This window comes from Pantoea sp. RIT-PI-b, assembly GCF_001187905.1.
GTDB lineage: Bacteria > Pseudomonadota > Gammaproteobacteria > Enterobacterales > Enterobacteriaceae > Pantoea > Pantoea nemavictus.
On the sequence record NZ_LGIS01000030.1, the window covers coordinates 230,687 to 288,357 of the forward strand.

Below are 57,671 nucleotides of genomic sequence, written 5' to 3' on the forward strand. Positions count from 1 at the left end.
GCGTCCCTGAGGAACGCTGCTGGCAGCGTAAGGTGCGCCAACGGAAACCACCAGCGCTTGCGGGAACGCCTTAGCGAACCAGCTGCCAATCTGCGCCATCGAATCCGGGTTGTCGTTTACGCCGTGATACAGCAGGAACAGCTGCGCTGCACTGCTGGGTTGCTGAACAATTACATATAGTAGTGCCATAAGATCCTCCTCAAATCACTATACGCCGCTGCTCGCACAGAGATACCGGGAAAATTTGAATGAGATAATGGATTTATTGCAACGAAGGGATCTGCGGTGCCGCGTCAGGATTGAGCTGAATTAGGGCCTCGGCAACTTCAGATCGCAGCTTGTGCATCAACGCCTTGCGCCCGCTAAGTCCCGCATTTTGCGCCGCGCTGCTCAGCGACTGTTTTTGCAGCAGAATGGCATGCAACAAGGGTGAAGAAGCGTGGCGCACCAGACGCTGTAACACCGCATAGCTGGCTTCAAAAGGGCGCTGTGCCCAGGCGAAACCCGCCAGCAGCGCCCAATCGTCATCATTGAGCAATTGGCTGTCATCGCTTGCCAGCGATAACGGCAGTTCAATGATCTCCTGCAGCCACGGCCAGTCGCGCGCCAGGCGCTGCGCTGCCTGCTGTTGTAGCGCTTCGCCTTTTGCAGTCATCGCCAGCATCGCCATCGCGGCATAGCAGCCGCTGCTGGCTTCGCGCTGCGAACCCACCCGCACCAGCGTAAAACCGCAGGCGCGCCAGAAGTGCCACAGGGATTCGGTGTAGCCGAAACTAACCGAAAGATAATCACAGCCCCGCGCCTGTTGGCGTGCCGTTGCGACTAAAGCTTTGCCGATACCGCGCTGGCGCTGTGCCGCCTGCACCGCAATCCGGCTAATGCGTTGTGAACGCAGCGTCGCCGCCTGCGCAAAACCCGCATGCGCCGCCAGCGATTGCGCCACCAGATTGCCACGCGGCCGGCGGTAACCCGCCCATATCGCTTCTGCTAGCGCTTGATCTAATCCGCCCTCCTCCACCAGCCACAGCGCGCCGGTGATGTGTTCACCTTCCCCGGCTAACCAAAAACGCATGCCAGGTGCATCCAGCATGCGGCGTAAATCCAGCGGTGACGTGCGGTAGTGCGCGCTGGCCAGCAGGCGGTAACCCGCTTCCAGCGCAGAAAAGTTTTGCTGTGGTGTCGCCGGGAAAATTGCGACGTCGGCGTTTACGCGGCTTTCCTGCGCATCCTCAAACAGCAACGCCTGACTGAGCCACTGCTCCAGCGGATCGTTGGGCGACCAACGCAACGGCTCGTCGAGCTGGAAGTAACGAACATCGGGCAAGGTGGCGCAGAAGCGCAGCATAAAACCGCGTCCGGTACCTTCATAACCTTGTACGGTGGTGGTGAGCAGCACACGCGGAAAACGCTGCACCAGCTGCTGCAACAGCGGCGTGGGAATCGCTGCCGCTTCATCGACAATCAGCCATTGCGCCAGCGGCGTCTGTTCTCGCGCCAGAATGGCATCCGGTGCCATAAAGCGGAAATGCTCACCCGCAAAGTCGGCCAGCACCTCGGTTGAGACTTTGCCGGGCGCCGTCACTAAACAGTGCTGATTCTGCTGCGCCAGCATGCCCGCCAATGCAGATTTGCCGCGACCGCGCGCGGCGGTGATCACCGCGACGCCGGCAGGCATCGTTTCGAGCTGTTGCAGGATTTGCGCCTGCTGCTGTGGTGCCTGGCAGTGCCATTCGGGCAGATCAATGTCGGCGGGATAACGCACAGGTTGATGCTGACGCTGCAACATTACCTGCGCATCGTCGAGAAGAAGAGATTGGAGATGATGGATAAAATGCGGTGTGGCGATCGGTTCGGCGACATCGGCCCAACGCAGGCTGTCAGCATCCGTTTGCGTTGGCCAGCTTTTCCAGGCGGGCGTCAATAGCAATAACCAGCTGCCTGCACGCAAGGTTCCCGCCAGCGCCGCGAAGGCTTCGGCATGAAAACCTTTACGTGCATCAAATATCGCGTGCTGGAACTCACGGCCCAGTAACGTGCGCAACGCGGTTGGCGCGACCGCGTGCGGCAAATCATCGCTATCGCTGAGCGTCAGCCAATCGCCTTGCAACTCCGCTCGCCATTGCGAGGCTTGCTGCCGGGCCCAATCCGCTTCGCCAGCAATCACACTCAGGCGGCGAATGCCTGCACGCTGCATCGCCGCCGTCGGTTCAATCAAGGACATCACTTGCTAGCGAAGGTGTTGCACTGACCGGGATCGCCGCTATCGAAACCGCGCTTCAGCCAGGTGTAACGCTGCTGGGATGTACCGTGCGTGAAGCTGTCCGGCACCACGCGGCCCTGACCTTTCTGCTGCAAGCGATCGTCGCCAATGGCTTCTGCCGCATTTAGCGCTTCCTGCAGATCGCCAACTTCGAGAATATTTTGCTGCTGCATATAATGGCCCCAAACACCAGCAAAGCAGTCAGCCTGCAGCTCCATCTTCACCGACAGTTGATTAGCCTGCGCCTGACTCGCGCCCTGCTGCATCTGGCGTACTTTCGGCTCAATACCGAGCAGTTTTTGTACGTGATGGCCAACTTCGTGGGCAATGACATAGCCCTGCGCAAAATCGCCGCCGGCACCGAGTTTGGTTTTCATATCATCGTAAAACGACAAATCGATATACACGGTTTGATCGGCCGGGCAATAAAACGGCCCCATCGCCGATTGGCCGGTACCACAATTGGTGCGCGTCGCACCGCGATACATCACCAGTTTCGGCGGCACGTACTGTTTGTTCATCTGCTGGAACAGCTTGCTCCAGGTATCTTCCGTGGTCGCCAGAATCACCGAGGTGAATTTGGCATCTTCATTGCTCTGCGCGGTGTTCACCTGACGCTGCTGCGAAGTTGGCGCGACGCTACCGCCGCCTTCCAGCAGCGCGGTGAGGTCGTAGCCGTAATAGCCTGCAACAGCGACAACCACTAACAAGATCAGGCCACCTTTGCCGCGCGGAATGCGGATTTGCCGTCCGCCACCGCTGCCAATGCCCGGTGAATCATTGCGTCGATCTTCTACATTGTCGCTTTCACGACGCCCTTGCCAGCGCATGGCCTACTCCTTTAAACATGTTTTGGCATGATTTTAGTTGGCGGCGCAGGTTAGCACCAGTGTTGTAGTCACATAACACCGTAGGGTCGTCATTAATGACGACCTCTATTACGGGCATAAAAAAAGGTCGTCATAAATGACGACCCTCCAAGATAGGTGGACAGACTTAATCCAGCTTCACACCCAAACGCTGGGCGACTTCTTCGTACGCTTCAACCAGGCCGCCGAGGCTCTGACGGAAACGGTCTTTGTCCATTTTGTCCATGGTGTTTTTGTCCCACAGGCGCGCGCCGTCTGGCGAGAACTCATCGCCCAGCACCACTTCGCCGTTGAACAGACCAAACTCCAGCTTGAAGTCGACCAGGATTAAGCCCGCGTCATCAAACAGCTTGCTCAGCACGTCGTTGGCTTTAAAGGTCAGCTCTTGCATACGTGCCAGATTGGCTTTGCTCACCCAACCAAAGGTTTCGCAATAGGATTCGTTCACCATCGGGTCGTGTTTGGCGTCATCTTTCAGGAAGAGATCAAACAGCGGTGGATTGAGTACAATGCCCTCTTCCACGCCCAGACGTTTTACCAGCGATCCTGCCGCACGGTTGCGCACCACGCACTCGACCGGCACCATCTCCAGCTTTTTCACCAGCGCTTCGTTATCCGACAGCAGCGCTTCCATCTGGGTCGGAATGCCCGCTTCCTGCAATTTGGTCATGATGAAATGGTTGAACTTGTTGTTCACCATCCCTTTGCGATCAAACTGCTCGATTCGTGCACCGTCTCCTGCTGACGTATCGTTGCGGAATTCAAGTACCAGCAGATCCGGATTATCGGTGCTGTATACGGTTTTCGCTTTACCGCGATACAACTCAGCTCGCTTTTGCATCTTGTTAACTCCAAACATGAAAGAACACGTGTTCAGCGGTGTTTCACCGCGCGCCGACTGCATGACGCAATCGTTTACTTCGCCGGGCGCTATTATGCCAAATCCAAAACAAAAAGGCCGGAGAATCTCCGGCCCTTTGGCAATTTATTTCAGCGCGCCTTGAATCACTGATACCAGCGCATCATTCTGCGTCTGGGTTAGCACGTGACCTTTCGGATCGATGAACTGCAGACTACTGCGGTTATCCAGATCGCCAACCTGCAATTTGTAATCGCCGTTTGGTAATTCCGGATCTTTCGCACCGATCTCATCCCACACGCCGCTGCCCGGCTGTTTGTAGGTGACTTTCAGGCTGCCCTGCGAACGGTTGTCGTCAGTGACTTCCATGCCCACGCGTTTCAGCGCCGCTGGCAAACGCTGCCAGGTCACGTTGAACGGTGCACGCAGAATCAACAGCGGTAAACCGGTATCGTCCGCGCCGCTCTGCACATCAATTTGTCCGGTAGCACGGTTTGCTGCGGCATCCTGGCTGGCAGAATCCACTTTATCCAGACCGGTGCTGATGTCGTTCAGCATCTGGCCGGTATAGCGTTGGATCTGCGCCGGAGAAGTGACGGTCTGACCTGACTGCTGCAGTTCGAGCAGACGTACCGTCAGCACTTGCTGATAGCTCTGATTCTGCACGCTGATCTGATAGCGACCGCGATACTGGTTATCTTCGTCAGCACGGTTCCACTGCACCCAATCGGTAGTCAGCTGCTGTGAAGCATCATCACGCTGCGCAATCGGGAACTTGTAAGACTGGACTACGCCAACCACTTGCGACCAGATCGAACCCCGGCTGCTTTCCACGGCCAGCACGCCGGTGTTACCGGTGAACTGCGCACGCGTGCCGTTCAGCAATGCCAGCGGCTGGGCTGGCGGACGAATATCCAGCTCTTTACCAACTGCGCCTTTGGCGACGCTATGCGGAACATCGTAATCACCATTCTGCAGTGGCAGAATCATGCCGGCGGGCGCTTTTAAATCCTGCAGCTCAGGCGCCTGCAGGTAAGATTCGTCGCCGCTGACCTGGCGCTTATAACGCTGATCGTTGGAACACGCTGTTAGCAGCATCAGGGTGGAAAGGCCCACTACCGTTGCCAGCGTCGAGCGCTTAACTGAATAACTCATTGATTCTCCCTAAATTATCGCAGACCCGCTTTAATCAGCGCCTGAGCCGTTTTCGCCTGACCCGCTTCGGTCAGTGGCGTCATTGGCAAGCGCAGCGTGTCATCCGCGATTAATCCTAGCTGTTTTGCTGCCCATTTCACCGGGATTGGATTGGGTTCACAGAAAAGCGTCTGGTGCAGATGCATCAGACGCTGATTCAGGCGACGCGCTTCGGCGAATTTGCCCTGTTGCGCCAACGCACAGAGTTCAACCATTTCACGTGCCGCAATATTAGCCGTTACCGAAATGACGCCTTTGCCGCCCAGTTGCATGGAGTCCAGCGCCGTGGCGTCATCACCGCTGACGATGATGAACTCATCATTAACCAGCTCTTGGATCTGTGAGATGCGCGATAAGTTCCCGGTAGCCTCTTTGATTCCGATAATATTTTTAATTTCGGCCAGACGCGCGACGGTTTCCGGCAGCATGTCGCAACCGGTACGCGAAGGAACGTTATACAGCATCTGCGGCAGATCGGTGCTTTCCGCAATGGCTTTAAAGTGCTGGAACAAGCCTTCCTGGGTTGGACGGTTGTAGTAAGGCGTCACCGTTAAACAGCCCACAACACCGCTGCCGGTAAAGCGTTTCGTCAGGGAGATGCCTTCAGCTGTGGCATTGGCGCCGGTGCCAGCGATAACCGGAATACGGCCATCGGCCAGTTCTAGGGTTTGCATTACTACATCACCGTGCTCGTCATGGCTGAGCGTGGCTGATTCGCCGGTGGTGCCAACAGAAACAATCGCCGCGGTGCCGCTGGCAACATGATAATCAATCAGTTTTTTTAGACTTTCGCGGCAGACATTACCTTTTTCATTCATTGGCGTAATGAGCGCAACAATACTTCCGGTGAACATGGGCTATCCCCTCGACAAACAAGTGCCTCATGTTACGTTTTACATTGAAAGAAAAGCAAGCGAGCCACGCCATTCCCGCGCTTGTCAGCAGTTTTTTTTATGTTTACCTTATAGTTATTAGCGAACGTACAGGAAATGCCATTTTGTCGCAGTCACAGCCTCACCATCTGGTGATCACCGCACTGGGCGTTGATCGTCCGGGTATCGTCAATACCATCACCCGCCACGTCAGTAGCTGCGGCTGTAATATCGAAGACAGTCGTCTGGCGATGCTCGGTGATGAGTTCACCTTCATCATGCTGCTCTCCGGCAGCTGGAATGCGATAACCCTGATTGAATCTACGCTGCCAATGAAAGGTGCCGAGCTGGAGTTGCTGATTGTGATGAAGCGCACCAACGCACGCGCTACGCCACCGATGCCCGCCACCGTGTGGGTGCAGGTTGAAGTCCCGGATTCTCCGCACATCATTGAGCGCTTCACCGATCTGTTCGATAAACACCAGATGAATATCGCCGAATTGGTCTCGCGGATTAAACCGTCGCAGGATGGCGTAGCCCCGACGCTCTATATTCAAATGACGGCGCACAGCCCGGCCAATCCGGTCAGCGCCCCTATCGAGCAGGCTTTCAATCAGCTGTGCGAAGAACTGCATGCACAAGGCTCAATTCGTCTTTATAGTGTGACCGACGATGCCAACAGCAGCGTTTAATCAGGCTCCGGGTTATTTCGCCACACACTCTGCCGCTGCGGCAAACCGTGTAGTGAAATAACCCTGACGGTAAACACCCCCTGGCACTTTTGTTCCTGATGGTGTATTACCCACAGCATGTAAAAAATAATGGAGAGTTGTGATGAATCCACTGAAAGCCGGTGATACCGCACCGAAATTTAGCTTGCCCGATCAGGACGGCGAACAAGTAAATTTGGCCGACTTCCAGGGACAGCGCGTTCTGGTCTATTTCTATCCGAAAGCCATGACGCCGGGTTGCACCGTTCAGGCCTGCGGTCTGCGCGACAACATGGATGAGTTGAAAACTGAGGGTGTCACAGTACTGGGCATCAGCACCGATAAAGCCGAGAAGTTGTCGCGCTTTGCCGATAAAGAGATGCTGAACTTCACGTTGCTATCCGATGAAGATCATCAGGTGTGTGAACAGTTTGGCGTGTGGGGTGAGAAAACCTTTATGGGTAAAACCTACGACGGCATTCACCGCATCAGCTTCCTGATCGATGACGAAGGCAAGGTAGAGAAAGTGTTCGACGATTTCAAAACGTCTAACCACCACGACATCGTGTTGGATTATCTGAAATCAGCCTGATAGTAACGGGTGCGCAAGCCGCACCCGTTCTCTTTTACTCTATTCGCGGCTCATCAAGCGCCGGTGTTTCAGGCCAGGCATGCACCACGGCTTTTACCAACGTTGCCAGCGGAATCGCAAAGAACACGCCCCAAAATCCCCACATCCCGCCAAAAATCACCACTGACAGAATGATCACCAGCGGATGCAGATTCACCGCTTCCGAGAACAGAATCGGCACCAGCACGTTGCCATCCAGCGCCTGAATCACCAGATAGATGGCGATCATGGTCCAGAAATCGCTGCCCAGTCCCCACTGGAACAGGCCAACGCCAATCACCGGAAGGGTCACCACCATCGCGCCGATATAGGGAATCAGTACTGAAATTCCGACCAGCACCGCCAGCAACAGCGAATAGTTGAGGCCCAGCATCAGAAACGCCAGCCAGGTAACAAAGCCTACCGCCACCATTTCCAGCACTTTGCCGCGAATGTAATTAGTGATCTGCTGATTCATCTCTTGCCACACCACACCCGCCAGACCGCGATTGCGCGGCAGCACGCGACGCACCGCGCTCAGCATCTGCTCTTTATCTTTCAGCAGGAAGAACACCATCAGCGGCACCAGCACCAGATAGATCATCAGCGTCATCAAGCCCACCAGCGACGCCAGTGAATACTTCACCAACGATTCGCCTAAGCCAGTCAGGCGGCTGCGCAGATTCTCCACGATGATGTCGATGATGCCAGCATCAACCAGTGCCGGATAACGCTTCGGCAAGCCAGCGGCAAAGAGATAGAGTTTATTCAGCATATTGGGCAAGTCGCGGGTCAGATTAATGCCCTGCTGCCAGGCCACCGGCGCCACAATCAACACCATCACCAATAAGATGCCCGCGAACACCACCAGCACCGCGCTGGTGGCCCAGGTGCGGCTACAACCGGCGCGCTGCAGGCGTACCGTTGGCCACTCAAGCAGGTAGGCGAGCACTAACGCCACCAGCAGCGGCGCCAGTAAACCGCTTAGGAAGAACAGAATACAAAACGCCGCCAGCAGAATCACCAGCAGGCCGATAGCCTGCGGGTCGCTGAAGCGGCGTTTGTACCATTGATAAAGCAGAGCGAGCATGCAAAACATCCTTGAAACGAAAACAGAAAAGCGCACGTTCCGTAGCGGTGCCATAAATTACGTCGCTACGGAACGTGCATGATAGGGGGGGTTAATGCGTAATACTACTCACCAACGCATCCTGACCGGAGATCATTACGCAGTTGCGCCCGGCATTTTTCGCCTGATAGAGCGCGGCATCGGCTTGCTTGAGGCTCTGTTCCTGCGCCCCGCCATCCGGCTGCCAGTCAGCAATCCCCACCGACAGCGTGACATTGCCAACCTGATCAATCCAGTTTTCCGCGATGCTGATACGCACGCGTTCGGCAAGAATGCGCGCATCTTCAACCGAGGTGGCGGGCAACAGCATCAGAAACTCTTCCCCGCCGTTACGGCACACCACATCGGTTTGCCGTGCGCTATGACGCAAGGTGCGCGCCACGTGTTTGATCACCTCATCACCCACATCATGACCAAAGGTATCGTTGACGCGTTTGAAGTGATCGATATCCAGCGCCAGCACGGAAAACGGTTGGCGCATGGTAGAGAAATAGTCGAGCACGGCGCTTAAACCGCGGCGATTGAGCAGGTTGGTCATCGGATCGGTCTGGACTTCAGATTTCAGCCGGCCAATTTTGTCCTGCACTAAACCAATGCCGGTCAGCAACGCGCGCTTCACCTGCGCCGCTTCAAAATACCAGGCGCGAATGCCGCCAATCTCAGTTGATACGCCCTGCGAATCCATCTGGCTGGCTTTACGCGCCAGCTGCCACAGCGGCAAGGCAATCAGCCGCGCCAAAATCACCGCCACCAGCAAGGTCAGCAGCGCGAACGGCACCGAGTTTTTCAGCACTTTTAATAACAAGCCAGAGAGCGGCGCCAGCGTGGCATCGGTCGGTTTCAACGCCACCACCATCCAGCCGGTGGTGGGCACGATGGCATAACCGGCCAGTTTGGCTTTGCCCTCTTCGCTTAACTGCACTTCGCCGTTGGTTTGCTGCTGGCGCTGGCGCTCGCTGATGATGGCTGGCGCACTTTTGCCAATCAGCTGGCTATTCTGGTGATACAGCACCTGATTATTACGATCCATAACGTAAACCTGGGTGCCGTCGCGATAGAACTGTTCGCCGAGCAGCGCGTTCAGGATGCTTTTCTTTTTCAGATAGATAGTGCCGCCCACATAGCCGAGATAGCGTCCGTCTTTGCTCCAGATTGGCCAGGAGACAAACACAATCAGGTTGTTAGCGGCGGAAATGCTGGGTCGGCTGACCATCGGCTGACGCTGCGCTAACGCTTCACGCGAAGACTGGCTGGTCAGACGCATGCCTTTCAGCATCAACGATTCCGGTGAAATCGCCTTCACGATACCGTTACTGTCGACCACCGCGACCGAGTTAAAGCTGTTGGTTTGCTCACGCAGGCGATTCACTTCCTGCTGCGCCAGATCGTCATCATCAAAATCATTGCCTAACTGCGTCGCGCTGTAGTGCAGCTGCGACTGAGCCAGCTGAAAGAAGACTTCCGTGGTGGCGGCCAGTTTGGTGGCGTAAGCGCGATTAGCTTCGAGGGTGCTTTCGATCAGGACCATACGTTGCACGCGCCAGGTGGCGTACAACGCATTGGCGAGCGTGATGACGATGCTGGTGATTGCTAACAGCGCGATCAGCGTGCGCAGGTCAGTTTTTGGCCGCAGGCGCGTTAGCATGGCGCACCTGCTTTAAAGCGTAGATTCATAGATTTGTGTGCCTGACAGTCTTGTTATTGTTGGTTGCACTTGCCCTGGTGAGGGAACGAGCAATTGTACACCCACAACTCAAATTGAGCACGAAGCATCCTGTCAGCCACCGACAATTCTTTCTCACTGCTGGTGCTAATCGATCAAGCCATTGGCATTGTAAAACGGCCACGGGCCGGGATAATCGCCGATGTTTATTTGCGTCAGCCGACATTGCAGACATGCGCTAAGGATATTGAGTGACGAGCCATCAGCCGCAACTCCACTTGCAGCTGGCGCTTAAACCAGACCTAACTGTGACAGCAACATCGTGGAAAAATGACGAAGAGATGACAGCAGCGCGGGCTGCTGTCAGGCAGGCATTACAACATCAGAAAAGCGTAACCTTCGTTTTGCAGCGAAGCCACGGTGGTGCCACTCGACAGCGTGTGGGTAACGCGGGTATCGATCCAGTCGCGCTCCAGCTGATGGAATGCTACCGACTGATCGCAAATGGTTACCTTGACGCCCGCGCTTCTGAGCTCATCAATTAGCTTGAGGTTCGGGTTATCGGTGCCGTAGGTTTTGCGGAACTGTTCATTATTCAGCGCCGCGGGTACCGCATCGCTGTTGATCGACACCACAAACTTCAGCTGATTCAGTGGAACGCCCGCTGCATAGTAGAGGTTGGTGACGCGCGCAACGCGCTCCAGACCGAGATTCGGCTGGCGAACATCCCCTTCATTACGGTTGATCTGGAAAACGATTTTGTTGCTTAAACCCGGCGTGTTGGCCGGATTGTAGTCCGGCACACTCACAAAGTGGATTTTGCCGTAACCGGCAATGGCGGGCGTGCTCCAGAAATCGGCGGGCTCGCTCTTTTTATCTGCAAACTTGTCGCTGACTTTATCAATCAGTTCCGGAAGCTGTAACACATTACCGCCGACAAAACCTGCCAGTGCCGCGATAACAATATAGGATGCTGGACGCATTTCACTTCTCCTGTGCCTGAGATTTACATCTGTAAGAGTGCATAACCCTGATTTTCCAGCGTCGACACGGTGGTCGGACTGGAGAGCGCATGAATCACCGATTGGTCGATCCACGCTTTCGGGAAGTGATGGAATGCCACCGACTGATCGCACACCGATACCTTCACGCCCAACTTATTCAGTGCGCCTATCAGCGCCAGATTAGGGTTATCTGCTTTATAGAACTGTTGGAAATGCGCGTTATCCAGCATCGCCGGGGTGGCGTCACCGGTGACCGAGACGACAAAGTGCAGGTCATCAGCCGGCACGCCAGAGGCGATATAAAGATTAACCACGCGCGCGACGCGCTCCAGACCGAGGTTCGGCCGCTTCATATCCCCTTCGCTGCGGGTAATCTGGAACACCACTTTGTTACTCAAGCCAATCACCGGCTTAAAGGCGGCGTCCGCTTCATAATGGATTTTGCCGTAGCCCTCCACGGCGGGTGTACTCCAGAAACCGTCCGGATCGGCTGGCTCGGCAGAAAAATGGCTCACAACACGTTGATACAGGTCATCACCCTTGCTCACGGTGGCGCCCACAAATCCACCCACAATGGCGATGAGGGCGTATGTGACAACAGAACGCATAGAAACTCTCCGGCATGCACTGCGCGTCAATTCACAGTCCGTTTGAATAAAGTGCCTTATCTATACCACAGCGTGCGCAGGGCAAAACGCCTGTAGTAACGGGCTGTCCGGCGTTTTGATTGCGCGAAAAATAATTAGCAGGGTTAATTGAATAAGGGTTTCGATTGTTGTGCGGCAGAAAGTGAAGAAATGGTTGGCCGTGAAATTGTGACCCCAACGCCAATAGAACAAGTTGACGTGCGTTTAAAATATAGCCGCCATTTACTGTTCCAGACTCAATGCGCAGCGTAAGCACGATTAAAATAACTGATGGATAAAGCGGGCCAAACCCGCTGATTTGCCACTGCTTTTCAGAGTAAACCTATAAAAATTCATGCCAAATTCAATAATTTTGAGCAACTTTACGTAACTTTAACTTTTGGCGGCCTACAGCCCGGTTTATGCCGCAACGCGCTATTCAATTTTTTGCTGCAATTTTGCGATGCTGTAACCGATTTTTCATTTATAGACCATTAAGCTTCATCATTTGCTTGTCGCAACAGTGTGGTTAAGATAGAGCGCGCGGTACCCATGCAAAATAAGCGCAGAACATTTGAACAACTTACCTGTCCAATTTCGGGTGACTTTTACAGGATCAAGGCATGTTTAACCGGTTGAAAAAATCAGTACTGGCGGCCCTTATTCCTGCGCTGCTGCTCACGCCTGCGCTGAGTGCGCGCGCCGACATTAGCGATACGCTGCCCGATATGGGCACCACCGCCGGTGCTACGCTGTCGATTAATCAGGAATTACAGATGGGCGACTTCTATGTGCGCCAGCTGCGCGCCAGTGCGCCTCTGATAAACGACCCGCTGTTGAACCAATATATTAATGAGCTGGGTCAGCGCCTGGTGGCCCACGCCAACTCGGTACGCACGCCGTTTCACTTCTTTCTGATTCAGAACGACGAGCTGAATGCCTTCGCCTTCTTTGGCGGCAATGTGGTGCTGCATTCGTCGCTGTTTCGCTACACCGATAATGAAAGCCAGTTAGCCTCGGTGATGGCGCACGAAATTTCGCACGTTACCCAGCGCCACCTGGCGCGCGCGATGGAAGAGCAGAGACGCAATGCGCCGCTCACCTGGGTGGGAGCATTGGGATCTATTCTGCTGGCGATGGCCAGCCCACAAGCGGGTATGGCGGCATTGACCGGCACGCTGGCGGGCACGCAGCAGGGCATCATCAGCTTTACTCAGGGCAACGAACAGGAAGCCGATCGCATCGGTATTCAGGTACTGCAACGCGCCGGCTTCGATCCGCAAGCAATGCCCACTTTCCTGCAGAAGCTGGCGGATCAGAGCCGTTTCTCCTCCAAGCCGCCGGAAATTTTGCTGACGCACCCGTTACCGGATAGCCGCCTGGCCGATGCGCGTAACCGCGCCAACCAGATGCGTCCAGTGGTAGTGCAGTCGTCGCAGGATTTCTATATGGCGAAAGTGCGTTCACTCGGCATGTATTCCACCGGTCGCAATCAGCTGACCGATGATTTGCTCAACGACTATGCCAAAGGCAACGTGCGCGAGCAGCAGGCTGCGCAATACGGCAAAGCGGTGCAGTTCCTGCAGGCCAAAAGCTTTGATAGCGCCAAACGGGTGATCGCCCCGCTGCTGGCGAAGCAGCCGGATAACGTCTGGTTTCTCGATATCATGACCGATATCGACATCGGCCTGAATCAGCCGCAGCAGGCGATCACCATGCTGAGCAGTAATAAAGCCAGCAGCAGCAACCCGGTGCTGCAGTTGAACCTGGCTAACGCCTATGTTGAAGCGAAGCAACCGGCTAACGCCAGCCGCATTCTCAATCGCTACACTTTCGCGCATCCGGACGATCTCAACGCCTGGGATTTGCTGGCGCAGGCCTCCGCAGCCCAGGGTTTACGCGATGAAGAGCTCTCCGCGCGCGCCGAAGGTTTAGCGCTCAACGGACAACTCGATCAGGCGATCTCGACGTTAAGCAGCGCCAGTGCGCAGGTGCCGCTCGGCAGCCTGAAACAGGCGCGTTATGACGCACGCATCGATCAGTTCCGTGAACTACAGAAACGCTTCAAGGTGTATCAAAAAGGATAAGAAACATGGTGAGCATTTATCACAACCCGCGCTGCAGCAAGAGCCGTGAAACGCTGGCGCTGTTGCAGGAAAACGGTGTTGAACCTGAAGTGGTGTTATATCTCGATACGCCGCCCGACGTGCCGACATTGAAGCGCCTGCTACAACAGCTCGGCATGCACAGCGCGCGTGAACTGATGCGTCGCAAAGAAGATCTTTATAAAGCGTTAGCGTTGGCGAATGATGAGCTGAGCGAGGATCACCTGCTGCAGGCGATGGCGGCTCATCCAAAACTGATTGAACGTCCGATTGTGGTTAATGGCGAGCAGGCGCGCATTGGACGTCCGCCCGAAGCGGTGCTGGAGATTATTTAAAGCTCCAGCGCTTCCTTAACAAAGGGAATGGTGAGTTTGCGCTGCGCGCTAATTGAAGCGCGATCGAGGCGATCCAGCGTATCAAACAGCGTGCGCATCTCACGATCGAGGCGTTTCAGCAGGAAGCGCCCAACATCTTCCGGCAGCTCAAAGCCACGCAATCCCGCACGCAGCTGCATCGCCTGTAATTTGTCGTCATCCGACAGCGGCTGTAAGCGGTAAATCTGCCCCCAATCAAGGCGTGAAGCCAGATCCGGCAAGCCAAGATTTAGCTGACGCGGCGGTCGATCGCCGGTGATCAGCAACCGCGTTTTACCGATTTCCAGAATGCGATTGTAGAGATCAAAGATCGCCATTTCCCACTCCGGATCGCCCGCAATACATTCGATGTTATCGATGCACACCAGCGCCAGATTCTCCATCCCTTCCAGAACCTCCGGCACAAACCACGTGCGTTTATCCAGCGGCACGTAGCCCACCGCCTCACCGCGCGCCGAGAGTTCAGCACAGGCTGCATGCAGCAGATGACTGCGGCCACCGCCTTCGCGCGACCAGAAATAGAGATAGCTGCCGTGTTGCTGTGAGAGTGCGCCTTGCAGCGCCGCCAGCAGAGACGCGTTTTCCCCCGGCCAGAAACTGGCGAAGGTTTCATCATCGGGTAAATAGAGTGGCAGTGAGAGCTGTGCCGGCGTGTTCAGAAGTACCTCAACGGATGAGCGGGCAGAAAACCGCGCAAGTTTATCACGATCTTTGTCGGAGATGAACCGGGCTTCCCTGCCCGGTTTGTCGCCTTAACTTTCGCGCTTCTCTTCCGCATCCAGCACCACTTCTTCTGGACGTAATACGCTGATTAGACGGAAGATCAGAGCCAAGCCAACGCCAACGATGGTCGCCAGCGCCATGCCTTTCAGCTCGGCGGCACCAATGTGCACTTTGGCGCCGCTGACGCCGATGATCAGGATCACCGAGGTCAGGATCAGGTTTTGCGCCTTGTTGTAATCCACTTTGGATTCGATCAGCACACGAATACCCGACGCACCGATCACCCCGTACAGCAGCAGCGACACGCCGCCCATGACCGGCACAGGAACCGCCTGAATCGCTGCCGCCAGCTTGCCAACGCACGAGAGCAGGATGGCAAAGATTGCCGCGCCGCCAATCACCCAGGTGCTGTACACGCGGGTAATCGCCATTACGCCGATGTTCTCGCCGTAAGTGGTATTTGGCGTTGAGCCGAAGAAGCCGGAGATCATGGTCGACAAACCGTTGGCGAACATGGAGCGGTGGAGGCCAGGATCGCGGATCAGATCTTTCTTCACGATATTGGCGGTGACCACTAAGTGGCCGACGTGCTCGGCAATGACCACCAGCGCGGCCGGCAGAATGGTCAGCATCGCCACCCACTCAAAACGCGGCGTATAGAAGGTTGGCAGCGCAAACCACGGTGCATTTTCCACCGCAGTCCAGTCCACAATTCCCATGCCGTAAGAGAGCGCATAGCCGACCAACACGCCGACTAAAATCGGGATGATGGCGAGGAAACCGCGGAACAGCACCGAACCAAATACCGTGACCGCCAGCGTCACCATGGAGATGATCACCGTTTTGCTGTCTGGCGAAGTGCCGTCAGCAGGCAGCAAGCCAGCCATATTCGCCGCTACGCCCGCCAGTTCCAGACCGATAACCGCCACAATCGCGCCCATCGCCGCCGGAGGGAACATCACGTCAAGCCAGCCGGTACCGGCTTTTTTCACGATCAACGCCACCACGCAGAACAGGAAACCACAGAGGATAAAACCGCCGAGCGCCACTTCATAACCGAGCGGCAACAGCAGCAGCACCGGCGAAATAAAGGCAAAGCTCGAACCGAGATAAGCGGGGATTTTTCCTTTACAGATAAACAGATACAGCAACGTGCCGACGCCGTTAAACAGCAACACCGTGGCCGGGTTGATGTGAAACAGAATCGGCACCAGCACGGTGGCGCCGAACATGGCGAACAGGTGCTGCAGGCTGAGTGGAATGGTTTGCAGAAGCGGTGGGCGCTCACTAACGCCGATTGCACGACGAGTCATTATTATCCCCTATCCTCTTCGTTCTTCAAGCCATGGCTGCGTTGCCCTGGCGTGAATAACTCAAGGATGACATTGTTGTGTTTTTAGACAAAAAAAAGCCGACTCTCTGGCCGGCTGCTTTCTTTATTTGGTTCCGAAAATCTTGTCGCCCGCATCGCCGAGCCCGGGGATGATGTATCCCTTTTCGTTCAATCCCTGATCGACAGATGCAGTGTACAGCTCCACATCCGGATGCGCTTTTTCTAAAGCCGCAATCCCTTCTGGCGCGGCCACCAGCACCAGCACCTTAATACTGGTACAACCGGCTTTCTTCAGCAGATCGATGGTGGCAATCATCGAACCACCGGTTGCCAGCATCGGATCGACCACCAGCGCCAGGCGCTCTTCAATGTTCGATACCAGCTTCTGGAAATAGGGTACCGGCTCCAGCGTCTCTTCATCACGATACACACCGACCACGCTGATACGCGCGCTCGGTACGTGCTCGAGCACCCCTTCCATCATGCCGAGGCCAGCACGCAGAATCGGAACAACGGTGATTTTTTTACCTTTGATCTGATCGATTTCGACCGGACCGTTCCAGCCTTCGATGGTGACGCGCTCGGTTTCCAGATCGGCGGTGGCTTCATAGGTCAGCAAGCTGCCCACTTCCGAGGCCAGCTCGCGGAAACGCTTGGTGCTGATATCATGCTCACGCATCAGGCCCAGTTTATGTTTGACCAGCGGGTGTTTGACTTCCACGATCTTCATGATTGTTCTCCCGGAATTGAGTTGAGCTAAAAAAAAATCGCCGGATTATACCGCCTTTTCGCCGCCGCGCCACATGTCATCGGTCAATGGCTTGCCTGAATCAGCTCAAGAGTAAGGATTGGCGAAAATCTGACGCTGTGCAAAGGCAGCGTGAGATGGGACTCGCAAACGTTTGCCTGCGCTGTTAGAATTGCCGCGCTTAATTTTTGCCACCAACCGCAACTCGCGTGGGGATTCCGCAGTGACCGACAAAACCTCTCTCAGCTACAAAGACGCCGGTGTTGATATCGATGCTGGTAACGATCTGGTTGACCGTATTAAAGGCGTAGTGAAAAAAACTCGCCGCCCGGAAGTGATGGGTGGATTGGGTGGATTCGGCGCGCTCTGTGCGCTGCCGCAGAAGTACCGCGAGCCTGTGCTGGTCTCCGGAACCGATGGCGTCGGCACCAAGCTGCGTCTGGCGATGGATCTCAAACGCCATGACAGCATCGGCATCGATCTGGTTGCGATGTGTGTCAACGACCTGATCGTGCAAGGTGCAGAGCCGCTGTTCTTCCTCGATTATTACGCGACCGGCAAGCTGGATGTAGACACGGCTTCCTCGGTGATCACCGGCATTGCCGAAGGCTGCTTGCAGTCTGGCTGTGCGCTGGTGGGCGGCGAAACCGCTGAAATGCCTGGCATGTACCACGGCGAAGATTACGACGTGGCCGGTTTCTGCGTCGGCGTGGTGGAAAAATCAGAAATCATCGACGGTTCGAAAGTGCAGGACGGTGACGTGCTGATCGCGCTGGGTTCCAGCGGCCCACACTCGAACGGTTACTCGCTGGTGCGCAAGATTCTGGAAGTCAGCCAGACCGATCCTGAAACCAAGCTGCTGGAAGGCAAATCATTGGCCGATCACCTGCTGGCGCCGACCCGCATCTACGTGAAAAACATCCTTAGCCTGATTGAACAGGTTGATGTGCATGCGATTTCACATCTGACTGGCGGCGGCTTCTGGGAAAATATCCCACGCGTATTGCCAGACAATACTCAGGCCGTGCTGGAAGAGAGCAGCTGGCAGTGGCCTGCGGTATTCACCTGGATGCAGCAAGCGGGTAATGTTAGCCGCTTTGAAATGTACCGCACCTTTAACTGCGGCGTGGGCATGGTGATTGCGCTGAGCCCGGCAGACGCAGATAAAGCGGTGCAACTGATGAGTGACGCTGGCGAAAAGGCGTGGAAAATCGGTGTGATTAAAGCGTCTGATGCTGAAGAGCGTGTGGTTATCAACCCATGAAAAAACTGGTTGTACTGATCTCCGGCAACGGAAGCAATCTTCAGTCCATCCTAGACGCCTGCGCAAGCGGGCGTATTAACGGCAGCGTCGCTGCCGTTTTCAGTAATAAAGCCAGCGCCTACGGTTTGACGCGTGCGCGGGAAGCCGATGTCGCGCAGCATGCGTTAGCCGCCAGTGATTTTGCCGACCGTGCAGCCTTCGATCGCCAGCTCATGCAGGAGATTGACGCGTACGCACCGGATTTGGTGGTGTTGGCCGGCTATATGCGCATCCTCAGCAGCGCTTTTGTCGCGCACTATCACGATCGTTTGGTGAATATCCATCCGTCGCTATTGCCGAAATATCCGGGCTTGCATACCCATCGGCAGGCGCTGGAAAACGGCGACGAGGAGCATGGCACCTCGGTGCATTTTGTGACTGACGAGCTTGATGGCGGACCGATTATTTTGCAGGCGCGCGTGCCGGTGTTTGCAGGCGACAGCGAAGATGAGATCAGCGCGCGCGTACAGCATCAGGAACACGCGATTTATCCGCTGGTGATCAGCTGGTTTGTCGATGGGCGTTTGCAGATGCGCGAGGGTAAAGCGTGGTTGGATGGTGAACCATTGCCGCCGCAGGGTTACGCCCACGACTGATTTCCCCGTCATACTTTAAGTTTCAGGAGCGTTGGCTTCTCTTGCTCATCCCAGTCACTTACTGATGTAAGCTGCTGGGGATTCTCAAGCTTGCCGCCTTCCTGAAACTTGAATTATTTAGGGGAGCGGTTTCGACAAAACGTCATCAACCAAACCTTCCCGTAATGTAATCTTCGGTGCGTCGCGCTTTTGGCGAGGTGAAGATACGATCGGTTTCATCAAACTCCACCAGCTGGCCGTTGTGCATAAACGCGGTGAAATCTGACACGCGCGCCGCCTGCTGCATATTATGCGTCACCAGCACCAGCGTGAAATGCTGCTTCAGCGTGGTCATCAACTCTTCTATCACCAAGGTTGAAATCGGATCGAGCGCCGATGTCGGCTCATCCAGCAGCAATACCTCGGGTTCAATAGCAATAGCGCGCGCAATCACCAAACGCTGCTGCTGACCGGTAGAGAGCGTTAGCGCATTCTGTCCCAGCTGATCTTTGACTTCGCCCCACAGCGCCGCGGCACGCAGCGCACGTTCGCAGGCTTCATTCAGCACGCGTCGATCGCGCACGCCCTGCAAGCGCAGGCCGTACACCACGTTTTCGTAGATCGATTTCGGGAACGGATTCGGTCGCTGAAACACCATGCCAATGCGGCGACGCAACGCGGGAAGATCCTGGTTGGCCTGCATTACCGCATACCGGTCGAGCAGAATCTCACCCTCAATGCGACAGCCATTAATCACGTCATTCATGCGATTAAAGCAGCGCAGCAGCGTCGATTTTCCGCAGCCGGACGGCCCAATCAGCGCCGTGATGCGGTTTTTCGGGATCTGCAGATCTATGTTATTCAGTGCCTGGCGGTCGCCGTACCACAGCGACAGCTGATTCACGCTCAGGGCAATGTCGTAATCGGGCGTCATCAGAAAACCTTTTTAGTGCATCATGAGCCGGTAACGCTCACGCAGCCGATGACGCAGCGCCATGGCCAGCAGATTGAGCGACAGGATGATCACCACCAGCAGCAAGGCGGTGGCATAAACCAGCGGTCGGTCAGCATCGATGTTGGGACTTTGGAACGCCAAATCGTAGATCTGAAAACCGAGGTGCATGAATTTGCGATCGAGGTGCAGATAAGGGAACACCGCATCAACCGGCAGTTCGGGCACCATTTTCACCACGCCCACCAGCATCAGCGGCGCGGTTTCTCCCGCCGCGCGCGCCACGGCCAGAATCAGACCGGTCAGCATCGCCGGGACCGCCAGCGGCAATACCACGCGCCACAGCGTTTCTGCCTGGGTTGCGCCCAGCGCCAACGATCCCTGACGCAGATTATCAGGAATACGTGACAATCCCTCTTCGGTGGCGACGATTACCACCGGCAGCGTCAGCAGCGCCAGCGTTAGCGCGGCCCACAGCAAGCCCGGCGTGCCAAAGGTTGGATTGGGTAACGCGCTGGAGAAGAATAACTGATCGAGCGTGCCACCAATCAGCCAGACAAAGAACCCGAGCCCAAACACGCCGTAAACAATCGACGGCACGCCTGCCAGATTGACCACCGCGATGCGCACCAGCCGCGTCAACGCATGGCGTCCGGCGTACTCATGCAGCCACACCGCAGCAACAACGCCGAGCGGCATGACGATAATCGACATCAACAGCACCATCAGCACGGTGCCAAAAATCGCCGGAAACGCCCCGCTTTCACCACCACCGGAGGTCGGTGAATCACTGATGAATTGCCAAATCTGACTGAAGAAGTGCTGCGTTTGGGTGGTTAATGTCATGGCATTGGGGTACCAGGCATCCACAACCTGCGCCAGCGGGATAACGTGATCCTGTCCCTGCACATCACGCAGCACCAGCGTATCGCGCTGACTTTCGTGTTGTAGATGGGTTAACTGCTGCGCCAGCGCGTTAAAGCGGCGCTGTAGTGCGCTGCGATTAGCATCAAACTCTGACTGCACTTCGAGGCTGAAGGTGCCGTTACGCTGCTGTTCATCGGCCTGTTGCTGCAGGCTTTCCAGCTGCGCGTTGAGGCGTGCCATCTCAATACGGCGAATTTTACTCGCCTGGCGCAACTGCTCATGCACCTGCTGCAAACGCTGATGCAGCAAGGCATCGCGGCTGTGCGCCGTCATCACTTCATTATCCTGGCGCAACTCCACCAGCCAGCCATAGGCATTGCCGCCGTTGCGGCGCTGCAGCACTAACACATCGGCAGGACGCCGGGTTTTCGCCTCGCCCTGGCTGTACAGCACGCGGAAATCTGGCGCAGCAAAATCGCGGTTGCCGGTTTTCACTACATAGCGCCACTGCGCGCCCTGCTGCTGCTTTTGCAGCGTTTCGCCCAGCACCATCACCGCATGACCTTCCGGCGGCTGGAACTGGTATTGATCAACCGGCTGCGGCCAGAAAGCGCGAACGCCCTGCCAGCCCAGCAAGCCAATCAGCAAGGTAAACGCCAGCAGGCACACCGCAACCGCCCCCGCAGTAAGCCAGCGCCAGCGATCGTTTTGTTGCATCGCCTTCATCCCTGGCCCTCATGCTGGCTGTAGCGTTGGCGTAACCGCTGACGAATCAACTCGGCAATGGTGTTGATCACCAGGGTAAACATCAGCAGCAGTAATGCGCTGAGGAACAGAATGCGATAGTGCGCGCTGCCGGCGGCGGCTTCGGGCATCTCAATCGCGATGTTAGCGGAGAGCGCACGCAGGCCAGCAAATAAACCGCCTTCGCTGACGGGCGTGTTGCCCGTCGCCATTAGCACAATCATCGTCTCGCCGACGGCGCGGCCAAAGCCAATCATCAAGGCGGCAAAAATGCCCGCCGAAGCGCCCGGCAGCACCACACGCGTCAGGGTTTGCCATGGCGTAGCGCCCAATGCCAGTGAGCCCTGCCCGAGCGCGCCCGGCACGCTGAATAACGCATCTTCCGATAAAGTGAAAATCAGCGGCACCAGCGCAAAGCCCATCGCCAGCGCGGCCACCAGCAGATTACGCTGTTCGTAATGCGCTAACCGCTCGCCCACGTCCGGCCAAAACAGCGTCGGCAGCCAGAGCGTGAGTAACGTCGTGACTAAAAGCACCGGCAGCAGCAGAATCACTTCAAACCCCGGACGTCGCCAGTTGGCCGGCAAACGCGGACTCAGCACGCCACACAATAATAGGGTGGCGGCGAGCACCAGCGGCAATAGCAACACGCCAACCAGCGCGCTGCTGATATGCGGTGCCAGCCAGACGCCCGCGATTAAACCAATCACTACGCTCGGTAGCGCGCCCATCATCTCGATGCCAGGTTTAACCCAACGGCGTAAACCCGGCGACATAAACCACGCGGTGTACATGGCGGCAGCCAACGCTAGCGGGGTGGCGAACAGCAGCGCCAGACTGGCCGCTTTTAGCGTGCCCAGCACCAGCGGCATCAGGCTGAACTTGGCCTGATAGCTGTCACCCGCCGCGGTGGATTGCCACACCCAATCGGGCTGCGGATAGTTTTCATACCAAATCTTCTGCCACAGATTGCGCCAGGTGAAGTCCGGCCACGGATTATCCAGCGCGAACAGTTGCCATTGCCCGGCACGTTCAATAATCAGGCCATCCCCACGCGGCGCGAACGCCAGCGCCTGAATGCCTGGCGCCAGCTGCCGCGTCAAAATCGCGCCCTGCTGCTTGCTGGCAAATAGTTGAACCTTGCCCTGCTCATCAAAGGTGGCAAAGACGCGGCGCTGCGATTCGGGCGTAATGCCGGCCAGTTTTTGGCTGCCATTAAAGGTATGAACCTGTTGCAGGCGCGGTCCTTTATCACCCGCAATGGCAAACCATTGATGTATGCCCTGCGCATCCTGAATAAGCAAAGTACGTCCACCGGCCAGCATATTCAGGCTTTGCGGCGGCAGGTTGAGGGTTTGGGTTTCACGTAACTGTGCGCCACTCGGCGTGATTTGCCAGACACGCAGCAAACGCCCACTGCTGGCGTAGAGCAGCGTCCCATCCGGCGACAGCAGCAGATGTTCGGCCTGCTGCTGCGGCAACACGATCTGATTAACTTTTTGCTGATTTTCCAGCGTCAGCAGGCTAATACCGGCTGCGGTTTGCGCGGCGATAAGCCACTGATTGTCGCTGAGCGACGTCAGCGTCATGTTACTCACCGCACCTTGCGGTAAACGCATTGGACGATCGCCGAGCGGGAAACGCCATTCGCCGCTGCCGTTACGGATAACCGGTTGCATTAACAGCAGCTCGCCCTGCATATTGAGCAGCACGCTGCGGTTATCGCTGCTGGTGACGGCCGCATCAGGTTTGCCGTTGAGCGCCAGCGCAGGACCCGCAGGTTGACCATCCAGCGGGATAAAGCGCGCTTCGTTGCGGCTGATGCGCCAGCCAAGATGACCGTCGCTGCCCATCGCCAGCATCGGCGCTTTATCCCACAGCTGCAGATTAGTGGTGGCATGCATGCCCGGCGCGCTAAACAGCGGTAATACCACCCAGATCAACCAGAAGAACAGCAGTAACATCAACAGTAAAATTCCCACGCCACAGGCCGTGACTATGCGGCGCACTAAATTATCAGTGGCGCGTCGACGACGGTCGCTAAAGTGGACGGGAATGCGATTTATGCTCATGCAGGCCAGGTTACCGGTGGAAACAAGTCGCTATGTTGCCCGTAGCTGATTGATAAGACAACCTTTGACGTTGGACAAGCCTGCCATACTCTCGCCATAATGGTGACGGACACTGAGCGGTACCGCATTTTTGCGTTTTTTCCGCCGGACATTCCGTCCAGCATCAGCATCTCGGAGTCAGAATGGGTCAGGATAAGCTGTATATAGAAAAAGAATTAAGCTGGTTAAGCTTCAATGAACGTGTGTTACAGGAAGCCTCGGATAAAAGTAATCCGCTGATTGAGCGCATGCGCTTTCTGGGAATCTATTCCAATAACCTCGAAGAGTTCTATAAAGTGCGCTTTGCCGATCTCAAGCGGCGAATTCTGATCAGCGAAGAGCAAGGCAAACCGACCTCTTTGCGGCATCTGTTAAAGAAAATTCAGCTGCGGGTGCAGAAATCAGATCAAGAGTTTGATGCACTCTATAACGATCTGCTGCTGGAAATGGCGCGTAATCAGATCTTCCTGATCAACGAACGCCAGCTGTCACCGAATCAGCAAGAGTGGCTGCGCTACTACTTCAAACATCAATTGCGCCAGCACGTTACGCCGATTCTGATCAACCATGACACCGACCTGATCGAATTCCTGAAAGACGATTACACCTATCTGGCGGTTGAAATCATCCGCGGCGACGATGTGCGCTACGCGCTGCTGGAGATTCCTTCGGATAAAGTGCCGCGCTTCATTAACCTGCCGGCTGAATCACCCCGTCGCCGCAAGCCAATGATTCTGCTGGATAACATTCTGCGTTATTGCCTTGATGAAATTTTCAAAGGCTTCTTCGATTACGATACGCTGAATGCCTATTCAATGAAGATGACGCGCGATGCCGAGTACGATCTGGTGACGGAGATGGAATCAAGCCTGCTGGAGCTGATGTCATCGAGCCTGAAGCAGCGTCTTAATGCCGAGCCAGTGCGCTTCGTTTATCAGCGCGATATGCCGGATGCGATGGTGGAAATGCTGCGCCATAAGCTGTCGATTTCGAACTACGATTCGATTGTGCCCGGCGGCCGTTATCATAACTTCAAAGATTTCATTGGTTTCCCGAACGTCGGTAAAAGTAATCTGGAAAACCGCCCGCTGCCGCAGATTCGCCACATTGGCTTTGATGGCTTCCGCAACGGCTTCGATGCCATCCGCAATCGCGATGTGCTGCTCTATTATCCGTATCACACCTTTGAGCACGTGCTGGAGCTGCTGCGCCAGGCTTCGTTTGACCCGAACGTGCTGGCAATTAAGATCAACATTTACCGCGTGGCGAAAAACTCGCGCATCATGGATGCGATGATTCACGCCGCCTATAACGGCAAGAAAGTCACGGTGGTGGTTGAGCTGCAGGCGCGCTTCGATGAAGAAGCCAACATTCGTTGGGCGAAACGCCTGACCGAAGCCGGCGTGCACGTGATCTTCTCCGCGCCGGGTCTGAAAATTCACGCCAAGCTGTTCCTGATTTCGCGCCGCGAAGGTGAAGAAGTGGTGCGTTATGCGCATATCGGCACCGGTAACTTCAATGAAAAAACCGCGCGCATTTATACTGACTATTCATTGCTGACCGCCGATGCGCGCATCACCAATGAAGTGCGTCGCGTGTTCAACTTTATTGAGAATCCGTATCGTCCGGTCACCTTCGAGCATCTGCTGGTGTCGCCGCAGAACTCGCGTGACATGCTGTACAAGTACATTGATGCAGAAATCGCCAACGCGCAGCAAGGCAATATTGCCGGTATTACTTTGAAGATCAACAATCTGGTGGATAACGGATTGGTTGATCGGCTGTACGCGGCCTCGTCGGCTGGGGTGAAAATCAATCTGCTGGTGCGCGGCATGTGCTCACTGATTCCGGATTTACCGGGCATCAGTGAAAATATTCGCATTACCAGCATCGTTGACCGCTATCTTGAGCACGACCGCGTCTATATTTTTGAGAACGGCGGCGAGAAAAAGGTGTTCCTCTCTTCCGCGGACTGGATGACGCGTAACATTGATCACCGCATTGAAGTTGCCGTGGCGATTCTTGATCCGCGCGTGAAGCAGCGCATACTGGACATCATTGCCATTCTGTTTAGTGATACGGTGAAAGCCCGCATCGTCGATAAAGAGCTGAGTAACCGTTATGTGCCGCGCGGCAACCGTAAAAAGGTGCGTTCGCAGCTGGCCATTTACGACTACATCAAGAAACTGGAACAACCCGAATAACGCCTATGCCAATCTCACATAAAAGTACGCCGAAACCTCAAGAGTTCGCGGCAATCGACCTCGGCTCGAACAGCTTCCATATGGTCATTGCCCGCGTGGTGGATGGCGCTTTGCAAGTGCTGGGACGCCTGAAACAGCGCGTGCATCTGGCTGATGGCCTGGATGCACACAATCGCCTGAGCGAAGAGGCGATTGAGCGCGGTCTGAGTTGTCTGGCGTTGTTCGCGGAACGTTTGCAGGGCTTTAGTCCCGCGAACGTCACCATCGTCGGCACCCACACGCTACGTATCGCCAGCAACGCGGAAGAGTTCTTGCAGCGCGCGGCCGAAGTGATTCCCTATCCCATCGAAGTGATTTCCGGCAACGAAGAAGCGCGTTTAATCTTCATGGGGGTGGAGCATACGCAGCCGGAGAAAGGTCGCAAGCTGGTGATTGATATCGGCGGCGGATCAACCGAACTGGTGATTGGTGAAGACTTTGAGCCGCAGCTGGTGGAGAGCCGTCGCATGGGTTGCGTCAGCTTCGCCAATCTCTTTTTCCCGAAAGGGGAAATCTCGTCGGAAAACTTCCGCCGTGCGCGCCTCTCAGCTGTGCAGAAGCTGGAAACCATGGCGTGGCAATATCGTCTGCACGGTTGGCAATATGCGCTGGGTGCATCGGGCTCCATCAAAGCGGCCTGTGAAGTGCTGCTGGCGATGGGCGAAAAAGAGAAGCTGATCACGCCAGAAACGCTGGAGTTACTGACCAGCGAAGTGCTGAAGCATAAATCCTTCAATGCGCTGAGCCTGCCGGGCTTGTCGGAAGAGCGTAAAGCGGTGTTTGTACCGGGATTAGCGATTTTGTGTGGCGTGTTTGATGCGCTCGCGATTCGTGAGCTGCGTCTTTCTGACGGCGCACTGCGCGAAGGTGTGCTGTATGAGATGGAAGGCCGTTTCCGCCATCAGGACATTCGCAGCCGCACCGCGCAGAGCCTGGCCAATCATTACGCCATTGATAGCGATCAGGCGCGGCGCGTACTGGAGACTACCGAGCAGCTCTATTTACAGTGGCAGGAGCAGAATCCGAAGCAGGCCAATCCGCAACTCTCGGCGCTGCTGAAATGGGCGGCGCTGCTACACGAAGTGGGATTGACCATCAATCACAGCGGCATGCAACGTCACTCGGCGTATATCCTGCAGAACTCCAATATGCCGGGCTTTAATCAGGATCAACAGATGCTGCTGGCCACGCTGGTACGTTATCACCGTAAAGCGGTGAAGCAGGATGAGATGCCACGTTTCACCTTGTTCAAAAAGAAACAGTTTCTGCCGATGGTGTTCCTGCTGCGTCTCGGTACGCTGCTGAATAATCAGCGCCAGGCAACCACCAAACCGGATTCGCTCAAGTTAAGCACCGACGATGGTCACTGGACGTTGACCTTCCCGGCGGGCTTCCTGAGCCAAAACACGCTGGTGCAGTTGGATCTGGAGCGCGAGCAAGCTTACTGGAATGATGTCACCGGTTGGAAACTGATGCTGGAAGAGGAGTAAAGCGGGCTGCTGGCCCGTTGTATGGTTATGACAACACGCCCTGATAACTATTTCGCTGAAAAGTACGGTCTGACACCGACCCATTCTGAAGTCCTGGCGGCCCTTCCCCACCTTGAAGTGGGGAAAGCGCTGGATTTGGGATGTGGTCAGGGCCGCAATAGCCTGTTTCTCAATCAGCATGGCTTTGAGGTCACAGCATGGGACAGCAATCCGGCCAGTCTCGAACGCCTGAACGGCATCATTGCAGAAGAGAATCTGCAAAATATTCACACCGAGTTGTGCGATCTCAATAGCGTACGCTTTAACGGCGCCTACCAGTTTGTGTTCTCAACGGTGGTGATGATGTTCCTGCAACCTGCCACCATCCCGCAGCTGATTGCTGATATGCAGGCCAGCACGTGCAAATATGGCTACAACCTGATTGTGGCGGCGATGAATACCGATGATTATCCCAATACGCAGAACTTCCCTTTCGCTTTTAAATCCGGTGAGTTAAGCCACTATTACCGCAACTGGCATATTGTGAAGTACAACGAAGATATCGGTGAACTGCACCGCCGTGACGAAAACGGTAATCGCATCAAATACCGTTTTGCCACGCTGCTGGCGCAGAAAGCCAGCTACTGATGTAACGGCCGCCCTGTGCGGCCGTTATTGTCTGATGTCGATCAATACCTTGAACCTTTTCTGCTCATTTTTCACACAGCGATTGCTTTAGCGATCTAAGTGTGACTAAATATTGCCTCCGCCCAATCGGGTAACTATAGGAACCACCCCGCGTGAACAGCGCCATTTCTGCACGAAGACGTCCCAAAACCAGCACCATGAGCCGCATTATTTTGCTGATCAGTTTCTTTATTTTGGTTGGCCGTCTGATTTTCATCATTCCCGGTGCCATTGAGCATCATCAGCAAAAGCAAGTCATCTCTGAACCGGTCACGCTGAGCACCAGCGATTCGCGCTAACGCATCTGCGGGTCCTTGTCGCTGCGACACATTATCCTTTGAGACAATGCTGCTTTTTACGCTCTGTTACCCGCAACGCGCTACACTGTGAGCTGACTTTACAGACACAAGGAACGCGTTATGTCTGCTTCGCATTCACAAAAATTAGCTGAAACTCGCCATCACATTCTTAATCTGCTGCTTAACGAGCATGATCTCGTTGATGTCCTGCTGGATAAATCTGTCGATCTTAATGCTGCCGAGCTGCGCGATATTACCGACTGGCGCCATGAATTAGAGAGCGAACTTCAGCAGTTACATGCGGCGGATTTAGCCGACATCCTCGAAGCCTTGCCAGAAGAAGAGCGTCAGGCGCTGTGGCGTTTAGTGCCCACCGCGCAGCGCGGTCACGTGTTGGTTGAGGCTTCGGAAACCGTTTGGGCTAGCCTGACGGAAGAAATGTCTGATCGCGATATTCTGCATGCTATTGAGCCGCTGGATATCGACGATCAGGTATATCTGGCGCGCTACTTGCCGCGCGATTTAACCGGACGTCTGCTCACTACGCTGGAACCCGGTCTGCGCGCGCGATTGATGAGCGTGATCGAACTGGATCGCGATCGCGTCGGACAGATCATGGATTTCAACATCCTGACGGTGCGCTCGGACGTTACCTTAGCCACGGTGCAACGCTATCTGCGTAAAGGCAAAAAAATGCCAGACGGCACCGATAAGATCTTTATCACTGATGAGCAAAATCAACTGCTGGGTGAGCTGACCCTCACCGATATTCTGCTGAACAAACCGAAGATGCTAGTGGCCGAGGTGATGAATTCGCATCCCACCACCTTTCAACTCAACGATAAAGCGGAGGACGCCGCCAGCGCGTTCGAACGTTATAACCTGATCTCCGCCGCGGTAACCGATGCACAAGGCAAGCTGATTGGCCGTATCACCATTGAAGACGTGGTCGATTTGGTGAATGAAGAGAACGAAAGCAACATCCGTAAAATGGGCGGTATCAGCCAGGGTGAAGACGTGTTTGCCCCGGTGCGCAAAGCGGTTGGCAAACGCTGGGCGTGGCTGGCAGTAAATCTTTGTACCGCTTTCGTTGCGTCGCGCGTGATAGGTCTGTTTGAAGCGACGATTTCACAGCTGGTTGCACTGGCAGCGCTAATGCCAATCGTTGCAGGCATCGGCGGCAATACCGGTAACCAAACCATCACCATGATCGTGCGTGCATTAGCGCTGCATCAGGTTGAACCGGGTAACTTCTCGTTTCTGATTATGCGTGAACTCGGCGTGGCGATAATTAACGGCCTATTCTGGGGCGGCATTATGGGCGGCGTCACCTGGCTGATGTACGACAACCTGCAGCTGGGCGGCGTGATGATGCTAGCGATGGTGCTGAATCTGCTGCTCGCGGCGCTGATGGGCGTGCTGATTCCGTTAATCATGACCAAAATGAAACGCGATCCCGCCGTGGGTTCCAGCGTACTGATTACCGCAATCACCGATACCGGCGGATTCTTTATTTTCCTCGGCCTGGCGACGATATTTTTACTACACCACTAAGGCTTTAAACAGTGTGCGTAACGTTGCAGCATCTGCTGTAAATTGAGTTGCAACGTTGCGCGCGCCAGTTCACTCAATGCTGGATTGACCCGTGTTGAACCACGCTGATTTAACCACTCCAGCACATCGATCAAATGCCATAACGCTGTTTTTCCATCATGTATCGGACGCGGAAACTGCGGGCTGTGGCTGAGCATCAGCTTGCGCATATTCTGCCGCGAAACCCCTATTAACTCCGCGATATCCGTCAGCCCAACTAAGTCCGGCGCGGCTTCAATCAGTTCAGCATCGGGCAAGGCCTGAAAAACATCGTCTAACGCGCTGCGCACCGCTTCCTGTGCAGTAATGGCTTCGCGACTGAATGTCATGCTTAATTTTCCCGCCACGCCCGCGCCAATAAGCGCATCAGTGCAGCCATTTCCACCAAGTCGCTCTAGTGCTTCATTGGCGCAAATCTCATCATTGAGGTGAAATCGCAGCGTAAACTCAAATTCCATGTTCTGTTCCTCGTCACTTAACCCGCTTAGGGCTTCTACTGCAGTTATCCACCACACGCCGCAAAAGCCTGGCATGCATTTCGGGATTTTTCGGCGTACTCCAGATGCAGGTAATGCAGTAATCTCCACATCGACACTCGGCTGAGTTGTCCGGACAATACATCTTTCCCCACGCATGATGGCCGCCAACAGCAACTCGCCACCCTTTAGCTTCTGCATATCGCAAAGCTTCTTCTACCGCTTTATGCGGATGCCGCTTCCTGTCTGACATCGCTGGCTACCTTATGCTTACCGCAATGAGTTGTCAACTGACAACCCCTGTATATTTCGGTACTATTTCAGCGGCGGTAGGTTTAGAAAATAACCAGAACGGTCTCAACGCGGCACGCTTTAATCGCGTGCTGGAAACCAGCGCACAAATTCCAGCGCACACTCCGTGACGAACATATAAACTCTGTAAATATCACTGACCTGATGGAGAAAAAGCATGTTTAAGGTGGATGATTTTGTACAGTCGAAGACCGGTGGCCCAAAGATGCAAGTGCTGCGTGTGGAAGGCGATATGCTGTGGTGCGCTCGCGTTGACGATCACATCAAACGAGAAATTGAAGTCCGAGCCGATACCGTGAATCTGTATCACGAAGACGGCGATTTCGGCGTCTGCTAAAAAAATGGCCCCATTTCGGGGCCATTTTTACGGATTGTCGCGCTGCACATTATTCTGCCCGATGCCACCGATAAATGGCAGACGCAGCCTGAATGGGGTGAAATCCAGTCCCATATTCAGACCCAGCACATTCACCTCTAATCCCTCTTCCGCTCCCACCGTTACGCCAAGCACACCGAGTACAGAGAGCTGTACGCCGCGTCCTGAAGGCGGTAATCCCACCGGATTCAACAGTGAGCGATAATCTTTGCCGAGCGCATTGGCTGGCAGATCCAGTTTCAGCGCGGGCACTTCACGGCCAATATGCGCCATGAAGGTATTGCTGTTGGGCCCCGGCCAGGCGTGATAGGTGGTTGGCCAGGGATACGATTTAATCGCCGCTTCGATCTGCGGAATCATCGCCTGTGCCGCGCTGCCGCGATGATCAACCAATAAACGAGGTCTAGCGCCGTACCAATAGCCATCCGGCAGATTACTGTTACGACGCACTTTATCACCGCTGCCCCAGCTGATGACTTCATAGCGATTGTAGTGGGTCTCCCCGGCGCGCTTGAAGATAATCCACGGATGCACCGCCACTGCGCCCTTCCAGCCATAAGTCGGCGCGGCGTAAACCTGCACAATTGCTTCTGAGGCGTAACGATGCGGATCCGGTGCGATACCGGCAGAATCGCGCCGAGCGGACGCCCAACCATCGCGTTCCGAGGTTAACTCACCACTGCGCGTTGCCTGCGCCAGACTGGCGCCTAATGAGAGCAAGATGATACATAGAAAAGAGATCAGTACGGCTTTGAAAGGCAACATCGACGGCATCCTGATGAGTAAAAATCACGCGCTATCTTGCATCGAAACGGGGAGTTTGTATTCACGAACTATGCGATGAAGCGAAAAAGCGGCATGCCTAACAGAAGTAAACTGATTGTACAAAATTTGATTGCCTTACTGTCATTTATAAAAGACAATCTACTAAGGATTCAGTGCTTGCGAGGACGCTATGCTGTACACGACTCAACGTTATCAGGACGCTACCGGTAAAGTCCCCTACACTGAGTGGATCAAAAGGTTACGTAAAAAAGATCCTCGTGCTGCAGCAAAAATTGATATCCGCATTGACCGCGCAGAAAGCGGCAATTTTGGCGATCATAAGTTTGAATTGGATGGTGTTTGGGAGCTTAGAATTGATTATGGCCCCGGTTATCGTGTCTATTACGCCCTTGATGGTGAAAGAATAATTATACTCCTCGTTGGTGGAGATAAATTCACTCAAGCAAACGACTTAATGAAAGCTGTAAAATTTTGGCGGGATTATCAAAAGAGGTAAGAATATGACTATCATCATTCAGTCTGCTAAAAAGAAAAAAGCAATAAACCACGATGATGCGATGGTAGCAGAGCTGCGCGAAAATCCTGAATATGCACAAATTTATCTGCAGACCGCTCTCGAAGATATTTATGAAGAAGGGGGTATTGCAGCCTTCCTCATCGCCTTACGCCGTGTTGTTGAAGCGCGCGGTGGGATCAGTGAAATATCTAAAAAATCAGGTCTGTCACGTCAGCAACTGTATAAAACGCTATCTGAAAACGGCAATCCTACATTAACGACTCTCACTGAGATTACTCGTGCAGCAGGTGTGCGGCTTATTCCACAAATCTAATCAGCAGGTAAAAAAGCCCGCAATTAAGCGGGCTTCGTTTTTACGCAGTAATAAAACATATATTTTCCACTCAATGATGGTGTGATAGGTTAATGGATTGTATTTATAAGAAAATTTTTTCTGCAGACAAACCCATCTTTTTTCCGTTATAAAAACCCTACTTAAAGCACACAAAAAATCACTTCAAGAAGGATATACTAAACTCATAACCTCTTGGTTAACTTTTGTACTCCTTCATTCTTAGAGATAATAACCACAGTTCAGAAAGAAAATTCGGCATCACACACCAAACACCACCGGATATCCCACGAGGAACAGTTTCATAGCTTTCGTCAGCGAACATAAGCCTCATTTCACACTCGGTATTATACATTTTATCGTCTATTGTACCTTCCAACTTCACAGTCACTTGACTAATTGCAGATGAAGTATCTTCAACACCAGTAATGGACCAATGTATTAACGAAATACCTTTCAATTCATTGCGTAATCGACCAGCACGAAACCCAATAGGACGGTTGGGATAATCGACTGTACCCTTGGCTAATTCACCATAATTCTTCGTCATTAGCCAAGAAAGATATTCACCGGCAAAAGCCTCTGGACTATCTAATGGTAGGTTTGTAGTATTATTAGAAGCAGCCATGATAATATTTGAAACGACAGGCCGGGCTTTCCACCTATTTAATGCATTTTTAATTTCAGAATTTCGTTGTATTCTTTTCCCAAGCTCACGCATATCAATTGGTTTTTGTTCCTCGGTAGCTTTTTCTAATCTTTGTACTTCATCACGACACCGATCAAAATAATCAATTGCCGCCCATAAAAGATTAAATGCCTTCCCTGCAACTATGGGACTGCCGTAGTTAGGGTTTAATCCATGTACAATACCATGACGAAATGGCATACAGATAAGTTCCGTATCGAGCTTTCGTCGAGTCGAACCAAGAATTGCAAGCCCTTCAGATAGACCTCCGGGGCCTGATGTCTGGCTATCAAAAACAGGTTTATCCGCACCACCAGAAAACGGATGTTTACCTGTTGATGTGGTGCATACTCCATCAATAATGCTTAAAATAAGGGGGATAGCCGACAAATAATCTTCTGCTCCTGCTCGATCTACAGCTCGTTCATACATTGCTTCCCATGGATTAAAATGACGCTTACAAAACCGGTAACCCAAAAAACGCATGTTATCTGGATTTAGGTGATAGTTTGTCAGTTCGATTTCCCCATCCACAACGTTCATATCGAGAACTTTTGCGACAATGTCTGTCGATAAAAAATCATAATTTACCCATCCAAGCGGACTATAAATTTGCGCGAAAAGATCCCTGTTGCTCATCATATTTTTTATAATTCCTAACTGTCTTTCTACCTGCTGAAACTGCTCTTTAGCATTCTTGTCGAATGCTCCCAATAACTTTGCTACTGGACGATATTTTTCAATTTGATCAATAAGATATTCAGCAGGCGATTTAGGAACATGTTTATCTGACATTCATACTTCCTTTGTTGTATCAGAAATTGCGGAGCAAAATTTGCGTAAAATCATATCAATAATAATAGCTACTTATTAAGAAGCTAGCCATTGAGCATAAAAATCCATCCATATATTCGGCTGCATTTTATGGCTCAATTATAAGATGGCGTATATCCTTATTCTCCGGCGCACTGCGCTTCATGGCATTATACCGTCCCTTACTGAATATCTGCGCGCTGAACAGCAGTGGTTGAGATATGGCTGGGATACCCCGACTTAAATATATTTTTTTAATTTAGTCATTAAAAAATAATATTATAGCTCAACGGGAATTTATCAAATGGTAATTTTCAAATCTAAACTCGAAACCTGAGAGTGCTATCAAAAATCCCATTGAAAAAACCGTGTTTCCCGTTGCTAACCGCTGCCAGAAAGATACAAGTGCAAAAGCAAAAAAGCCCGCAGTTGTGCGGGCTTAGAGATGCTTAAATGCTTAAACGTGCAGGCTATTGCCAAACTTTAAATCATTCCCACTCGATCGTCGCCGGTGGTTTACCCGAAATATCATAAACCACGCGGGAAATGCCGTTCACTTCGTTGATGATGCGGTTGGAGACGCGACCGAGGAAATCGTACGGCAGGTGCGCCCAGTGCGCGGTCATGAAGTCGATGGTTTCTACTGCACGCAGTGAAACTACCCAATCATATTTACGACCGTCGCCCATCACGCCGACAGAACGCACCGGCAGGAATACGGTGAATGCCTGGCTGACTTTGTTGTACAGGTCGGCTTTATGCAGCTCTTCAATGAAGATGGCATCGGCACGGCGCAGCAGATCGCAATACTCTTTCTTCACTTCGCCCAGCACGCGTACGCCCAAACCTGGACCCGGGAACGGGTGGCGATAAAGCATGTCGTACGGCAGGCCGAGTTCCAGACCAATTTTGCGCACTTCATCTTTGAACAGCTCTTTCAGCGGCTCAACCAGGCCCATCTTCATCTCTTTCGGCAAACCGCCCACGTTGTGGTGCGATTTGATCACGTGCGCTTTGCCGGTCGCAGAAGCGGCAGATTCGATCACGTCAGGATAGATGGTGCCCTGCGCCAGCCACTTCACGTCTTCCAGACGCAGTGCTTGCTCGTCGAATACTTCTACGAACACGCGGCCAATGATTTTACGCTTGGCTTCTGGATCGTTCTCGCCCGCCAACGCATCAAGGAAACGCGCTTCAGCCGCAACGTGTACGATGTTCAGGCCGAAGTGGTCGCCGAACATGTCCAGTACCTGCTCAGCTTCATTCAGACGCAGCAGACCGTTATCGACGAACACGCAGGTCAGGCGATCGCCGATGGCGCGGTGCAGCAGCATCGCGGTCACGGAAGAGTCGACGCCGCCTGAGAGGCCGAGGATCACTTTGTCGTCGCCAACCTGCTGACGAATACGCTCAACCGCATCTTCGATGATTTTGGCTGGCGTCCACAGCGCTTCACAGCCGCAGATGTCACGGATAAAACGCTCCAGCATACGCAGGCCCTGACGGGTATGCGTCACTTCTGGGTGGAACTGCACGCCGTAGAATTTTTTCTCTTCGTTAGCCATGATGGCGAACGGACAGGTTTCGGTGCTGGCAACGGTTTCAAAACCGGCTGGGATGGCGGTGACTTTGTCGCCGTGGCTCATCCATACGTCCAGCAGCGGTTTTCCTGCTGCGCTAATCGCATCTTCGATGTCACGCACCAGCGCGCTCTGGGTCAGCACTTCTACCTGCGCATAACCAAACTCACGCTCGTTGGAGCCTTCAACCTTGCCACCCAGCTGCATCGCCATGGTCTGCATGCCATAGCAGACGCCCAGTACCGGCACACCGGCGTTGAACACGTATTCCGGCGCTCGTGGGCTGTTCTGCTCGGTGGTGCTTTCCGGACCGCCAGAGAGGATGATGCCGTTCGGGTTGAACTGGCGAATTTGCTCTTCGGTGACATCCCACGCCCAGAGTTCGCAGTAGACGCCCAGCTCACGCACGCGGCGCGCCACCAGCTGCGTATACTGAGAACCAAAATCGAGGATCAAAATACGATGTTTATGAATATTTTCAGTCGTCATTGAGGCGTTTCCATTGGGATGGACTTAATAATAAAAGCGCCCGGCTGGTGCCGGGCGCTAAATTTTACGGGATTATGAACCCATGCGGTAGTTTGGTGACTCTTTGGTGATGGTCACGTCATGCACGTGGCTTTCGTTGATGCCCGCGCCGCTGATGCGCACGAACTCCGCTTTGGTGCGCAGATCGTCGATGGTGCCGCAACCGGTCAAGCCCATGCAAGAGCGCAGGCCACCCATCTGCTGGTGCACGATCTCTTTCAGGCGACCTTTATAAGCAACGCGACCTTCAATACCTTCCGGTACCAGTTTGTCAGCGGCGTTATCGCTCTGGAAGTAACGGTCTGAAGAGCCTTTGGACATCGCGCCCAGCGAACCCATTCCGCGATAAGACTTGAACGAACGGCCCTGATACAGCTCGATTTCGCCCGGAGACTCTTCGGTGCCGGCCAGCATTGAACCGACCATCACTGCTGCTGCACCTGCGGCGATCGCTTTAGCGATGTCGCCAGAGAAGCGGATACCGCCATCAGCGATAACCGGAATCCCGCTGCCTTCCAGCGCAGTAACCGCGTCAGAAACCGCAGTGATTTGTGGCACGCCGACACCGGTAACGATACGCGTGGTACAGATTGAACCAGGACCGATACCGACTTTCACCGCGCTCACACCCGCTTCAGCCAGCGCCAATGCACCTGCGCCGGTCGCCACGTTGCCGCCGATGATTTCCAGGTTCGGGTATTTTGCACGGGTTTCACGGATACGCTGCAGCACGCCTTCTGAGTGGCCGTGTGATGAGTCAATCAGCAGCACGTCAACACCGGCAGCAACCAGCGCATCAACACGCTCTTCGTTGCCTGCACCCGCACCAACCGCTGCGCCGACGCGCAGGCGACCTTCCGCATCTTTACAGGCGTTAGGTTTACGTTCGGCTTTCTGGAAATCTTTAACGGTAATCATGCCCAGCAGGTGGAAGCTGTCATCCACAACCAGCGCTTTCTCAACACGCTTTTCGTGCATTTTGTGCAGCACCACTTCACGCGCTTCGCCTTCCTTAACGGTAACCAGACGCTCTTTCGGTGTCATCACCGCAGAAACGGGCAGCGTCAGGTCAGTGACAAAACGCACGTCGCGACCGGTGATGATCCCCACCAGCTCGTTCTCGGTGTTCACCACAGGATAGCCAGCAAAACCGTTACGTTCGGTCAGCTCTTTTACCGCCGCCAGCGCGGTGGTTGGCAGCACGGTCTGTGGATCGGTAACGACGCCACTTTCGTGTTTTTTCACCTTACGAACTTCATCCGCCTGGCGCTCAATTGACATGTTTTTGTGGATAAAGCCCAAACCCCCTTCCTGCGCCAGCGCAATAGCCAGACCCGCTTCAGTTACGGTGTCCATTGCAGCGGAGAGCATTGGGATGTTCAGACGAATGTTTTTTGTCAGTTGCGTGCTGAGATCAGCGGTGTTGGGTAAGACAGTGGAGTGAGCGGGAACGAGCAGAACGTCGTCAAATGTGAGGGCTTCTTTCGCGATTCTTAACATTGCAATATCTCCACCAGGGGGCGATTAAAACAGATAAAATATTGCCGCGGCATTATACAGGCCGAAACCGATTGCCTCCAGTGTTTTTTCAGAAAAAGTCTTGATCCTCCGGGTGAGCAATGTAGTATCGGTTGATTAACCCTCTGATTTAAAATTTGATCTACATCACATGTCGCTCCCGCCAACCGCCAATATTTTTACTGTCAGCCGCCTGAACACCACGGTGCGCCAACTGCTGGAAAATGAGATGGGCCTGGTATGGCTCAGCGCTGAGATCTCGAATTTTACCCAGCCCTCTTCCGGCCATTGGTACTTCACGTTGAAGGATGATGGTGCACAAGTACGCTGCGCGATGTTTCGCAATAGCAATCGTCGCGTCACCTTCCGTCCTCAGCATGGTCAGCAAGTTTTAGTACGCGCCAGTATCACGCTGTATGAGCCGCGCGGCGATTATCAGCTGATTATCGAAAGCATGCATCCGGCGGGCGAAGGCTTGCTGCAGCAGCAGTTTGAGCAGCTAAAAGCCAGGCTTGCCGCAGAAGGCTTGTTCGATCAGCAGTTCAAACAGCCGCTGCCGGATCCAGCGCGTCAAGTGGGCGTGATTACCTCCGCCACCGGCGCGGCGCTGCACGACGTGCTGCGCGTGCTGCATCGACGCGATCCGTCATTGCCGGTGATCATCTATCCTACGGCGGTGCAAGGCGTGGATGCGCCCGCTGGCATTGTGCGAGCCATCGAGTTGGCCAACCAGCGTGAAGAGTGTGACGTGCTGATTGTTGGCCGTGGCGGCGGTTCGCTGGAAGATTTGTGGAGCTTCAATGACGAACGCGTGGCACGGGCGATTTTTGCTAGCCGCCTGCCGATCGTCAGCGCCGTTGGCCATGAAACCGATGTCACCATCGCCGACTTCGTTGCGGATTTACGTGCGCCAACGCCTTCTGCGGCGGCTGAGCTGGTGAGCCGTAATCAGCTGGAACTGGTGCGCCGTTTGCAGTCGCAACAGCAGCGCATGGAGATGGCGTTGGATTTTTATCTGGCACAACAGCAGCGTCGCTTCACCCGCATCCAGCACCGTTTACAGCAGCAGCATCCGCAGCTGCGGCTGGCACGCCAACAAACCTCACTGTTTCAGCTGCAGCGCCGTCTTGGCGAAGCGATGGATCAGCGTATGCGCGTGGCGAATCGTCAGCAGGATCGCCTGCTGCAGCGTCTCAACGCACAGCAACCGCAGGGACGGATTCTGCGCGCTCAGCAGCAGCTCCAGCAGTGGCACTATCGTCTGCAACAGGGCATGGAAAAACAGCTTAATCACAATCGTCAGCGCTTTGGCACATTAGCCGCACAGCTGGAAGGCGTAAGCCCTTTGGCGACGCTGGCGCGTGGATTCAGCGTCACCACCGATACGCAAGGTCAGGTGGTGAAGAGAACTCAGCAGCTCAGCAAAGGTGATTTGCTGCGTACCCGACTGGAAGATGGCTGGGTGGAAAGTCAGGTTACCGCGCTTGAACCGCAGAAATCCCGGAGCCGTAAAGCGCGTTGATAGGATGAAAACTATACTTTTGACATAATCATTTATGATCAGGAGTTAGTATGCCTTTTAGCGTTATTCCTCCCTACATGCTGCGCAATATCATTGATAACTGCACCGGTGCGCAGCAAGACTATGCGCGCCGCACTCTCACCCACGTGCAACACTTGATGGAGAAACACAGCCATCAAGCCACCAGCGCCGCCATTGCCAAACCAGGCACCGTTCTGCGCGCTATTTACGACGCTGAAGGCACGCAAAATCTGCCCGGCACGTTAATCCGCGAGGAAGGCCAGCCGGATAATGGCGATGTCGCCGCCCAGGAAGCCTGGGATTATCTCGGCATTACCTACGATTTCTTTTGGCAAATCTACCAACGTAATTCGCTCGACAACAAAGGCCTCAAACTCGATGGCACCGTGCATTACGGCAAGGAGTACCAGAATGCCTTTTGGAACGGCCAGCAGATGGTATTTGGCGATGGTGATGGCCAGATATTTAATCGCTTCACCATCGCACTCGATGTGGTGGCGCACGAACTGACGCATGGCGTAACGGAAACCGAAGCCGGGCTGATTTACTTCCAGCAGGCAGGCGCGCTGAACGAATCAATGTCGGATGTTTTTGGCTCACTGGTGAAGCAGTTTCATCTTAAGCAGAGCGCCGATCAGGCTGACTGGATCATCGGCGAGGGTTTACTGGCGGGCGGGATTAATGGCCGCGGGTTGCGTTCAATGTCGTCACCCGGCACCGCCTACGACGATCCGGTGCTGGGAAAAGATCCGCAACCCGCCGATATGGATCACTACATTGAGACGCGTGACGATAACGGCGGCGTGCATCTTAATTCTGGCATTCCCAATCGCGCATTTTATCTCGCGGCTAAAGCGCTGGGCGGCTTTGCCTGGGAAATCGCGGGCCAGGCGTGGTACGACACGTTATGCGATAAAACGCTGCCGCAGGATGCCGATTTCAGCACCTTTGCCCGCTTCACCGTGCAGCACGCCAAACAACGATTTAACACTTCAGTGGCGGAGAGCATTCAATCCGCCTGGCAGCAGGTGGGCGTAACGTGGACATCCAACTGACCGATGACGCTGTCATTAAACTGGCGCGTGAAGGCGGTATCGCCTTTATTCCTAAGCTACGCGGTGAACGACGCTTTGCCTTGTCAGAGCTGCCAGAACCGCAAAAACAGCGGGTTTGTGAAGTATTAGAACAGGCTATGCCCCTTGGCGAACCGGAAGATCAGGCGGCAAATATCGGTCGTGGCGATCAGCGCTATTACCGTATTCAAATCACCTACGCTACCCATCGCGAGGCGGGAACTTTGGTGCTGTTAATTCCTGAGCAACTCGCGCCACCTGAGTTGCAATCTCTCTGGCGCGACGGGGAATAGGTTATAAGAGATCTCTCAAGGAAAGTCATAACTGATTGACTATACTCATTATGTGGCTAGCTAGTCCACGTCGAAGAAAACACCCTTAGATGAGGTCTCTGCTATGACACAAAAAAAGCAACGAGGTGGTGCCGGGAACTTTGCAGAGGACCCGGAGCGCGCCAGGGAAGCAGGTAGCGCTGGCGGCAAAGTCAGCGGGGGTAATTTCAGAAACGATCCTGAAAGAGCCAGGGAAGCTGGAAGAAAAGGAGGTCAAAAAAGCCGCCGCCCTTCCAAGCAGCAGTGAATAAGGTACCTTGAGGGATAAAGTGCGCTAAGGATGGTAAAAAAAAGGCCGACATCATGATGTCGGCCTTTCTCATTAGGGCACTTACTTGCTGTCTGGCAGCGCGTAAGCAATCACGTAATCACCACGGTCTGGTGACTGACGTGCGCCGCCCGCGGAGATCAGGATGTACTGTTTGCCGGTTTTCGGCGATACATAGCTGATTGGACCGCCCTGGCTGCCGACTGGCAGACGTGCTTTCCACACTTCTTTACCGGTTGAGCTATCGAACGCGCGCAGATAGTAATCCTGCGTACCGGCGATGAACACCAGGCCGCCCTGCGTCGCCAGCGTGCCGCCCAAGGTCGGCATACCAATTGGCATTTTCGCACGCATTTTGATACCAAACGGACCGGTATCCTGCACGGTACCCACTGGCACCTGCCAAACGATTTGGCGGGTTTTCATATCAATCGCCGACAGCGTACCGAACGGCGGTGCCTGGCACGGAATGCCCAGTGGCGACATGAAGCGGTTTTTGTTTACCGCGTACGGTGTGCCTTTCAGCGGAACCGCACCCATGCCGGTGTTGATCGCTTCACCACCATTGCTGGCCGCAGTTTTGCTGGTGTCTTGCGGCACCATCTGTACCCACAGACCCAGACGCATGTCGTTAACGAACATATACTGGTTGTTCGGATCAAACGAGATACCACCCCAGTTCATACCGCCCAGTGAACCTGGGAAGCTGAGGGATTTATCGGTATCCGGTACGGTGAACAGACCATCGTAACGCATGCCTTTAAAGGCGATGCGGCACGCCAGCTGGTCAAACGGTGTTGCACCCCACATATCCGCTTCAGTCAGCTTCTGGTTGCCAATGTTTGGCATCTCCACCGAGTGCGGCTGCGTTTTGGTGTACTGCTCGTTCGGGATGTGGCCCTGCGGCATCGGCAACTCTTCAACTTTGGTCAAAGGCTTGCCCGTCAGGCGGTCCAGCACCCAAATCATGCCGGTTTTCGCCCCGATGACCACGGCTGGCTTAGTGGTGCCATCCTTCATCGGGAAGTCTACCAGGCTCGGCTGCATTGGCAGGTCGAAGTCCCACAGATCGTTATGCACGGTCTGATACACCCACTTCTGCTTACCGGTGGTGGCATCCAGCGCCAGAATTGATGCGCCGTAGGTGTGATCCAGTTTGGTACGGTTCGCACCCCACAGATCGACAGACGGGCTCCCCATCGGCAGGAACACGGTATTCATCGCTGGATCGTAGGACATAGGTGCCCACGAGTTCGGCGTACTACGCGTGTAGTCTTTACCCGGCATTAACACCGCATTAGGATCGTCGTTGCCTGGGTCAAACGCCCAACGCATCTGGCCAGTGATCACGTCAAAACCACGCAGCACGCCGCCTGGCATGTCAGTCTGCACGTTATCCGCGACGCGACCGCCAACCACAACGGTGGTCCCGGCCATCGCTGGAGGCGAAGTCAGCTGATATTGCGGATCTGGCGCTTTGCCCAGACCGGTTTTCAGATCAACCACACCGTGCGTACCGAAGCTGTCACACAGCTCACCGTTATCGGCGTTAATCGCAATCAGGCGCGCGTCAATGGTGTTCATCAGAATACGGCGTTGGCAGGTATCGCCCGCCGGCAGCACAGCTGCAGTAACCGGCGTTGAACCCGGCTGCGTAGGCTGCTGCAGCGGTTTGGTCGCATCGAAATACGCTAAGCCACGGCAGCGGTTCCATACTTCCGCCTGAGCGTTAATTTCGCGTTTCCAGATCTGCTTACCGCTGTCTGCGGCAACCGCAATCACGTTGTTGTGTGGCGTGCACAGATAGAGCGTGTTGCCGATTTGCAGCGGAGTCTGCTGATCTTCCGCACCGTTACCGGTTGGGCTGATTGGCGTATCACCCGTGTGGAACGTCCAGGCAACCTGCAGATCTTTTACATTGTCGCGCGTGATTTGATCGATGGCGGCGAAACGGTCGCCACCTGGCGTACGGCCATAGCTGCTCCAGTCCTGCTGTGGTTTCGATTTATCGACAGGAATCAGCGGCAGCTGTTTACCGTCAAACGCGACGGTAGGATGCGGCTGGAACATCTGCACGAAGGTTGCCACCATGCCTACCGCGATAACCGCCGACAACACGTAAGAGACTTTCGCCAGAGAGCTTTTGCCTTCGCGTTTACGCAGTGCTGGCCAGGTAATGAATGCCAGCAGCATCAAGCCAGCCGGAACCATCAGGCGTGATACCAGCGGCCAGAAATGCCAGCCAGCATCAAACAGTGACCAAATCAGCGTACCGCCAAACACCAGGATGAACAGGGTGACGGCAGATGATTTGCGACGGAAGAACTGAATGGCCGACAGCAACATAGCGATACCGGCGATGAGGAAGTACCAGCTGCCGCCCAGCGCTACCAACTTGCCGCCGCCGATAGCGAAGAACAAGCCGATTGCCAGCAGGACCAGGCCTAACAGTACAGACCAGATGCTCAGCCCTTTGCCGGGACGAGCGGAATTTTCTGCCATAACAAAAACTCTCCTGAAAAAATAACGCGCTGGTGCCGGTAAGCCTGAGGCAGCCGGTATTGAGGCTCCTGCCGAAGCGGGAGACAAGACATATCCGTTACGCTTTATTTTAATCTATTGGTACGGGAGCAAGGCCCGTGATTCGTCGCTTGTGAGCGAGGACACAATGCAGATGAGAGTGATTCTCGCCCCAAGGCGGCAGGATTGTACCACCTGGTACAATAAAAAGTGAATATCCATAACGCAGCAGTTACTGGTTAATAGCATTTTTGCTACAAAACCAGTCGTAACCCATTAATAACTATGACGGCGTGCGGCGAAAAATTGTTACTGAGCAGTGAGGTCGGGGACGAATTCAACACGCTTCTTCGAGATCAGACCGTCACCGTGCTGACAAAAGTAATCAACCGCTCCACAAGCTTTTAGCACCTGCAGCGGTTGATGGCAGTCGGGGCATAACGCCAGATGCGCAAAATGGCTGGCACAGTGAGCACACATAAAACCATCTAGGTTGTGAGTAAGCGGTTGCTGGCAGTTGGGGCAAGGGATGTTCATCGATCCTCCGACATAAAAAAAGGGCCCGTCTGGGCCCTTCTCATCTTAACGCTTGTTTTTCTTCAGATGCGACATCAAACGCTGACGTTTACGCTGCTGAGTTGGCGTCAGCAGGTTGCGTTTGCCCGCATACGGGTTATCGCCTTCTTTAAACTGAATACGAATCGGCGTACCCATTACGTTGAGTGAACGACGGAAGTAATTCATCAGGTAACGCTTGTACGAATCCGCGAGATCTTTCACCTGGTTACCGTGGATCACCACGATTGGCGGGTTATAACCACCGGCGTGTGCATATTTCAGCTTCACGCGGCGGCCTCGCACTAGTGGCGGCTGATGATCGTCGGCTGCCATGGTCATGATACGCGTCAACATCGCCGTGCCCACACGCTTGGTGGAGCAGTCGTAGGCTTCGGTCACGGATTCGAACAGGTTACCCACGCCGCTGCCGTGCAGTGCTGAAATAAAGTGGATGCGCGCAAAATCGATAAAGCCCAGACGGAAATCCAGCTGCTCTTTGACTTCATCTCGCGCTTCCTGCGTCATGCCATCCCACTTGTTGACCACAATCACCAGTGAGCGCCCACTATTGAGGATGAAGCCCAGCAGCGACAGATCCTGATCGGAAATTCCGGCACGCGCATCAATCACCAGCATCACCACGTTAGCGTCTTCAATCGCTTGCAACGTTTTGATAACGGAGAATTTTTCTACGGTTTCGGTGACTTTACCGCGCTTGCGTACACCCGCCGTATCAATCAGAACATACTCGCGTTCGTCACGTTCCATTGGAATGTAGATGCTATCGCGCGTGGTGCCAGGCATGTCGAAGACCACAACGCGATCTTCGCCAAGAATACGGTTGGTAAGCGTTGACTTACCTACATTAGGGCGGCCAACGATAGCCAGTTTGATCGGCAGTGTGGTTGGGTCGAAATCTTCTTCTTCCTCTTCCTCCAGCGCCTTCTCGCCCTCTTCTTCTAATGCGGCCCAATAGGCGGCATTCTCTTCTTCTTCCGTGAGTTCCGCTTCTGGAATGATTTCGTCCATCCACGGCAGCAATGCGGTTTCCAGCAAGCTGTTAACGCCGCGGCCATGCGAAGCAGCAATCGGGTGAATTTCACCTAAGCCCAGCGCATAGAAATCCAGTACGGCCGCTTCCGGATCGATGCCATCCGTTTTGTTAGCGACAACAAAGGTGGCTTTCTCACGTGCACGCAGATGATTAGCGATTTGCTGATCCGCCGGCATCACGCCCGCGCGCGCATCGACCATAAACAGCACCACATCGGCTTCTTCAATCGCCAGCAGCGACTGCTCCGCCATGCGGTTTTCTACGCCTTCTTCGGTGCCATCAATACCGCCGGTATCAATAACAATGAATTCGCGCCCTTCCACTTCGGCGCGACCATATTTGCGATCGCGAGTCAGTCCAGGAAAATCCGCCACCAGCGCATCACGCGTGCGTGTTAAACGGTTAAATAGCGTAGATTTTCCCACATTGGGACGCCCAACCAGCGCGACCACAGGTACCATAACACTTGCCTCAGTTTTGAAAATAGTTCGCTCGAATGGCGTGATTATAACGACATTTGACGCCAGGCGTCAGGCAGAAGGCGCACAGAATACCATGCCTGACCAAAAACGAAACGGCCCCTGACGAATCAGGAGCCGTGTAAGCGAGCGGAAAACGGATTTCCGCAGAGCCAGTGACTTAACGCGAGATGGCGTAAACTTCTCCGCCTTTCGCCTGGATCAGCAGCTTATCACCGGCAACAACCGGTTCAGTCTGGAAGCCATCGCTATCCAGTTTCTGCTGCGCCACGAAGCGGCCATCAAGCGTATTAATCCAGTGCAGATAACCTTCGCTATCGCCTACCACCAGATAACCGTTGAACAGCACGGGTGAAGTCAGATTGCGGTGCAGCAGATCACTTTGACGCCAGATGGCCACGCCACCGTCAGCATTCAGCGCAATCACACGGTCATCCTGATCGACCAGATAGATACGCCCGGCATCCACCACCATGTCTTTGACGCCACCAATCTCACGTTTCCACAGCACCTGGCCAGAACGCAGATCCAGTGCGGTAAGATTGCCGTTATAGGCCAGCGCATAGACCACACCGTTTACGACCACTGGCGTGGTATCCACATCGCTCAGACGATCGATTTCAGTCGCGCCGCTTGGCTGCGAAATACGCTGCTGCCAGATCAGTTGGCCTTGATTGATGATGACCGCGCTAACACGACCATTGTCGCCGCCGACGATGGCACCACCAAAGGCAACAGTTGGCGCTGATTCACCGCGCAGTGACAGCGCAGGCATATCAAGATTGACGCTCCACTTAATCGCGCCGGTGCTCTGGTCAAGTCCCTGCAACATACCGTTGCTGGTGTGCACCAGAATCAAACCATCGCTGACAACCGGACGCGACAGCGCTTCACCGGCGACTTTAGTCTGCCAGGCAATGCCACCATCGCTGGTGTTCAGCGCAAATACCTGACCACGCTCGCTACCGATGTAAATGCGATCGCCGCTGGCCGTTACGCCACCAGACAGCAGTGCGGAGATATTTTTCGAGAAGAAGCCGGTTTTCTCAGAGAGATCGACTTTCCATTTCTCTTTGCCATTGCTGGCATCTAGCGCTTTAACCACGCCAAAACGATCCGCAGCATACACGGTACCGTCCAGCCAGGCTGGATGCAGGTTGGAATAGAAATCACCCACGCCGTCCCCGACAGAGGTGCTCCACGCGGTCTGCGGCGTAAACTGGTTTTCCACTTTTGGCAGCGGGGCCATTTTCACTACATCTTCTTCGCCGCTGAACAGCGAGCAACCGCTGAGCAGAGTGACTGAAATCAGCCCTGGCAGCAGGTATTTACGTAATTCCATGTGCGCTCTCTTGACTGGCTTAACTTAAGTTATTCATCTTCATCTGCAGCATTTGCTTCAGCGCAGGAGAGGCCTGCGATTCGGCACCTTTGCTCCAGGCATCACGTGCGCCCTGCTTATCGCCTTTGCTCAGCAGTGCTTCTCCGCGAATATCCGCCACAATGGCTGTCCAGCCATCACCTTTAACATTGTTAAGGGTAGAAAGTGCGGCATCGGCCTGACTTTGCTGCAACTGAATGCGTGCCAGACGCAGGTTAATTACTGCCTGCAGGTTGGCATCTTTGGTATCTTTTAGTCCGCTCTGAAGCAGAGCGATAGCTTTATCCAGCTGATTAGCTTCAACATATTGCTTAGCCAGATCCAGCGACGCCAATGCGCCGTAGGTATTGTTGTTTTCGCTAGCGAAAGTGGCCACTGCTTCCAGCGTATCAGGCTTATCGGCCTGCATGGCGCTGGTCAGTTGCTGATACTCAGCGGATGCCGCTTTATCGGTTCCTTCCTGATGGCTGGCCCAGAAACGCCAGCCACCCAGCGCAGCGATACCGATGATTACGCCAACGGCCAGAAATTTACCATTGTTGGTGAAGAACTGACGCAGCGCGTCAACTTGTTCGTTTTCGTTGCTGTAAACTTCCACGCAATCCCTCTCTTTAATATGGCTGTTGCAGTGCTGCGCTTACTGCAGCAGCGTGCGCAACGTCGCAGCGGCGTCGCTCTGAGCCAGCGTCTGTTGATCGCCGGTACGCAAGTCTTTAACCACAACCTGGCCCGCGTTCACTTCATCTTCGCCCAGCACCAGCGCAATGCGTGCGCCCCACTTGTCTGCACGGGCAAACTGCTTCTTGAAGTTACCGCCACCGAAGTTGGTCATCAGCTTCAGTGCGGGATCAGCATCACGCAGTTTTTCCGCCAGTTGCATCGCGGCAGACTGAACGCCCTGCCCCGAAGCGATAACATAGACATCAACAATGCGCGTCGGTTCAAATTCTGGATTAACCGCTTGCACCAGCAACACCAAACGCTCCAGGCCCATAGCAAAACCGACGGCTGGCGTAGCGCGACCACCCAGCTGTTCGACCAGGCCATCATAACGTCCACCGGCACATACGGTACCCTGCGAGCCGAGGCTGCTGGTAACCCACTCAAAAACGGTGCGGTTGTAATAATCGAGGCCGCGCACCAGACGCTGATTCACGCGATATTTGATACCCGCATCGTCCAGCAGCGCGCACAGGCCGCTGAAGTGCGCGCGCGAGTCTTCATCAAGGAATTCACCCAGCGTCGGCGCATCGTTCAGCAGTGTCTGAATCTCAGGATTTTTACTGTCGAGTACGCGCAGCGGATTGGTATACATGCGGCGCTTACAATCTTCGTCCAGCGCTTCTTTATGCTGCTCAAGGAACGCCACCAGCGCGTTACGGTAGTCGGCGCGCGCTTCCAGTGAACCGATAGAGTTCAGTTCCAGCTCAACGTGATCGGCGATGCCCAGCGCTTTCCACCAGCGCGCAGTCATCATGATCAATTCGGCATCAATATCCGGACCCTGCAGGCCAAAAACTTCCGCACCAATCTGATGGAACTGACGATAGCGACCTTTCTGCGGACGCTCGTAGCGGAACATGGGGCCAACGTACCACAGACGCTGCTCCTGGTTATACAACAGACCGTGTTCGATTCCGGCGCGCACGCAACCCGCGGTGCCCTCCGGACGCAACGTCAGGCTTTCGCCATTGCGGTCTTCAAAGGTGTACATCTCTTTCTCAACCACGTCGGTGACTTCACCAATCGCACGGCTGAACAGCGGGGTGTGCTCAACGATCGGCAGACGGATTTCACTGAAACCATAGCTGGCCAGAACCTGCTTCAGAGTGCCTTCAATACGCTGCCAAATTGCGGTATCCGCTGGCAGGTAATCGTTCATTCCGCGAATCGCTTGAATATTCTTCGCCACGTTAGAATCTCTTTAAGACAAAAAAACCTGAGCGGCATCATACCTTATGAGGATGAAACCGCACAGGTTCAATCACAAACTGGTACGCGGCCTGCGCGCACCTTGATTATTTTTCAAGCTGCTGCACGTTGATGCGACGGCTTTCATCCAGCATGGTGGCCTTGGCGCGAATACGCGCTTCCAGCTGATCGATCATGTCGTTGTTATCGAGACGATCGCGCTGACGCACGCCATCTTCATAGAAGCCGCTTTTCTTGGCGCCACCGGTCACACCGAGGGTAGAAACCGTGGCTTCACCCGGACCATTCACCACGCAGCCGATAATCGAAATATCCATGGGCGTGATGATGTCTTCAAGGCGCTCTTCCAGCGCATTGACGGTGCCGATGACATCAAACTCCTGACGCGAGCAGGTCGGGCAGGCAATGAAATTGATGCCACGCGAACGGATGCGCAGGGATTTGAGAATGTCATAGCCCACTTTCACTTCTTCGACCGGATCGGCCGCCAGTGAAATGCGCAGCGTATCGCCAATGCCTTCGGCCAGCAGCAGGCCCAAGCCGATGGCAGATTTCACTGAACCCGCACGTGCGCCACCCGCTTCGGTGATGCCGAGATGCAGCGGCTGATCGATAGCTTTCGCCAGCAGACGATAAGATTCAACGGCGAGGAAGACGTCAGAGGCTTTGACGCTCACTTTGAACTGATCAAAGTTAAGACGATCGAGATGATCCACATGACGCATCGCGGATTCGAGCAGCGCCTGTGGCGTTGGCTCACCGTATTTTTCCTGCAGATCTTTTTCCAGCGAACCGGCATTCACGCCGATGCGGATCGGAATATTGTAATGACGCGCACAATCCACCACCTGGCGGATACGCTCATTATTGCCGATGTTCCCGGGATTGATACGCAGACAATCCACGCCATATTCGGCGACTTTCAGTGCGATGCGATAGTCAAAGTGAATGTCCGCCACCAGCGGCACGTTGACCTGTTGCTTAATCAGTTTGAAGGCTTCAGCCGCATCCATGGTCGGAACGGAAACGCGGACAATATCAACCCCGACGCGCTCAAGCTGGCGAATCTGGTTAACGGTTGCGTCCACGTCAGTGGTGCGGGTGTTGGTCATTGACTGAACGGCGATGGGCGCACCATCGCCAACTGGCACCTTGCCGACGTAAATCCGTGTTGATTTGCGACGGATAATGGGTGCTTCGTTATGCATATTCTCTCTCCACAATTACCCGGAAAGCGCGCTGCGCGTTATTGCGCACCCAGCGTCAGACGGGCAACCTGGTTATTACGGATAAAACGACTTAAATCAACGGGCTGATTCTGATATTGCACGTCAACCGCACTCGGAGCGCCAATTTTCAGACGATACGGAGCCGTACCGGACAAACTCAGCTTGCCGCCGCTACGTTGCAAACCACTGAACAACTTCTTGCCGGTGGCATCGCTCACTTCCAGCCAGCAGTCGGCTTTGAAGTTCATCACGATGGCATTCGGATCGCCAGCCGGTTGGCTGACCGCTGCGTTTGCGGTAGGCATTTGGCCGGCCGGAACACTATTAGCCGGTGCCGGAGACGTGGCCGCTGGCGGCGTGTTGTCAATCGGTGCCTGGCTAGGCGAAACCACGGCATTCTCGCTGCCGTTGGTTTGCGCAGTCGTGCTTGCAGCAGGTGCGCTGCTCGCGGTGTTGCTGCTCTCTGGCGTCGCAACCGCACCCGCACCGTTATCAACCGGCGTACCGGCTGCATTCGTATCCGCATCAGCATTGCTGTCGGTGCTATTGTCACCCAGCGGAATAGACTGACTATTATCGCCGCTGCCGTTTTGATCGGCCATCGACACCAGATCAGCCTGTGATGCCTTATGATTTTGCCACCACCAGGCACCGGTCAAACCGACGACAACGAAGATCACCAACCAGGTGAAAATCATCAGCCAGCCATCGCGTTTTTTACGACGCTTACCCAATGAAAAGCTCTGCATTGGCTCGATTTTGGCCGCGCGCACCGGAGCCTGTTTTGCCATCATCGGCAGCAGGTCATCTTCCGGCACATGCACCAAACGGGCATAAGAACGAATGTAACCGCGCAGGAATGTCGAAGCTAAATCAGCAGGTGATTTGTCCTCTTCAATATCACGTACGGTAGAAACTTTCAGGCACAGGCGCTCAGCGACGTTTTGCTGGGTCAGCCCCATCTGCTCACGGGCCAGACGCAGGCGTTCACCTGTGGAATGTACTGCAGAATTATCTTGAGTGGCTTCAGTATTCATTAGCTAAATAACGCTGGTACTGTATCGATTGTGGAAAACTTCGCGCCAACCGGTCGCCATAACGTGTAACGTCAGCAGCGTTTCCCTGTTGCGCGGCGAAACGTATCTGTAACCATAGGCTCTCTGCCGTTGCGGGCAAACGCTGATGGTACACTTCTAAAAGCAGCGGAACGGATTGCTGTTCCTGCTGTTCAAGCCGCCTTTCCACTTCCCTTAGCAGTTGACTGCCCTGCTCCGGTGCGGCATCCAGCGCGTAACCTAATTGCTCGCGCGCTGCGGCACTCTCATCAGCCTGCAGGTAACAATAGCCCGAAAACAGAAATGCATCCTGACGGGCATCGATTTCCTGCGCCTCAATTGCCAGCTTAAACTGTTGATGCGCTTCGTCATACTGCCTTAAACCGCAGAGAAACGCACCGTAATTGTTAGCGACATAACCATTCAGCGGTGCTAACTGCTGAGCGCGTTGATAGTGCCAGCGTGTTTGCGCGCTATTCTGTTGCGCCTGCGCCACGCGGGCAAGGGCTAACGGCACCCGATAATCATCCGGTGCCGCCTGCTGCGCACGCAACAAATTGCGCTGTGCGGCGGCAAAATCCTTGACTGCAAGATAGTGCAATCCCAGCTGCAAGCGGATATCCGCTGCGCTCTGTCGGGCGGGGTGATTGACACAGCCGGTTACAACTAAGCTGGCCAGAATCGCCGCAGGTATTCCTTTACGCATATCAGTTTCTCCCTAAAAAATGTGCGTAGAGACTGACATGAGTTACGCCCGGTGAATATCACCAGGCGCTGGCTTTCAGAGCGCCTTCACAGAGATGGCTTCACCCGCCATTTTCTTACGCAGCGTACGCTTGGTACGGTCAATCACATCGCCCGCTAACTGACCACATGCGGCGTCAATGTCATCACCGCGCGTTTTACGCACGATAGTGGTGAAACCGTAATCCATCAGTACTTTAGAGAAGCGATCGATACGGCTGTTAGAGCTACGGCCATACGGCGCGCCCGGGAACGGGTTCCAAGGGATCAGGTTAATTTTGCACGGTGTCTCTTTCAGCAGTGCCGCCAGCTCATGTGCGTTGTCGGTGCTGTCATTGACATGATCCAACATCACATACTCAATAGTCACACGGCCCTGATTCGCGTTGGACTTGCCGATATAGCGTTTAACCGCCGCGAGGAACGTCTCGATGTTGTACTTTTTGTTGATCGGCACGATTTCGTCACGAATGGCATCGTTTGGCGCGTGCAGCGAAATCGCCAGCGCTACGTCGATCATATCGCCCAGCTTATCCAGCGCCGGCACCACGCCTGACGTTGACAGCGTAACGCGACGTTTTGACAGACCAAAACCGAAGTCATCCAGCATAATATCCATCGCCGGTACCACGTTGTTCAGGTTGAGCAGCGGTTCGCCCATGCCCATCATCACCACGTTGGTGATGGGACGTTGACCGGTGATTTTCGCCGCGCCGATGATTTTAGCGGCACGCCATACCTGGCCAATAATTTCAGACACGCGCAGGTTGCGGTTAAAGCCCTGCTGCGCCGTCGAACAGAATTTGCACTCCAGCGCACAGCCTACCTGCGAAGAGACGCACAGCGTTGCGCGATCCGCTTCCGGAATGTAGACAGTTTCCACCAGCTGATCGCCTACGCGAATCGCCCATTTAATGGTGCCATCGGTGGAACGCATCTCTTCCGCCACTTCCGGCGCACGGATTTCAGCGCGCTGCATCAGTTTGCCGCGCAGCACTTTATTGATGTCGGTCATCTGCTCAAAATCATCGCAGCAGTAGTGGTACATCCACTTCATGACCTGATCGGCACGGAACGGCTTTTCGCCCATTTCGAGAAAGAATTCGCGCATCTGCTGACGGTTAAGATCCAGCAGGTTAATTTTTTCGTTTTTTGGGGAAACAACCACGGGGGAAGCGGACGACGGCGTCACAATCTGTTCGGACATAATGTTCTCTGGCCTCGTTGTTACACGTTACGGCTCTGGTTAATAGTAGGAAAAAACAGCGCCCTTGCTGAGTCAGACTCAACAAGGGCGCATAATTGTACTACATCTGCTGCATGATGCCAGGGGAACCGTTTCACAGATGTTGAACAGCTGTAAAGACGTGTGTCCGCCTGGCCCTCAATGTACTTAGCGAGTGCGTGGGCAGACTTCGTTTTCTGCGAAGAAGTACGCGATTTCGCGTGCTGCAGATTCAGCTGAGTCAGAACCGTGGGTCGCGTTCTCGGTGAAGCTGTCCGCGTAGTCAGCACGCAGAGTACCTGCCAGCGCGTTGTCTGGGTTAGTTGCACCCATCAGATCGCGGTGACGCTGAACGGCGTTTTCGCCTTCCAATACAGAAACCACAACTGGACCAGAAGTCATGAATTCAACCAGACCATCAAAGAATGGACGACCTTTGTGCTCAGCGTAGAAGCCTTCAGCCTGCTCTTTGGTCAGGTGCAGCATTTTTGCGCCAACTATTTTGAAGCCCGCGCTTTCAAAACGGTTATAGATTGCACCAATCACGTTCTTAGCGACGGCGTTTGGTTTCACGATTGAGAAAGTACGTTCGATTGCCATGTTGACCTCTAGTTAGCATCCTGAAGAATCCGGGAGCCTGCTCCCGGTAAGAAAACGCGCCGATTATAGGGACATCATCGGGCGTTGCCTATTGGCGATTGGTGGAATTATTGAAAATAATTGATTTTTGTCGGGGCAAGCAGGCAAAAAGTATGCCATATCCCTGCACTCAACCGCGGTTAAATCCTACCGAGGACAACTGCCCCGCTTCATCCATTACGACCAGTTGATAGCTGCCGGGTTCATCCAGCACCAGTGCTGCACTCTTTTTCCCGGCATCCTGTTCAAGCGGCTGTCCATTCAAAAACCACCAGCGCTGTTCGCCTTGTCCGCCCTGCACCGCCACCGGCATCACCAACACCACTTTGCCCGGCAGCGGTTGCACACGCTGGCCATTGATCACGCCGGTGATCACCAGCGGCGGCGCATTGCCCTGATTCAGTGGCGGACAGGTGGGATCGATGGACGGCAATCGCTGGGCACGCCGTTCAGCAGGCGCTAGCCAGGGCTCAAGCGGCAGCGGCCACATCAACCGCTCACGGCTCTGCGCATCAGGACAATCGGCCGCCACGCGCAATCCATCACTATTCTGCCAGTATTGCTGGCGCAAGCCATTAACGCTCTCCTGCCCTGGCGCGAGCAGCGTTGGCGGCACGGTTTGATTCAACACCCAACTCTGACGGCGCTGACGGCAATTCTCATCGCCCAATGGCAACGGCTGGCCGCCTGGCCAGCAGATGCTCATGGCGCTGACCGATGGCGGACGCGGATCGCGCACGGCACCGTTCACCGGCATATGCCCCGCCAGCAGATTATTCACCTGATTCATCACCGGCACCGCTGAGGCAAAGCCAAATTGGCCAGCCACCGGCGTCGCATCTGGCCGTCCCACCCACACGCCAATCAGATAGCGCGGAGTGATACCAATCGTCCACGCATCGCGATAGCCGTAGCTGGTGCCGGTTTTCCACGCCAGTGGGGCAACATCCGACACCGCGCCGCTGGCGGGGGGTTGCGCAGCGCCTGCCAGAATACGCCGCACAATCCATGCGGCACCTGGCGACAACAACGGCCTTTCCTGTAACGGCTGTGTCGACAGCCAGCGCAGTTGCGCCGCGTTACCGTGACGGGCAAAGGCGCTATAGGCCGCGACAATGCCATCCAGCCGCGCGCCGGTACCGCCAAGCACCAGCGAGAGATTCGGTTCTGCGCCCGCCGGGAAGCGCAGATTTAATCCCACATTACGCAGACGCGCCGCCAGCGTTTTTGGCCCCAGAGCAGCCAAAAGCTGCACCGCAGGCAGATTAAGCGATCGCTCCAGCGCTTCACTGGCGCTTACCGGGCCGTGGAAGCCTGAATCAAAGTTGCCGGGACGATAGTCGCCAAAGCGGCGCGGCACATCCTGTAATAACGATTCTCCATGAATCAGCCCCTCATCCAGTGCCATACCATAGACGAAAGGTTTCAGTACCGATCCCGGCGATCGCACGCTGGCGATCATATCGACATGACCAAAGCGGCTGTCGTCGTTGAAATCTACCGAACCTACATAGCCGCGCACCTTCATACTTTGGTGATCCACCACCAGCAGCGCCAGCGAAGTGCGAGCAGGTAAGTTGCTTTTTAGCGACGACGCCAGATTCTCCAGTTCGCGCTGGAGCGACAGATCAATTGTGGAGGTGATTTTATTGTCGGGTGATAACGACAATAAGCGCCGGGCGAGCAGCGGCGCACGTTGTGGCATTTGGCGCGGCGGCAGCCAAACGGCTTCCTGTTTAATATCGGCGACATCCTGCGGCGTCCAAACGCCATATTCCGCCAAACGATCCAGCACCTTATTACGCGCCGCTTCGGCGCGTTGCGGCCAGCGATCCGGACGCAAGCGGCTCGGCGCCTGAGGCAGCACCGCCAACAGTGCCGCCTCGCCTTTAGTGAGCTGTGACGGCGGCTTACCCAGCCAGATCCAGCTCGCCGCACCCACGCCCTCAACCGTGCCGCCAAACGGAGCGCGATTGAGGTACAACGTTAGGATGTCTCGTTTGGAGAGATGATATTCCAGCTGTAGCGCACGCCACGTCTGTACCACTTTGCCACGTAAGGTGCGCGGCTGGGGATCGATAAGCCGTGCCACCTGCATGGTCAGCGTACTGCCGCCGGAAACCACGCCGTGATGCAGCACGTTCTGCCCGATAGCGCGCACAATCGCCATTGGATTAATACCGGGATGATGCCAGAACCAGCGATCTTCATAGGTTAGCAGCGCGTCGATGTAGGCTGCCGACACTTCGTCCAGCGACACCGGATAGCGCCACACGCCTTGTCTATCAGCAAAGCGCCACAGCGGCGTGCCATCTTCGGCCACCACCACGCGCGCCGGTTGTACCTCATGCAGCGGTAAAGGTGTCAGTCGATCCAGCAGCCACAGCGCGGCTAGCGATGCCAGTAAAAAAAGCGGTAGCCAGCGCCACCGCTTTAGTCGGTTTCTTAACGGCATCAATACTTAACGCACGTTGATTTTTTCTGGCGTGCTACCAATCGCACGCCACTCAGGCACATACATCGATTCCACCTGCGGTGGTGGCAGGCGATAGCTGCCCGGCGTAACCGCCCGCGCCAGATACAGCAACGTGCCCGGCGTGTAGCCGTCGAGCGCCAGCGCGGCAACAAAACGATCGTCCCGGAATTCGATATGTTTAATATTGGCCTGCTGCATATCCATCATGCTCTCTTTCAACGCATCGGCACTGTCGCCTAAACTGGAGCTGCTGTCGCTGAGGTTCTGGTTCTCCAGCTCAAGGCCAGCAGGCAGCAAGTCCACCACTAGCGCATCACTCACGCGCTCGCTGGCTTCGACTTTCAGCCGCACCACCAGCAACTCGCCACTTTTCAGATTGGCGAGATCGGCAGGCTTACCGTCCAGCGTGAAATATTCACGACCGATCTTCAGCACGTTGCTGATAGGCGACGGTGCGGTGCGGGGATAGCCCACCACATTTAGCGTGCCGTAGAGCGGCGACGCATTGTCGCTTTTCACCGACACGCCTTGTCGCAGCTGATCTTCCGTCATGCCAATGTTAAGCGGCTGATTACTGCTCAGCGGTTCCGCTTTACCCTGCAGTGTCGCCTGCCAGCTTTCGCCTTTGTGCTGCTGCAAGGTGCGGGCGGCGAGGAACAACGCGTTGTTTTCCTGCGTGGAGAACCAGCGCTGGCCATGTACCGCTTTCGCCAGATCGATCAGCAGCGGACCTTGCATATCTGGCAGCAGTTGGTTTTCGCTTAACAGCGACAGAATCAGCGCGCGGTCGCGCACCGGACTACCGTAATCGCCGAGCCAGCTGTTCGGCTTACGTTCCAGGCCAATCCCCTGCGCCAGCGCCAACTGTGCACGCTGCTGATCGCCCATCAACTTCAGCGCTACGCCAAGTTGCACCATCGCCAGGCCAGATTTGGCCTGCTCGCGTTTTTCATACAGCGCACGCAGGGCACCAAGCGGTGCCTGCTGCTGGCGCGCCAGTACTAACCCGGCATAGGCCTGCACGCTGAAACGTAAACCATCGGCATCGCTGCTCCAGCTGGTTTCGATCTGCGCAGGGTCCTGTAGATAGCGCAGCAGACGTTCGTCGGCGCGGGTAATCACGCCATCCGGCACGCTATAACCCGCTTCGCTGGCGCGCAGCAAGAAATCGGTGACGTAAGCGGTCAGCCAAAACTCTTCCTGACTCTCTTTGCTCCACAGGCCAAAGCTCCCGTTGCCGCGCTGCATGCCGGCAAGACGCGCAATGCCGGTATCAATTGACGCACGGCGCGCCTCATCACTGCTGGTTTTGATGC

Annotated in this window: 53 protein-coding genes (2 of these 53 running past the window's edge); 18 read left to right on the plus strand and 35 right to left on the minus strand. The window is 54.7% G+C overall.

Annotated elements, in window-relative coordinates:
• From ypfH to dapA, 6 genes are all read right to left on the minus strand, one after another.
• Positions 1 to 189, minus strand: partial view of an esterase gene (gene ypfH, locus AC790_RS20340; RefSeq protein ID WP_049852964.1) — the 5' portion only. 510 nt of this gene lie to the left of the window's left edge; the window shows 189 of its 699 coding nt (coding positions 1–189); its start codon is at positions 187 to 189; its stop codon lies off the left edge, out of view.
• Between the two features lie 73 nt (positions 190 to 262).
• Entirely contained in the window at positions 263 to 2,221 is a 1,959-nt protein-coding gene (locus tag AC790_RS20345) for a tRNA(Met) cytidine acetyltransferase TmcA (protein WP_049852965.1), read from the minus strand.
• Positions 2,221 to 3,090: a neutral zinc metallopeptidase gene (locus AC790_RS20350; RefSeq protein WP_049852966.1), complete on the minus strand. Its 870-nt coding sequence runs from the start codon at positions 3,088 to 3,090 to the stop codon at positions 2,221 to 2,223. The genes AC790_RS20345 and AC790_RS20350 overlap by 1 nt, the downstream gene beginning before the upstream one ends.
• Positions 3,091 to 3,256: 166 nt before the next feature.
• The gene (gene purC, locus AC790_RS20355) at positions 3,257 to 3,970 is read right to left on the minus strand and encodes a phosphoribosylaminoimidazolesuccinocarboxamide synthase (RefSeq protein ID WP_007884822.1); all 714 of its coding nucleotides are present in this window, start codon (positions 3,968 to 3,970) and stop codon (positions 3,257 to 3,259) included.
• Between the two features lie 144 nt (positions 3,971 to 4,114).
• Complete coding sequence (gene bamC / locus AC790_RS20360; RefSeq protein WP_049852967.1) at positions 4,115 to 5,143, minus strand: outer membrane protein assembly factor BamC; 1,029 nt, start codon at positions 5,141 to 5,143, stop codon at positions 4,115 to 4,117.
• A 14-nt stretch (positions 5,144 to 5,157) separates the two neighbouring features.
• A complete protein-coding gene (gene dapA / locus AC790_RS20365; protein ID WP_007884824.1) occupies positions 5,158 to 6,036 on the minus strand; it encodes a 4-hydroxy-tetrahydrodipicolinate synthase in 879 nt (292 codons plus the stop codon).
• Positions 6,037 to 6,179: 143 nt separating this feature from the next.
• Here dapA and AC790_RS20370 point away from each other — a divergent pair, with 143 nt between their 5' ends.
• Both AC790_RS20370 and bcp read left to right on the plus strand, forming a co-directional pair.
• Positions 6,180 to 6,746 (plus strand): glycine cleavage system transcriptional repressor, encoded by a 567-nt coding sequence (locus tag AC790_RS20370; RefSeq protein WP_036619762.1) that lies wholly within the window; start codon positions 6,180 to 6,182, stop codon positions 6,744 to 6,746.
• A 142-nt stretch (positions 6,747 to 6,888) separates the two neighbouring features.
• On the plus strand, positions 6,889 to 7,356 hold the full coding sequence (gene bcp / locus AC790_RS20375; RefSeq protein WP_049852968.1) for a thioredoxin-dependent thiol peroxidase: 468 nt from the start codon (positions 6,889 to 6,891) through the stop codon (positions 7,354 to 7,356).
• Between the two features lie 34 nt (positions 7,357 to 7,390).
• Here the strand turns inward: bcp and AC790_RS20380 are convergent, their stop codons facing one another.
• From AC790_RS20380 to AC790_RS20395, 4 genes are all read right to left on the minus strand, one after another.
• Positions 7,391 to 8,464: an AI-2E family transporter gene (locus tag AC790_RS20380; protein ID WP_049852969.1), complete on the minus strand. Its 1,074-nt coding sequence runs from the start codon at positions 8,462 to 8,464 to the stop codon at positions 7,391 to 7,393.
• Between the two features lie 91 nt (positions 8,465 to 8,555).
• Positions 8,556 to 10,148: a sensor domain-containing diguanylate cyclase gene (locus tag AC790_RS20385; protein ID WP_049852970.1), complete on the minus strand. Its 1,593-nt coding sequence runs from the start codon at positions 10,146 to 10,148 to the stop codon at positions 8,556 to 8,558.
• A gap of 392 nt (positions 10,149 to 10,540) precedes the next feature.
• Positions 10,541 to 11,149, minus strand: coding sequence for a DsrE family protein (locus tag AC790_RS20390; RefSeq protein ID WP_007884832.1), 609 nt, complete (start codon positions 11,147 to 11,149; stop codon positions 10,541 to 10,543).
• A gap of 23 nt (positions 11,150 to 11,172) precedes the next feature.
• Entirely contained in the window at positions 11,173 to 11,778 is a 606-nt protein-coding gene (locus tag AC790_RS20395; RefSeq protein ID WP_007884834.1) for a DsrE family protein, read from the minus strand.
• A 641-nt stretch (positions 11,779 to 12,419) separates the two neighbouring features.
• On the opposite strand from AC790_RS20395, the gene AC790_RS20400 reads away from it, so the two are divergent.
• Positions 12,420 to 13,883, plus strand: coding sequence for a M48 family metallopeptidase (locus AC790_RS20400; RefSeq protein ID WP_049852971.1), 1,464 nt, complete (start codon positions 12,420 to 12,422; stop codon positions 13,881 to 13,883).
• 5 nt (positions 13,884 to 13,888) lie between these two features.
• Positions 13,889 to 14,236, plus strand: a complete 348-nt coding sequence (arsC, locus tag AC790_RS20405; protein WP_369817634.1) for an arsenate reductase (glutaredoxin) — start codon at positions 13,889 to 13,891, stop codon at positions 14,234 to 14,236.
• Here the strand turns inward: arsC and hda are convergent.
• From hda to upp, 3 genes are all read right to left on the minus strand, one after another.
• A complete protein-coding gene (gene hda / locus AC790_RS20410) occupies positions 14,233 to 14,934 on the minus strand; it encodes a DnaA inactivator Hda (RefSeq protein WP_036619769.1) in 702 nt (233 codons plus the stop codon). The genes arsC and hda overlap by 4 nt on opposite strands.
• Positions 14,935 to 15,027: 93 nt before the next feature.
• Entirely contained in the window at positions 15,028 to 16,311 is a 1,284-nt protein-coding gene (uraA, locus tag AC790_RS20415) for a uracil permease (RefSeq protein ID WP_007884849.1), read from the minus strand.
• Between the two features lie 123 nt (positions 16,312 to 16,434).
• Positions 16,435 to 17,061 carry a uracil phosphoribosyltransferase gene (gene upp / locus AC790_RS20420; protein ID WP_007884850.1) on the minus strand — a complete coding sequence of 209 codons (627 nt, stop codon included), beginning with the start codon at positions 17,059 to 17,061 and terminating at the stop codon, positions 16,435 to 16,437.
• Between the two features lie 241 nt (positions 17,062 to 17,302).
• Between upp and purM the strand changes: the two genes are divergently transcribed.
• Both purM and purN read left to right on the plus strand, forming a co-directional pair.
• Entirely contained in the window at positions 17,303 to 18,343 is a 1,041-nt protein-coding gene (purM, locus tag AC790_RS20425) for a phosphoribosylformylglycinamidine cyclo-ligase (protein ID WP_049853035.1), read from the plus strand.
• Positions 18,340 to 18,978 (plus strand): phosphoribosylglycinamide formyltransferase, encoded by a 639-nt coding sequence (gene purN / locus AC790_RS20430; protein WP_007884852.1) that lies wholly within the window; start codon positions 18,340 to 18,342, stop codon positions 18,976 to 18,978. Before purM ends, purN begins: the two co-directional genes overlap by 4 nt.
• Positions 18,979 to 19,123: 145 nt before the next feature.
• On the opposite strand, the gene pstB is transcribed toward purN, so the two are convergent.
• The 3 genes from pstB to AC790_RS20445 are packed head-to-tail and all read right to left on the minus strand — an operon-like array spanning position 19,124 to position 23,592.
• The gene (gene pstB, locus AC790_RS20435; RefSeq protein WP_007884855.1) at positions 19,124 to 19,891 is read right to left on the minus strand and encodes a phosphate ABC transporter ATP-binding protein PstB; all 768 of its coding nucleotides are present in this window, start codon (positions 19,889 to 19,891) and stop codon (positions 19,124 to 19,126) included.
• Between the two features lie 12 nt (positions 19,892 to 19,903).
• Complete coding sequence (gene pstA, locus AC790_RS20440) at positions 19,904 to 21,502, minus strand: phosphate ABC transporter permease PstA (RefSeq protein ID WP_049852973.1); 1,599 nt, start codon at positions 21,500 to 21,502, stop codon at positions 19,904 to 19,906.
• Entirely contained in the window at positions 21,499 to 23,592 is a 2,094-nt protein-coding gene (locus tag AC790_RS20445) for an ABC transporter permease subunit (RefSeq protein WP_049852974.1), read from the minus strand. The genes pstA and AC790_RS20445 overlap by 4 nt, the downstream gene beginning before the upstream one ends.
• Positions 23,593 to 23,774: 182 nt before the next feature.
• Between AC790_RS20445 and ppk1 the strand changes: the two genes are divergently transcribed.
• The 5 genes from ppk1 to mgtE all read left to right on the plus strand — a co-directional run bounded on the left by ppk1 (position 23,775) and on the right by mgtE (position 29,883).
• Positions 23,775 to 25,835, plus strand: a complete 2,061-nt coding sequence (gene ppk1, locus AC790_RS20450; protein ID WP_049852975.1) for a polyphosphate kinase 1 — start codon at positions 23,775 to 23,777, stop codon at positions 25,833 to 25,835.
• Positions 25,836 to 25,840: 5 nt separating this feature from the next.
• Complete coding sequence (gene ppx, locus AC790_RS20455) at positions 25,841 to 27,364, plus strand: exopolyphosphatase (protein ID WP_049852976.1); 1,524 nt, start codon at positions 25,841 to 25,843, stop codon at positions 27,362 to 27,364.
• 27 nt (positions 27,365 to 27,391) lie between these two features.
• A complete protein-coding gene (gene tehB / locus AC790_RS20460) occupies positions 27,392 to 27,991 on the plus strand; it encodes a tellurite resistance methyltransferase TehB (protein WP_049853036.1) in 600 nt (199 codons plus the stop codon).
• Positions 27,992 to 28,143: 152 nt separating this feature from the next.
• Positions 28,144 to 28,329, plus strand: coding sequence for a YfgG family protein (locus AC790_RS20465; protein WP_007884862.1), 186 nt, complete (start codon positions 28,144 to 28,146; stop codon positions 28,327 to 28,329).
• A gap of 120 nt (positions 28,330 to 28,449) precedes the next feature.
• On the plus strand, positions 28,450 to 29,883 hold the full coding sequence (mgtE, locus tag AC790_RS20470; RefSeq protein WP_049852977.1) for a magnesium transporter: 1,434 nt from the start codon (positions 28,450 to 28,452) through the stop codon (positions 29,881 to 29,883).
• Here the strand turns inward: mgtE and AC790_RS20475 are convergent.
• Positions 29,880 to 30,380 carry an AlpA family transcriptional regulator gene (locus AC790_RS20475; protein ID WP_049852978.1) on the minus strand — a complete coding sequence of 167 codons (501 nt, stop codon included), beginning with the start codon at positions 30,378 to 30,380 and terminating at the stop codon, positions 29,880 to 29,882. The two genes, mgtE and AC790_RS20475, sit on opposite strands and share 4 nt — an antisense overlap.
• 13 nt (positions 30,381 to 30,393) lie before the next feature.
• Positions 30,394 to 30,651, minus strand: a complete 258-nt coding sequence (locus AC790_RS25200) for a hypothetical protein (protein ID WP_072093460.1) — start codon at positions 30,649 to 30,651, stop codon at positions 30,394 to 30,396.
• A gap of 216 nt (positions 30,652 to 30,867) precedes the next feature.
• On the opposite strand from AC790_RS25200, the gene AC790_RS20480 reads away from it, so the two are divergent.
• Positions 30,868 to 31,047: a hypothetical protein gene (locus AC790_RS20480; protein ID WP_007884864.1), complete on the plus strand. Its 180-nt coding sequence runs from the start codon at positions 30,868 to 30,870 to the stop codon at positions 31,045 to 31,047.
• A gap of 27 nt (positions 31,048 to 31,074) precedes the next feature.
• Here the strand turns inward: AC790_RS20480 and AC790_RS20485 are convergent, their stop codons facing one another.
• Positions 31,075 to 31,851: a DUF3750 domain-containing protein gene (locus tag AC790_RS20485; protein ID WP_049852979.1), complete on the minus strand. Its 777-nt coding sequence runs from the start codon at positions 31,849 to 31,851 to the stop codon at positions 31,075 to 31,077.
• A gap of 190 nt (positions 31,852 to 32,041) precedes the next feature.
• On the opposite strand from AC790_RS20485, the gene AC790_RS20490 reads away from it, so the two are divergent.
• Both AC790_RS20490 and AC790_RS20495 read left to right on the plus strand, forming a co-directional pair.
• Positions 32,042 to 32,368 carry a type II toxin-antitoxin system RelE/ParE family toxin gene (locus AC790_RS20490; RefSeq protein WP_049852980.1) on the plus strand — a complete coding sequence of 109 codons (327 nt, stop codon included), beginning with the start codon at positions 32,042 to 32,044 and terminating at the stop codon, positions 32,366 to 32,368.
• 4 nt (positions 32,369 to 32,372) lie between these two features.
• On the plus strand, positions 32,373 to 32,702 hold the full coding sequence (locus AC790_RS20495) for an addiction module antidote protein (RefSeq protein ID WP_049852981.1): 330 nt from the start codon (positions 32,373 to 32,375) through the stop codon (positions 32,700 to 32,702).
• Positions 32,703 to 32,919: 217 nt separating this feature from the next.
• On the opposite strand, the gene AC790_RS20500 is transcribed toward AC790_RS20495, so the two are convergent.
• The 3 genes from AC790_RS20500 to guaB all read right to left on the minus strand — a co-directional run bounded on the left by AC790_RS20500 (position 32,920) and on the right by guaB (position 37,829).
• Positions 32,920 to 34,203, minus strand: coding sequence for a hypothetical protein (locus AC790_RS20500; protein WP_049852982.1), 1,284 nt, complete (start codon positions 34,201 to 34,203; stop codon positions 32,920 to 32,922).
• Between the two features lie 506 nt (positions 34,204 to 34,709).
• Positions 34,710 to 36,290 carry a glutamine-hydrolyzing GMP synthase gene (gene guaA, locus AC790_RS20505; RefSeq protein WP_049852983.1) on the minus strand — a complete coding sequence of 527 codons (1,581 nt, stop codon included), beginning with the start codon at positions 36,288 to 36,290 and terminating at the stop codon, positions 34,710 to 34,712.
• A gap of 72 nt (positions 36,291 to 36,362) precedes the next feature.
• Complete coding sequence (guaB, locus tag AC790_RS20510; RefSeq protein WP_049852984.1) at positions 36,363 to 37,829, minus strand: IMP dehydrogenase; 1,467 nt, start codon at positions 37,827 to 37,829, stop codon at positions 36,363 to 36,365.
• A 169-nt stretch (positions 37,830 to 37,998) separates the two neighbouring features.
• On the opposite strand from guaB, the gene xseA reads away from it, so the two are divergent.
• The 4 genes from xseA to AC790_RS24435 all read left to right on the plus strand — a co-directional run bounded on the left by xseA (position 37,999) and on the right by AC790_RS24435 (position 41,042).
• Positions 37,999 to 39,369: an exodeoxyribonuclease VII large subunit gene (gene xseA, locus AC790_RS20515; protein WP_049852985.1), complete on the plus strand. Its 1,371-nt coding sequence runs from the start codon at positions 37,999 to 38,001 to the stop codon at positions 39,367 to 39,369.
• Between the two features lie 50 nt (positions 39,370 to 39,419).
• Positions 39,420 to 40,445 (plus strand): M4 family metallopeptidase, encoded by a 1,026-nt coding sequence (locus AC790_RS20520; RefSeq protein WP_049852986.1) that lies wholly within the window; start codon positions 39,420 to 39,422, stop codon positions 40,443 to 40,445.
• Positions 40,430 to 40,756, plus strand: coding sequence for a protealysin inhibitor emfourin (locus AC790_RS20525; protein ID WP_007884879.1), 327 nt, complete (start codon positions 40,430 to 40,432; stop codon positions 40,754 to 40,756). The genes AC790_RS20520 and AC790_RS20525 overlap by 16 nt, the downstream gene beginning before the upstream one ends.
• A 103-nt stretch (positions 40,757 to 40,859) precedes the next feature.
• Positions 40,860 to 41,042, plus strand: coding sequence for a general stress protein (locus AC790_RS24435; protein WP_045814915.1), 183 nt, complete (start codon positions 40,860 to 40,862; stop codon positions 41,040 to 41,042).
• 84 nt (positions 41,043 to 41,126) lie between these two features.
• On the opposite strand, the gene AC790_RS20530 is transcribed toward AC790_RS24435, so the two are convergent.
• The 13 genes from AC790_RS20530 to AC790_RS20585 all read right to left on the minus strand — a co-directional run.
• Positions 41,127 to 43,565, minus strand: a complete 2,439-nt coding sequence (locus tag AC790_RS20530) for a glucose/quinate/shikimate family membrane-bound PQQ-dependent dehydrogenase (protein WP_049852987.1) — start codon at positions 43,563 to 43,565, stop codon at positions 41,127 to 41,129.
• A 327-nt stretch (positions 43,566 to 43,892) separates the two neighbouring features.
• On the minus strand, positions 43,893 to 44,120 hold the full coding sequence (locus AC790_RS24440; RefSeq protein ID WP_072093461.1) for a zinc ribbon domain-containing protein: 228 nt from the start codon (positions 44,118 to 44,120) through the stop codon (positions 43,893 to 43,895).
• A gap of 45 nt (positions 44,121 to 44,165) precedes the next feature.
• Entirely contained in the window at positions 44,166 to 45,656 is a 1,491-nt protein-coding gene (gene der / locus AC790_RS20535; protein ID WP_049852988.1) for a ribosome biogenesis GTPase Der, read from the minus strand.
• A gap of 178 nt (positions 45,657 to 45,834) precedes the next feature.
• Entirely contained in the window at positions 45,835 to 47,016 is a 1,182-nt protein-coding gene (gene bamB, locus AC790_RS20540) for an outer membrane protein assembly factor BamB (RefSeq protein ID WP_007884884.1), read from the minus strand.
• A 19-nt stretch (positions 47,017 to 47,035) separates the two neighbouring features.
• On the minus strand, positions 47,036 to 47,653 hold the full coding sequence (locus tag AC790_RS20545) for a YfgM family protein (protein ID WP_007884886.1): 618 nt from the start codon (positions 47,651 to 47,653) through the stop codon (positions 47,036 to 47,038).
• Positions 47,654 to 47,692: 39 nt separating this feature from the next.
• Entirely contained in the window at positions 47,693 to 48,967 is a 1,275-nt protein-coding gene (gene hisS, locus AC790_RS20550; protein WP_049852989.1) for a histidine--tRNA ligase, read from the minus strand.
• A gap of 106 nt (positions 48,968 to 49,073) precedes the next feature.
• A complete protein-coding gene (ispG, locus tag AC790_RS20555; RefSeq protein ID WP_007884889.1) occupies positions 49,074 to 50,195 on the minus strand; it encodes a flavodoxin-dependent (E)-4-hydroxy-3-methylbut-2-enyl-diphosphate synthase in 1,122 nt (373 codons plus the stop codon).
• Positions 50,196 to 50,233: 38 nt separating this feature from the next.
• Complete coding sequence (gene rodZ / locus AC790_RS20560; RefSeq protein WP_049852990.1) at positions 50,234 to 51,253, minus strand: cytoskeleton protein RodZ; 1,020 nt, start codon at positions 51,251 to 51,253, stop codon at positions 50,234 to 50,236.
• Positions 51,243 to 51,977 carry a type IV pilus biogenesis/stability protein PilW gene (gene pilW / locus AC790_RS20565; RefSeq protein WP_049852991.1) on the minus strand — a complete coding sequence of 245 codons (735 nt, stop codon included), beginning with the start codon at positions 51,975 to 51,977 and terminating at the stop codon, positions 51,243 to 51,245. Before pilW ends, rodZ begins: the two co-directional genes overlap by 11 nt.
• Before the next feature lie 75 nt (positions 51,978 to 52,052).
• Entirely contained in the window at positions 52,053 to 53,222 is a 1,170-nt protein-coding gene (locus AC790_RS20570) for a bifunctional tRNA (adenosine(37)-C2)-methyltransferase TrmG/ribosomal RNA large subunit methyltransferase RlmN (RefSeq protein ID WP_007884898.1), read from the minus strand.
• 186 nt (positions 53,223 to 53,408) lie between these two features.
• Positions 53,409 to 53,840 carry a nucleoside-diphosphate kinase gene (gene ndk / locus AC790_RS20575; protein WP_007884899.1) on the minus strand — a complete coding sequence of 144 codons (432 nt, stop codon included), beginning with the start codon at positions 53,838 to 53,840 and terminating at the stop codon, positions 53,409 to 53,411.
• 169 nt (positions 53,841 to 54,009) lie between these two features.
• On the minus strand, positions 54,010 to 56,334 hold the full coding sequence (gene pbpC, locus AC790_RS20580) for a peptidoglycan glycosyltransferase PbpC (protein WP_082204299.1): 2,325 nt from the start codon (positions 56,332 to 56,334) through the stop codon (positions 54,010 to 54,012).
• 6 nt (positions 56,335 to 56,340) lie between these two features.
• Positions 56,341 to 57,671: the 3' end of an alpha-2-macroglobulin gene (locus AC790_RS20585; RefSeq protein ID WP_049852993.1), read on the minus strand. The gene runs 3,556 nt beyond the window's last position; the window shows 1,331 of its 4,887 coding nt (coding positions 3,557–4,887); its start codon lies beyond the right edge, outside the window — the gene reads right to left on this strand; it ends in the stop codon at positions 56,341 to 56,343.

Coding starts and splice junctions, on each gene's coding strand:
- AC790_RS20445 (WP_049852974.1), bottom strand. CDS start 23,592: ATGAGCATAAATCGCATTCCCGTCCACTTTAGCGACCGTCGTCGACGC.
- xseA (WP_049852985.1), top strand. CDS start 37,999: ATGTCGCTCCCGCCAACCGCCAATATTTTTACTGTCAGCCGCCTGAAC.
- ppx (WP_049852976.1), top strand. CDS start 25,841: ATGCCAATCTCACATAAAAGTACGCCGAAACCTCAAGAGTTCGCGGCA.
- uraA (WP_007884849.1), bottom strand. CDS start 16,311: ATGACTCGTCGTGCAATCGGCGTTAGTGAGCGCCCACCGCTTCTGCAA.
- mgtE (WP_049852977.1), top strand. CDS start 28,450: ATGTCTGCTTCGCATTCACAAAAATTAGCTGAAACTCGCCATCACATT.
- dapA (WP_007884824.1), bottom strand. CDS start 6,036: ATGTTCACCGGAAGTATTGTTGCGCTCATTACGCCAATGAATGAAAAA.
- AC790_RS20380 (WP_049852969.1), bottom strand. CDS start 8,464: ATGCTCGCTCTGCTTTATCAATGGTACAAACGCCGCTTCAGCGACCCG.
- bcp (WP_049852968.1), top strand. CDS start 6,889: ATGAATCCACTGAAAGCCGGTGATACCGCACCGAAATTTAGCTTGCCC.
- upp (WP_007884850.1), bottom strand. CDS start 17,061: ATGAAGATCGTGGAAGTCAAACACCCGCTGGTCAAACATAAACTGGGC.
- pilW (WP_049852991.1), bottom strand. CDS start 51,977: ATGCGTAAAGGAATACCTGCGGCGATTCTGGCCAGCTTAGTTGTAACC.
- AC790_RS20490 (WP_049852980.1), top strand. CDS start 32,042: ATGCTGTACACGACTCAACGTTATCAGGACGCTACCGGTAAAGTCCCC.
- rodZ (WP_049852990.1), bottom strand. CDS start 51,253: ATGAATACTGAAGCCACTCAAGATAATTCTGCAGTACATTCCACAGGT.
- AC790_RS20480 (WP_007884864.1), top strand. CDS start 30,868: ATGTTTAAGGTGGATGATTTTGTACAGTCGAAGACCGGTGGCCCAAAG.
- purC (WP_007884822.1), bottom strand. CDS start 3,970: ATGCAAAAGCGAGCTGAGTTGTATCGCGGTAAAGCGAAAACCGTATAC.
- AC790_RS25200 (WP_072093460.1), bottom strand. CDS start 30,651: ATGTCAGACAGGAAGCGGCATCCGCATAAAGCGGTAGAAGAAGCTTTG.
- AC790_RS20385 (WP_049852970.1), bottom strand. CDS start 10,148: ATGCTAACGCGCCTGCGGCCAAAAACTGACCTGCGCACGCTGATCGCG.
- ispG (WP_007884889.1), bottom strand. CDS start 50,195: ATGCATAACGAAGCACCCATTATCCGTCGCAAATCAACACGGATTTAC.
- AC790_RS20495 (WP_049852981.1), top strand. CDS start 32,373: ATGACTATCATCATTCAGTCTGCTAAAAAGAAAAAAGCAATAAACCAC.
- guaB (WP_049852984.1), bottom strand. CDS start 37,829: ATGTTAAGAATCGCGAAAGAAGCCCTCACATTTGACGACGTTCTGCTC.
- AC790_RS20530 (WP_049852987.1), bottom strand. CDS start 43,565: ATGGCAGAAAATTCCGCTCGTCCCGGCAAAGGGCTGAGCATCTGGTCT.
- AC790_RS20475 (WP_049852978.1), bottom strand. CDS start 30,380: ATGGAATTTGAGTTTACGCTGCGATTTCACCTCAATGATGAGATTTGC.
- der (WP_049852988.1), bottom strand. CDS start 45,656: ATGGTACCTGTGGTCGCGCTGGTTGGGCGTCCCAATGTGGGAAAATCT.
- AC790_RS20520 (WP_049852986.1), top strand. CDS start 39,420: ATGCCTTTTAGCGTTATTCCTCCCTACATGCTGCGCAATATCATTGAT.
- tehB (WP_049853036.1), top strand. CDS start 27,392: ATGACAACACGCCCTGATAACTATTTCGCTGAAAAGTACGGTCTGACA.
- pstB (WP_007884855.1), bottom strand. CDS start 19,891: ATGACGCCCGATTACGACATTGCCCTGAGCGTGAATCAGCTGTCGCTG.
- AC790_RS20345 (WP_049852965.1), bottom strand. CDS start 2,221: ATGTCCTTGATTGAACCGACGGCGGCGATGCAGCGTGCAGGCATTCGC.
- pstA (WP_049852973.1), bottom strand. CDS start 21,502: ATGAAGGCGATGCAACAAAACGATCGCTGGCGCTGGCTTACTGCGGGG.
- AC790_RS20570 (WP_007884898.1), bottom strand. CDS start 53,222: ATGTCCGAACAGATTGTGACGCCGTCGTCCGCTTCCCCCGTGGTTGTT.
- AC790_RS20390 (WP_007884832.1), bottom strand. CDS start 11,149: ATGCGTCCAGCATCCTATATTGTTATCGCGGCACTGGCAGGTTTTGTC.
- bamC (WP_049852967.1), bottom strand. CDS start 5,143: ATGAGTTATTCAGTTAAGCGCTCGACGCTGGCAACGGTAGTGGGCCTT.
- AC790_RS20500 (WP_049852982.1), bottom strand. CDS start 34,203: ATGTCAGATAAACATGTTCCTAAATCGCCTGCTGAATATCTTATTGAT.
- AC790_RS24440 (WP_072093461.1), bottom strand. CDS start 44,120: ATGAACATCCCTTGCCCCAACTGCCAGCAACCGCTTACTCACAACCTA.
- pbpC (WP_082204299.1), bottom strand. CDS start 56,334: ATGCCGTTAAGAAACCGACTAAAGCGGTGGCGCTGGCTACCGCTTTTT.
- guaA (WP_049852983.1), bottom strand. CDS start 36,290: ATGACGACTGAAAATATTCATAAACATCGTATTTTGATCCTCGATTTT.
- bamB (WP_007884884.1), bottom strand. CDS start 47,016: ATGGAATTACGTAAATACCTGCTGCCAGGGCTGATTTCAGTCACTCTG.
- AC790_RS24435 (WP_045814915.1), top strand. CDS start 40,860: ATGACACAAAAAAAGCAACGAGGTGGTGCCGGGAACTTTGCAGAGGAC.
- AC790_RS20485 (WP_049852979.1), bottom strand. CDS start 31,851: ATGTTGCCTTTCAAAGCCGTACTGATCTCTTTTCTATGTATCATCTTG.
- ndk (WP_007884899.1), bottom strand. CDS start 53,840: ATGGCAATCGAACGTACTTTCTCAATCGTGAAACCAAACGCCGTCGCT.
- AC790_RS20395 (WP_007884834.1), bottom strand. CDS start 11,778: ATGCGTTCTGTTGTCACATACGCCCTCATCGCCATTGTGGGTGGATTT.
- purN (WP_007884852.1), top strand. CDS start 18,340: ATGAAAAAACTGGTTGTACTGATCTCCGGCAACGGAAGCAATCTTCAG.
- AC790_RS20400 (WP_049852971.1), top strand. CDS start 12,420: ATGTTTAACCGGTTGAAAAAATCAGTACTGGCGGCCCTTATTCCTGCG.
- arsC (WP_369817634.1), top strand. CDS start 13,889: ATGGTGAGCATTTATCACAACCCGCGCTGCAGCAAGAGCCGTGAAACG.
- AC790_RS20350 (WP_049852966.1), bottom strand. CDS start 3,090: ATGCGCTGGCAAGGGCGTCGTGAAAGCGACAATGTAGAAGATCGACGC.
- ppk1 (WP_049852975.1), top strand. CDS start 23,775: ATGGGTCAGGATAAGCTGTATATAGAAAAAGAATTAAGCTGGTTAAGC.